Genomic DNA, 57,671 nt, shown 5'->3' with positions numbered 1-57,671 from the left:
AGGAATAGGAACAAAAAAAATACTATTGCAATTTGCCAAATTAAATATATTAGAATAACATAAACTTTATAAAACTAACTGTGATTATATTTTCCTTTTAGGATAAATAATTGTTTATTGTAATACTAAATGTTGCTGAAATCTATTCGTCTGAATACATTAATACGCAGCAGATAACACTTAAATAAAACTATGGGTTTTGATTTAGAATATAATTCTGAAAGAAGCACTTTGATTATTCCAGAATATGGAAGACATGTACAAAAATTAATCAATCATTGTGTAGCATTAGAAGACGATCAGGAAAGAGAAAAAATGGCTCATGCCATTATAGATGTAATGGGGAATTTACAACCTCATTTAAGAGATGTACCTGATTTTAAGCACAAACTATGGGATCAGATGTTTATTATGTCTAAATTCCAATTACAGGTAGAATCTCCATATGAAAAAATAACGGTAGAAGAAGTAAATGCAAAGCCTGAAAGGTTAAGTTATCCTAAATCTGCCAGTAAATATAAGTTCTACGGAAACAACATTCAAACCATGATTGATGTTGCCTTAAGTTGGGAAGAAGGGGAATTAAGAGATGCTCTAATTCTAAACATTGCCAACCATATGAAAAAGTGTTACCTAAACTGGAATAAAGACACGGTTGATGATAGAGTTATTTTTAACCATTTAGCAGAGTTATCTAAGTCTGCTATTGATTTAAGAAACTCTGATGTAGAATTATCGCAAAGCAGTACATTGTTGCGCAAGAGTAATTCTGGTAGAATGAACAATCAACATCAAAAGAACAATTCAAACAACAACCGTAATAACAATAACGGTAGAAAGCATAACAACAATCCAAAACACCGAAAATAATTTTACTACATGGCAACATTTAAAGTAGAAGGAGGACATCAGTTAAAAGGTGAAATTACCCCTCAAGGAGCTAAAAACGAAGTATTACAAATATTGTGTGCTGTTTTATTAACTCCAGAAAAAATCAAAATAGAAAACATTCCAAATATTATAGATGTAAATAAATTGATATCTATTTTAGGAGATTTAGGGGTTAAAGTAAATCAACTAGATGAACATACTTATGAATTCCAGGCAGATGAAGTAAATGTAGATTACTTAAGTTCGGATGCATTTAAAGAAGATGGTAAAAAATTACGTGGTTCTATTATGTTGGTAGGACCTATGTTAGCTCGTTTTGGAAAAGGGTACATTCCTAAGCCAGGAGGAGATAAAATTGGAAGAAGAAGATTAGATACACACTTTGAGGGATTTGTAAACCTTGGAGCAAAGTTTAGATACAATAAAGAAGAACATTTTTACGGTGTAGAATCTCCTCGTTTACAAGGAGCGGATATGTTGTTAGATGAAGCATCGGTAACAGGAACAGCAAATATTGTAATGGCTGCTGTTTTAGCCAAAGGAGTAACTACTATTTACAATGCAGCTTGTGAACCTTATTTACAACAATTATGTAATATGTTAAACCGTATGGGGGCTAAAATTACAGGTGTTGGTTCTAATTTATTAAGAATAGAAGGGGTAGAAAAACTAGGTGGTACAAATCACAGAGTGTTGCCAGATATGATTGAAATTGGTTCTTGGATAGGAATGGCTGTTATGACCAAGTCTGAATTAACTATTAAAAATGTTTCTTGGGAAAACTTAGGTCAAATACCTCGTGTGTTTAGAAAGCTAGGGATTAAATTAGAGCAAAGAGGAGATGATATTTACATTCCTCAACAAGACTCTTACGAAATAGAAAATTATATAGATGGTTCTATGTTAACTGTTTCTGATGCTCCTTGGCCAGGATTTACTCCTGATTTATTGAGTATTATTTTGGTAATAGCTACACAAGCAAAAGGAACTGTTTTGGTACATCAAAAAATGTTTGAAAGCCGTTTGTTTTTTGTAGATAAGTTGATAGATATGGGAGCTAAAGTAATTTTGTGTGATCCACACAGAGCTACGGTAATAGGAATGAATCATGAGCATAGTTTAAAAGCTACTACTATGACTTCTCCTGATATTAGAGCAGGAATATCATTATTAATTGCAGCATTATCTGCTAAAGGAACAAGTACTATTCACAACGTAGAGCAAATAGATAGAGGTTACCAAAATATTGTAGAAAGATTACAAGCAGTAGGTGCTAAAATAGAAAGAATAGATTAGTTATTTTTTAGAGAAGAAAAACATTTTATTGCTTTTGAAAAAGTAAAGAATTCACTCTTTATATAAAACAAAAAAACACCAACTGAAAAGTTGGTGTTTTTTTGTTTTGTATAAAGAAAGCATTAAGAAATTCTTCTTGCTTTGTCTAACATAATATTATCTACTAAAACCATAGCAGCTAAAGCTTCTACAATAGGAATAGCTCTAGGAACCACACAAGGATCATGACGACCTTTCCCCATCATTTTTACAATATTCCCATCTTTGTCAATAGTTTCTTGTTCTTGTATAACAGTTGCAACAGGTTTAAACGCTACTTTAAAGTAAATATCCATTCCGTTACTAATTCCTCCTTGAATTCCTCCAGAGTAATTTGTTTTGGTAGAACCATCAGCGTTAAAAATATCGTTGTGTTCACTTCCTTTCATTTTTGCACCTTCAAAACCACTACCAAATTCAAAACCTTTTACAGCGTTGATAGATAACATAGCTTTTCCTAATTGTGCGTGTAACTTGTCAAAAATAGGTTCTCCTAATCCAACAGGTACATTTTGAATAACACAAGTAACCACACCTCCAACAGTATCTCCTTGTTTTTTGATTTCTCCAATATAATCAATCATTTCCTCAGCCTTTTTAGCATCAGGACAACGAGCAATGTTACTTTCTATTAAAGAAAAATCTAATTCTTGGTAAGGAGTATCTAAATGAATATTTCCTACAGAAGAAGTAAAAGCGTTGATTTTAATTTCTGGAATAGCTTGTTTTGCTACAGCACCACCAACAACCCAGTTAGCAGTTTCTCTAGCGGAAGTTCTACCTCCTCCTTTATAATCTCTATGACCATATTTTTGACTATACGTATAGTCTGCATGAGATGGACGATATTGATCTTTTATATGAGAATAATCTTTAGATTTTTGATTGGTATTTACAATTCTAAATCCGATAGAAGCTCCTGTGGTAATTCCTTCAAAAATACCCGCCATAAATTCAACCGTATCAGGTTCTTTACGTTGAGTTACAATTTTAGATTGTCCAGGTTTTCTTCTGTCTAATTCTTTTTGAATAGCTTCAAAGTCTAATTCAATCCCAGCAGGACATCCGTCTATAACACCACCAATAGCTGGTCCGTGAGACTCACCGAATGTGGTGATTGTAAATAGATTTCCAAATTTATTTGCCATAAAAAATAAGTTTGTGCGAATTTACGCAAATTTAAAAGATTGTTGTTTGAATCTTTTAAATAAAAATTAAATCGTTTTTATTTAAAATGGCTTTAAGGAATTGATGGAGAAATGTTTTAGGTAAACTACTGTTTTAATAGCTATAAATTTTAATCAAAGCAGTTCTAATATATTTATTTATGAATGATTCTAGGAGTAAAGTTAGATTGTTGAACAGTTTTAGTTGGTTTATATTGAGTGTGTTATTTTTTAAGCAGAAAAAAAACGTTAAAAAGTTGTAAAAATTAAAGGAAGTGTTATATATTTGCACTCGCAAACGAGAAATCGTGAGACGCTCAGGAGAAATGGCAGAGTGGTCGAATGCGGCAGTCTTGAAAACTGTTGACTGTAACAGGTCCGGGGGTTCGAATCCCTCTTTCTCCGCAGAAAAAAAACCTCAACATTTGTTGAGGTTTTTTTGTTTATAAGAATTTTTAGTAAAGATTAATTGTTAAGAATTTCTAAAACAATTTCAATTTCTTGTTTTAATTGAATCCATAGACCATCAATTGTTTGTTGATTGTAATCATCCATAAGTTCAAACTTCATAGCTATTTCAGATAATAAAGGTAAACCAGCAGTAGCGCTAGTACCATATAGTTTGTGGCCAATTCCCTTAATAATTTCAAAGTCTTTTGCTGCAACAGCAGACTCCATAGTTTGATTAGCTTCTGCTATTTGTTCAATAATTAGAAGCTTCATTTGGTTAATAGCCTCCATGTCATCACCATAATAAGTTTTTAGCTGTTCAATGTTAAAATGCTCTTCATGATTGGCTATAATAATTGGAGTTGTATTTACGTTGTTATTACTTGTATTTTCTGAACTAGGTAGCCATTTGTTTATAATGTCTACTAAATCATCTTCTACAATAGGTTTTACAATAAAATCGCTCATTCCAATACTTAAACACTTTTCTCTTTCTCCTTTTACATTACCTGCAGTAATTGCAATAATAGGGGTCTGAAGTTTTCCTTCTTCAAGCTTTCTAATGGCTAGTGTAGCTTCGTAACCATTCATAATAGGCATTTGAATGTCCATTAGAATCATATCAAAAGGTTGTTCTTTAAATAGGTCTACAGCTATAGCACCATTTATGGCTTCTATGGTTGTGGAGTTTGGAAATTTTCTTTTAATAATTGTTTTAGCAAGAAGTCTGTTTACACTATTGTCTTCTACTAAAAGTAGAGTGCTTTCTTCTAGTTCTATGTTTTCTTTGGTAGGGGCTACATTTGTTTCTGGGGCACTTTTTTGTGAATTTAAATTAGATAAGCAAGCATAAATTTCTTTCATTTTTGCAGGCTTTGTTAATCTTTGTGTAATTCCTAACTCTTTAACTTCACTAATAACATCTGCATCACTAGAAGAACTGTATAATAAAATAGCAGGTTGTATTTCTTCATCCATACTATAGAAGTTTTCTCTAATTTTTTTGATGGTTTCTATTCCATCCATATATGGCATGTGATAGTCCATAATAATCACATCATACGAGTTGTTTTCGGCTAATAGTTGTAAAGCTTCAAATCCGCTTTTTGCCTCATCGGTTTTAATGTCTTTTAATCTTAATATTTGATTGACAATGTTTCTGTTGTTTTTGTTGTCGTCAACAATTAAAACGTTTTTGATTTTATCTAAATTTTCCCATTCGGTTTTTTCACCATGTTCACTTTTAAATTCTACATCAAAATAAAAGGTACTTCCAACTCCTAGCTGACTTTTAACTTGTAGTTTGCTATCCATCATTTTTAAAAGTTTGTTAGAAATGGTAAGGCCAAGACCTGTTCCTCCATATTTTTTAGTGGTAGAGGTGTCTTCTTGAGAAAAAGCATCGAAAATTTTAGATTGCTTTTCTTTTTTTATTCCAACACCGGTGTCTCTAACGCTAAAACGGAAGGTATTGGTGTGTTCGTTTAGTTTGATGATTTCTATTTTTAATTCTATTTCTCCTTTTTCGGTAAACTTTGCAGCATTTCCTAATAGGTTGATTAAGATTTGTTTTAATCTAATAGAATCTGCCCAAATAAATCTTGGTAATTCGGGGGATAGATTTAATAGTAATTCTAAATTTTTCTTTTGTATTTGATAGTTTACAATATCCGATGCATAGCAACCAATTTCGTAAAGATCACATTTGTCTATGTCTAGTTCTAATTTACCCGCTTCAATTTTAGAAAAATCTAAAATATCGTTAATAATATTTAAAAGTCCGTTAGCAGATTGATTTACAATATTTAAATATTGCTCTTGAGTTTCTGATAATTCTGTTTTTAATACTAAGTCTGTAAAACCAATAACTCCGTTTAATGGAGTTCTTATTTCGTGACTCATGTTGGCTAAAAATTCAGATTTAGCGATACTGGCTTGCTCAGCTTGTTGTTTTGCTTTTTTAAGTTCCTCGCGTTGTTCTATAATTGGCGTTATGTTCTGTGTAGAAATCATAATACCATCAACTTCACCAAGGTAATTGTACCAAGGTCTCATTTCCCAACTAATTATTTTTGCATTTCCAGTTTTTTGAGAGATATAGATTTCTTCATTTTTTTTTATAATTTCTCCATTAAGAACTGCTTTGTATCTTTTTTGTCTTTCTCCGTTAATGTCTGGAAATACTTTAGCATGTGACATTCCAACAATATCTACATTTTTTAGATGGTATTTTTCACGCCATTTTCTACTTACGTTTATATATTTTATGTTTTTATCTAACATAGCAACGGCAGCGGGAGCATGTTCTACAAAAGATGCTAATCTGGCTTTTTCATTTTGTAGGGCTGTTTCTATTTCTTTTCTTTTGGTAATGTTGGTACCTATTCCTAAATAACCTATAATTTCATTTAGATCGTTCTTAATAGGGGTTACTACTAAAGAAGTGTTTAGTCGCTCACCATTTTTTGTAATGTAGGTCCACTCTCTTTCTTCTACTCCTGTGTTTTTTGCAATATATGTAAATGTATCAAAGCCTTCTATTGTTTTGTTTTCAAGTTTGCTTAACTCCTTGCTTCTTTCAAGAGCTTCGTCAGCATCGTGTAGTATAGCGGGAGTCTGTTTGTTAATCATCTCCTCAGCTGTGTAGCCTAATAGCTTTTCTGCTCCTTTGTTAAAAACGGTAATTGTTCCCTTGGTATCTGTAGCAATAATACAAACCTTGGTGGCTGCATCTAAAACATCGTCTAAAAGTTTTTTAGATTCTTTGAATTTAATTTCAGCAATTTTACGTTCGTTAATGTCTTGGAAAATTCCAAATAATCTAACACATTCACCGTCTTTAAATTCAGGATAACCAATAGATCTAACCCATACTTCATTGTTGTTTTGGTCAATAATAATTAGTTCTAAATCAAAGCTTTTGTTCTCTGTAATAGCTGTGTTTACAGCTTCAGTAATGGTATCTCTATGAAATCCTTCTTTGTAAAAATAAATACCTTCTTCTAGGCTAGGAGTGTAGTTTTCTTGAACAGCATGTATTTCTTTGGTCATGGAGGTCCAATGAATTTTTTGATTTACCAAATCTACTTCCCAACCCCCAACTTTTGCAACTTTATTTGTTTGTTCTAAGAGTTGTTTAACCTGTTTAAGATTTTTTTCTAAATGATATTGTTCTGTAATGTCTACTGCGTTTCCAATTACGTATGGAGTGTCTGTGTTTTGTGTTTGTAGCGTGTTGCTAAAAATCCATATTCTTTTGGAACCGTCTTTACCAACAGTAAGCATTTCACCTTTATACTTACCTGTTTGTTTAATGTGTTGTAAGTAGTTTTTTAAATCGGGATATGTTTTTTCAGGAACAATATCATACAAAGAGAAGCTTTTAACTTCTTTTTTAGTGTAGCCTAAAGCTTTTGCACCAGAGTTATTAACGGTTAAGAAATTTCCTTCTAAGTCGTGAGTACACATAAGACCTTGAGAATTTTCAAAAAAAGTTTTAAACCTTTCTTCGCTAATTTCTAGTTCTTTGGCTTTGTTTACTTCATCAGTAATATCTCTTGCTATGGCAAAAATATTTCCTGTTTTAGGTTCTGGAGAGGCTACCCATTGTAGTACTCTGTAGTCTCCGTTTTTATTTCTAAATCTATGGGTAAAATTTACGGTGTCGTAACCTTCCCCTAGTTTCATAATTTGTTTGGCACTAACCTCAATGTCTTCAAGATGAATAAAATCAAAGAAAGAGTTTTCTAAAAGTGTTTTGGTGTCCCAACCTAGGTTTTCTTCAAAAGCAGGGTTTACTTTTTTAAAATAACCATCAGTACCTGCAATGCAAATTAAATCGTTAGAAAGCACAAATAGTTTTCCAAAGTGTTTGTGCTCCTCTTTAGCTTTTCTACTCACAATAAGGTCTATTACCTCATCAGCCAATAATTTAAGAGCTTCTTTTTGGCTTGTACTAAGTTGTTTAGGTTCTTTGTCTATAACACACAAAGTACCTAAAGCATGGCCGTTTGGGTCTATTAGAGGTTGACCAGAATAAAACTTGATATGAGGATCGTTAACCACTAAAGGGTTGTCTTTAAAACGGTCATCTACACTAGCATCATATACCTCGTAGATGGCATCTTGTTGAATGGCAAGGTTACAGAATGCAATATCTCTATTTGTTTGTTCAACATTAATACCTACTTTAGATTTAAACCATTGCCTGTCTTCATCGATTAATGAAATCAAAGAAACAGGAGTTTCGCAGATTAACGATGCTAATTTGGTTATTCTATCAAATTCTATTTCTTCTTTTGTATCTAGTAAATCATAAGATTTTAGGGCTTTTATTCTTTTTTCTTCCTTTATAGACATTGCATTTTTTTCTTTTTTCATAGCTGCGTATTCCTAAATAGTGTAGGGGTATTTATTATGATAGTTAGGAGTTTTCTTTCATAAGAAAAAATAGCAATATTAATTGAAATTGAAAAACAATTTGGAGTTTCTTTTTAGATACTTTAAAATAAATAAAAGGGATTAAGGTTTTATTTCCTTTTTATGTATTGAAAACTTCCTTTAAAAAAAGATATAATGCTAATAGGATTCAAAACAAAAGGTTCTAAAATAGCTGTTGCTATTTTTTTTGATATAGAATAATTGTTATGGTGTTGATCTTGTATGATTATTTCTGTTAAAATGGCAATAAAACTATGTATAATTTTAAGGCTGTATAATAGAATAAATAAATTAAAAACCAATTCCCAAGACACTTGTCCGAGTAAAGAAATAGCTATTAAATAAGTAAAAATAACTCCTTTAAAAAAAGGAACTAGGAATTTGAAAAAAAGCCAGTAAGGATAATTAAAAAGGCCTAGTGATCCATAAGCGCGATTAAAAAATATTTTTTTATGCGAGTTAAAACTTTCTAATAGTTTAAAAATCCAACTACTTTGTTTTGATATTAGGTTTTTAATATTGGGTTCTTCTTTTTTACAACATAAGTTTTCGGGTATAAAAACAACTTTATACGGAGTTTTGTTTTGTTGCATATAACGTCTCATACGCATAATTAACTCTATGTCTTCTCCTGTTTTTTCTGAAGTGTAACCACCAGATTCTATGGCTGTTTTTTTATCAAAAACCATAAAAAGACCAGAGCTAAATAAAAGTTCATTAAGTTTAGTGCCACCCATATATTCTAATAACAAAGTTTTAGAATGCTTTAAGACTAATGTGTTGTTTATTACTTTTTTTAGAAATGTTTGTGGTGTGGAAGTAGTATCTGCTTTAGTTTGAATAATACCACCTGTTGCAATTATTTTTTGTGTTGTTTCTTCTAAAAAGGGTTGTAATAATTTTAAAATAGCATCTTGTTCTAGTATGCAGTTAGAGTTAATATGAGTAATATATTTACTACTAGCAATGTTAATTCCCGTGTTTAAACAGTCTGCTTTGTTGGTTTTAGGCTTATCTACAACAATGATTTTTTTGTAAATAGGGTTTTTACTTTTGTAAATAGTTTTTATTTTTTCGGTAGGAATTTTAGAATCAATAAATACGTTAACGGGTTGTAAATTGTAGGTGTCTATTAATTCTTTAAGAACATTATCTGAGTTGCTGTTATTTATAATTATAATCTCTAAATTATTGTAGTGGGTAGAAAGTAACTGTTTTACATTGTTTAGGATTATATCCGTTTGATTATAGGCTACCGTAATAACAGAAATATTTGGAGCGTTAGATGAGGATACTAAGGTGTTGTAGTCTGTAAAACTGTTCTTGTTGTAATAATACTTTGTTTTAATGATAGATATAGCAGCAATACAGACATGGATAATGACTGAAAGCAGAATGTAACAACTTATAAAGTTTAGTATGATACTGGTTGTCCAATTCATGAATTTGTTTCCTCTTTAAGTTGTGATATAATTGTATTTAAGGGATGCGCGTTTGCTCCTGATTGTTTTTCTAAAAGAGCTATGCCGTTTTTGTCTACAGTAATAATTGTTTTAGCAATCTTTGTTTTTAAAGAAGGATTTTCGGAATGTAATAGTTTTAGAAGAGGTTCTATTGTGTTGGGATCCTTAAATTTTGATATTTCTTTAAGAATAGCAGTTTTATTTTCAATAGGTTCTTTATCAAAAATAGCGAACAATTCTGTAGCAGTAGTTTCTTTAAATATTTTGGAGATAGATTGAATTGCTTGTAGTCTTACTTTTTTGTTTTTATGCTGTAATAATTTTTGGGTATCTGTATAAAAATCAAATAAATGAAAGCTTCCAATTAATTTTAAAGCAAAAATAATAACACTTTTATTGTATGATTTTAACCAGAATTTAATACCCTTAAAATGATCTGGGTCTAATACTTTTAGTTCTTTTAACAAAACAATTTGATACCACTCAGAAATAGGATAAGTGATGATATTTAAAAATTTTAATCCATCAAAGCCAATAAGTCTAATTAAAGCAATTTGAGATTCAATTCTGATTAAATCATTTTTATGATTTGTGTTTTCAAAAATAATATCATGAAAATTATCTAATTTCATAATTCCAGCATTCCTAATAGCTCTAGCTTTAAGATACCAGAATACGTGCTTGCTGTTGTAAAGAGTATCTTCGTTTAATTTTAAAAGCAAATACAGTTTTTTTAGATTACGTGTAGTTTCTCCAGAAAAAGTTTTAACAGCAATAATAATTTTTTTAGCAATAAAGTCTCTAAAAGGTTTTGTTTTACTTAATTCTTTAACGTTTTCGGATAATTCTATAACCCTATTTTTTTCTGCAAATAAGTATTCGTTAATAAGATGATTAGTTTCTTTATCCCAAGATAAGTATCTGTTTTTTTTTCTTTTGTTTGCATACGAAAAGAAGACCATCGTTACTAAAAGGATAGCGCTAAAGTATAGCGAAAGAAAAAACAACAGATTTAATAGATACATTAATCTTTATTTTAACGAAAATCTTTTAATTCTTACAGATAGTTCGTTAGGGCTAAAAGGTTTAGGTATAAAATCGTCTGCACCTAGTCCAAAAGCTTCTAAAACAACATCTTCTTGCCCCATAGTTGTTAACACAATTATTTTTATTCTATCCTGATATTTTTCTTTAATTAAGCCCACTAGTTCTAATCCAGAAACAAAAGGCATCATTATATCTGTAATTACAATATCTGGTATGTCTTGTTCAATTTTTTTTAGAGCATCACTACCATCAACAGCTATAGTTACATCGTGATTATCTTTTTTTAACCTGAACTCAAGTGCGCTTCGGATTAAGTTGTCATCTTCTGCTACTAATATTTTCATGGGAGTCTGTTTTTAAAGTCTTATCAGTAAAAGTAAGAAATATTATCATTTGTTAGCAGGGTATTAATATTTCTTTACTAAAACAATTTAGTACTTTTTATGGGAATGTAACAATATATAATACTTGTTATGAGTATATTTTATATCTGTGAATTATCAGTTATTATATTTTTTAAAAGTTTTGTTGCAAAATAAAAGATACTTACTATATTTGCACACGCAAACGAGAAATCGTGAGACGCTCAGGAGAAATGGCAGAGTGGTCGAATGCGGCAGTCTTGAAAACTGTTGACTGTAACAGGTCCGGGGGTTCGAATCCCTCTTTCTCCGCAAAGAAAACCCCTCAACATATGTTGAGGGTTTTTTGTTTTGCTTTATTCTGGTTTTAGTGTTGCAATAATTCTGTTTTTGGTTAAGTATTTGTTGGCTACTTTTTTAAGATGGTCAGAGGTTAAAGATTTTATTTTGTCTTCTTTATTTAAAATATGATGAACATCTGTTTTTAAGAAATCTGCATTTTTAATAGTTCCTATCCAAAAGTTATTTTGTTTTAAGGCCTCTTTATGTTCTAACAATTGAGTTTCCTTAATTTTATTTAAATCTTTTTCAGACACTCCATTCTTTTTTATTTTTTCAAGTTCGGCTAAAGCTTTTTCTGATAGCTTTTCTACATTCTCGGGTCCACAAGGAAAAGAAATAGTGAAATTGTATTTTTTAAGTAAAAGTTTATGAATATTACCTCTTGCACTTACTCCATAAACACCACTTTCCTCTTCTCTAAGTTGTTCTACCAATTTTATAGTTAAAAGTTCTCCTAGGCTTTTTAAATAATAATTTTCATTAGGTAAGTAGTTTTCAGAAGTTCCAGAAAAAATAATTTTCACTAAACTTTTGGGTTCGTCACCTTTTGTTACGTGTTTTTCTAAAATTCCTTCTAATGGTTTAGAAGATACATTTTTATAGTTTTCTTTAGAATAAGTACTAGGTAACGATGCTAGGTAAGTTTTACAATAATTTTGTAAAGTTTCTTCATCAAAATTACCTACAAAATAAAAGTGAAAGTCAGAGGCATCTGCAAAGCGCTCTAAGTATTTTTGATAAGCTAATTGGTAGCTAGTTTTATTCCATTTTTCTTCTGTAGGAAAGCCAACATGTCTTGGGTTGTTTTGATTTAAAAAGTTGTCTAACTCTATAGAAAAATAGGTAGATGGTCTTGAAATTGCATTTTTAAGATACGCTGCTTGTTTGTTTTTATAAGAATTGTAGGCAGATTCATCATAATTTAACTTGGTAAAATACAAATGAGTTAGTTGAAAAAATGTTTCTAAATCTTTAGGAGTAGTAGATCCGTTAATAGTTTCGCTTAATCCTCCAATAGAAGGATAAACACGTACCGATTTTCCTGCTAATATTTTTTGCAAATCAGTTTTAGAATAACCGTTTACTCCAGCTTCTGTTAATGCTCTGTTGGCTAAGCTTGTTTTTAGAATTTCTTCATCAGTATATAAAGATAAGCCTCCATAGCTATACCCGTTAAATAGAATTTGATTGTTCTTAAAGTTTGTTTGTTTGTAACTTACTTTAGCTCCATTGCTAAGTGTTAATTTGGTAATATTAAGAATTGTATCTTTTGCTATACTTGTAATTTTTCCTGTTGTAGGAATTGTACTCATTAAAGCTCCTAAGTTTTTTTCTTCATAAGGTTTTAAGGTCGTGTTTTTCACCTCTTTTAATAGGTTAAGAACTTCGTTTTCAGAAATCTTTTTCACCTCTTTTTTATCAGGTCCTGTAAAAATAAGCACTCTATTGTCGTCATGAATATAGTTTGCAATTAATGAGTTACAATTATCTAGGGTGATTTTAGGTAACAATTCTTTAATAGTTGTAAATTCCCATGCAATACCTGGAATAGGTTCTTGGTTTAAGAAATTTTGAATGTATTCAGAGGCATGACGGCTAGATTCTGTTTTGTCTTTTTCGTTAAAAGCACGTTCCATAGCATTTAGTAAAGCGTTTTTGGCTCTATTTAATTCACTTTCTAGAAAACCATAACGCAACACACGTTCGTTTTCGGTAATTAAGGTTTTAAAAGCTTCTAGTTGTCCTGTTTCGCTAGTAATCGCATAATTTTGGTAGGCATTTTTAGATTTATCCCACAAGTTACCATACCAAGTACCAGCATAAATAAAAGGAGGGTTTTCTGAATTTTTTAACTCTTCTAAACGATTGTTTAGCATAGTGTTAAATAAGTTAATGGTTAAATCTTCTTTGTAATCGTTAACTGTTTTTGTAGGAGTTGCTTTTTCTTTTCCTTTGTAATACAATTGTACTGTAGATCTAGAAGCTTTAGGATCTGTAACTATAGAAACTAATGTTTCTTTATGATTTGGACTGGTGTATTCTGTGCGTTGTTTAGGATGCTTTGCAGCAGGATATTTATTAAAATGTTGTTTTATTTTTTCTTCTAAAACATCAACAGAAATATCACCAACAGCTACAATTGCCATTAAATCGGGTCTGTACCAATCTTTGTAAAAACTTCTTAAATCTTCATAAGTAAAATTTTCTAATACCTCTTTAGTCCCAATAGGCAAACGTTCTGCGTAACGAGAATTGTACATTAATTTAGGTAAGTATTCTTTTAACATTCTTTTGTCAGCACCTAATCCTAATCTATACTCCTCTAAAACTACACCTCTTTCTTTATCTATTTCTTCATCTGTTAAAGAAGCGTTAAAAGCCCAGTCTTCTAAAATTTGAAATCCTTTTTCTAGCTTTTCATCATTATCTGTAGGAATTGGTAAAATGTATACAGTTTCATCAAAACTAGTATAGGCATTTAAATGCGCTCCAAATTTTACTCCAATGCTTTGCAAATAATCTACCAACTCATTTTTATTAAAGTTTTTAGATCCATTAAAGTTCATGTGCTCCATAAAATGAGCCAATCCTAATTGCTTGTCTGTTTCTAAAACAGAACCTGCTTTTACAACCAAACGGAGTTCTACTTTTTGTTCGGGTTTAGGGTTTAGCCTAATATAATAGGTCATTCCATTAGATAATGTTCCTTTTTTAACATCAGTATCTGTTGGAATGGCAGAACTAGTAGCTGTTTGATTTTTTGTTTTAGGGTTTGAGATGCTATTGCAAGAAATAATAGCAAAAATAAATACGGAGGCTATAAGTAATTTTTTCATAGAATGATAAACGCTAATTTTTTATAAACTTATCAATTATAGATGAAAGAATAAGTTTCAAAAGATTTAATTTAGATTTTAAAATGAATTAATAGTACTTACCAAATAATGTTCCAAAATAAAATAAAATTACCTGTTGATGGGTTTATCCTTTCTTTGTTTTTAGCCATTACAGTGGCTTTCTTATTTCCAACGGGAGCAGCTCTTTTGCATGTAAAACAAGTTACAAATATTGGTATTGCCTGTATTTTCTTTTTTTACGGATTAAAACTTTCTTTTGAGGAAATAAAATCGGGGTTAAAAAATTACAAACTACATGTTTTAATTCAGATAACCACTTTTTTAATTTTTCCAATAGTTGTATTGCTGTTTAAGCCTATTATAAGTAGTTTGGTGGGGACAGAATTTTGGATAGGTTTGTTTTTTTTAGCAGCTTTACCTTCTACTGTTTCATCTTCTGTAGTAATGGTTTCTTTGGCCAAAGGGAATGTTCCATCGGCAATTTTTAATGCAAGTATTTCTGGAATTATAGGAGTTTTTGTAACACCTATTTGGATTAGTTTATTTGTAGCCACTACAGGAGGTATGTCTTTGTCTGATGTTTTTCTAAAATTATTACTGCAAATTGTAGCACCTTTAACTATAGGGGTGGTACTTAACAAAAGGATAGGATTTTATGCTAAAAAGAATTCTAAACGTATTGCTTTTTTTGATAAAGCAGTAATTGTTTTAATTGTATACACTAGTTTTTGTACGTCTATTTTAGAAGATGTTTTTGCTGGTGTAAGCTTGTTCGGTTTAGTTTCTTTATTCTTAATTATTGTACTTCTTTTTAGTCTGTTAATGGGCTTTGTTTATTTGCTGTCTGCGTTGTTAGGGTTTTCTGTGGCAGATAAAATTACAGCCACATTTTGTGGTTCCAAAAAATCTTTAGTGCATGGTTCTGCCATGTTAAAAATTATTTTTTTAAACAACTCTAGTGCAGGCTTGTACTTGCTGCCTGTTATGGTATACCACATTACCCAATTAATTATTTTAGCATTTGTAGCTAATAGGCTAGGAAATAGAAATGTAGGTGTTTTTTAAAAACAGTTAATAATATGTTTTATAGCAGTAAATAAGCTATTGGGCTAAAGATAACGGTTTTGTAACGCTAACAAATGTGAATATTACTATATTTGCCACTAACAATTAAGGGGCAAATTTGGGGACTAGATTAATCAAACAATTACAACTAGAGTTTTGGAAAATTGGAAACACTATTTTCTGGAGTTTAAATGCTGTAATTCTGCTTACTATTATTTTAGATATACTTATTTTAAGTAGAGATTGGTTAAACTTTGTATTGTTAAAGTTGTTCCTTTTGGTGTTTTTTTATGTTGTCTACAGAATTTCTAGACAACGGTACAGAACTCCTAATATGTTAATTCATATAATCCTGTTCAGTTTTAATTTTATGGCATTAATCACTATGTCAGAAACAGGAATTGGAAACAGACTAATGTATACTACTCTTATTGTTGTATTGTTTGTTAGTTTTAATACCATTGCAGTATGGGCTGTTATTAATAGTTTTATACAATATTTACTGGTTATAGCAACCTTTAGTTTATTGGTAGCTTTTAATGTAATTAACGACCCTGTTGAGATTTTAAAACAAGGAGGTTATGTTTTTTTATCTTTAGGATTTGTGAGTCTCTTTTTTCCTAAAACAAGAAAAACAGTATTGGTAGAAAAAACAAAAGAACAATTAAATAGTTACGATAAAACCAACGATTTAATTGACGAACTATCTACCACCAGAAAAAAATACGAAGAGTTATTAGAGAAAGTATTAAGAAAAGAAAACGAATTTAAATTCTTATTTCAGCAGATAAGTGACGATTTAAATAAAATTAATGAAGCTTTAGCAGACGTTAAAAATGGTGTTATTCCAGAAAGAAAGAAAAAAGTAGATAAGCTAGATTCTTTAATTCAAAACTTAAGAAATCAAAGTTCCATTTATTTTAAGCCTATTAATTTGAATGCAACTAATAAAAATTTCTTGGTTGATTCTGTAGATGTTAAAAAAGTGTATTTAGGAGTTTTAGAGTCTTTTAAAACTTCTATGGAAGAAAAAAGCTTAAGATATACAGAAGAGTTAATAGATGCTAATTTGTTTATAGAAGCAAACGAAAGAATGTTTAACACGGTAGTCTATAACATTCTAAACTTTGTGGTTATGTTCTCTAATAATAATGATGAAATAAAAGTCTCTTTAGAGAATATTGATCGTAATACTATTTTAAGTGTGTCTAACAAAACACACGGAATAGATACCTCAGAAATAGAAAGCTATTTTAGAGATGTAGAGTACGTAAACTACGACTATAAAAAACACAACGATAGTGTTAAAATAGGGCTAAGAATATCTAAACAATTAACAGAAAAAATGAATGGTTATTTTAGTTATGTGTCTTCTGAAACAATGGGATTCGAACTTAAAATACAATTTCACACATATAAACAAAGCTAAGTAATGATGAAAAAATATTATTTTATTGTATTGATGCTATTGGTTGGAATGCAAACCAACTCTTTTGCTCAAATAGTGGAACATTTTGATGAATACGACTATAATGACGAAATTACTATTAATGGAGCCAAAGGAATGGAAAATATATACATTCCTGTTAATGAGGATGTAGATGCTTTAAATAGCTACATTAACTTAGAATTTACTTGTTCTAATGTTATTGATTTTGAAAAAAGTCATATTTCTGTATTGTTAGGAGATACACCTGTAGAAACACGTTTTTTAAAAAATCAAAATCAATTAATCAATTTTAAAATTCCAATTAAGCAAAAATATATAGTTTCTGATTTTATAAAATTAACCATAAAAACCAATTTAAAAATTGGGGCAGAAACCTGTGAAATTTATTCAGAAGGTGGATATTGGGTAAAGTTAACAGAAAACTCTTTTTTCTCTTATAAAATTTTACCAACCAAAAAAGCAGTTATTAAGAAAACAATCAGTTTTACTGTTCCCGATCTTAAGTACATTGTTCTGTCTGAAGAAAATGATATTGAAGAAATACAATATGCATCATATATTAAGTTTTACTTAAAAAGAGTTTATGGTTTAGATTTAGAAGTAAAAAGCATTCAAGAGTATAATAGCAGTGTTATAAATCATGCAATTATATTAATGCCTTTTGAAAAATTAAATAAAAAAATTAAACAAAAACTACCAAGTTATAAAGATAAAGATGCTGGTTTGGTTAGTATTTATAGAGATCAATACAAAGACTCTATAAGTCAAGAAGAATTTACAGGACAAAACATTGTGGTTACCGGAAAATCTAAAAAAGGATTTAGCAAAGGAGCCCACTTCTTATTACAAAAGCACTTATTAAACTCTTCTTATGTAGACTATGTGTTTGTAAACAAGCAAGCTAAATTATTAGATATTCCAAAAAGAAAAGATTACGAACCTATTTATTTTAAAGAATTAGGAGCTCAAAACAGTATTTTACAAGGAATAGGTTACATACAGTCTAATATTTCTATGCCTAGATCTAACTTTGGATCTAACGTAAAAAGAATGGATGTTAAAATAAGCGGAAAATACAGGCCTTTAAATGATGGGGAACAAGGGTATTTTAATTTATATTTTAATGATAATTTTTTAAGCTCTTATAAATTAAACACTACAGGAGAATTAAATATTGGGTTTGATTTTGATGACATTATCATGCAACAAGAGAATAATTTTAGATATGAATTCTATTTTATTCCTAAAGGAGGTTTATGTGCGGGAGATGCAGCTACTTTTTATGGACAGGTAGATGTTGTAAATTCTTATTTTAAACCTATTGGCTATGAACAGTCTTCATCTTTATCATTTTTTAGATTTCCAGAAAACTTTCAATCTAAGCCTATTACCATTTATACAGATTTAAAAGCAGAGCATAAATTAATAAGTACAGTTTCAGAATTAATAGATATCATCAACCCTGGAGAAGCTGGATTATCTGGTTTTATTTATCCTCCAGTTAAAAACGGAAATTTAAAAGATATTAAAGAAGATTTGGAAACCTCTAAAGTAATTATAAGTGCAAACAGCAGTAAGTTTTCAGACTTTTTTGGAGAATCTCCTTTTGTAAAGTTTAAAAACAATGCTGTAGAATATAGATCAGAAGAAATTAACCCTTTCTTTAATGTAGAGTACGAAAAAAACATGGGATTCAACCAACTTTTTTACCACCAAGGGACTCCTATTATGTTGGTTAATATTCCTTCAGATTATAGCGAAAGCACCTTGTTATCCTTAGTATCTAACATTAGAGAGCAAACTATTTCGGATACAGGAAACGTAATTGTTGCTAACAACGATAAATCTTACTTTTTTGATTTAAGAATTATAAACGACAATCATGATAAGAGCTATTTAACCTATTTATTAGATGATTTTTGGGCAAAGTATAGATTGTTTATCGTTTCTGTATTGCTAATCTTAGCCATATTAATATTGGTGTTTATTTATCAAAAATCTAAAGAATCTAAAGCAAAAATCGAAAATGCGAAATAAGATTATTCTATTTTTTCTGTTTCTAAACGCATGCGTGTGTTATTCACAGAACCCATGGTTACAAGGGCAAGGAGAGGTGCTGTTGTCTCCATCTGTGACTCATTATTACACGGATACGAAAAGAGATCAAAATGGAACAAAATCTGATTTTAGCAATAATGGTTTTTACGAGAATTACGTATATAAACTCTATTTTTCAGCTCCTTTAATTAGCAATAAATTAAGTTTAATAGGAAACATACCCTATGTAAGAAGTACTTATGCTGATGACTCTACCTTTGATGAAAATAATGAATTAGGAGATGTAGAATTAGGAGTTAAAATGCATTTAAAAAAAACAGGAGAATTCCATTATTTAATGGCATCCTTAATGACTACAATTCCATTGTATAATAATGATGTAGGACCCTTTGTTGGTTTTGATAGATTTGGGACTGAGTTAAAAATTAACATTTCAGGAAATTCAAAATGGATGGGAGTAAATGATAATTTCCATCAATTAGAATTTGGAGTTAAAGCATTTTATCCAGGCGGACCTTATCAATTTAAGTTGTATGGTTCACAAGGCTATAGAATTACCAATAAAGTTATTGTATTGGGAGATGTAGATGTTTTTTTGTCTAGAGGTGATGATTTTACAGTTTCGCAACAAAATATTCAAATAACTCCAGATTTTGACATTGTTAAAACAACTCTAAGTTTAGGATACGAATTTTCTCCAAAATTTTCGTTGTATGCGGGTGGCTTTGCAGATGTGTGGAACAGAAATGTGGCTATTGGTAGAGGGTGGCAAGTATTTAGTGTGATAAAACTATAAATGATATGAGAGGTTTAAATATCAATATTTATAGAAAAGAACTATTTATAGAAACAGGACTTCTTACACCAAAACAAGTTGCGGTAATAGAACGAATTAAAATAGAGTTAAATAAATCGTTTTTAAAAGCAGCTTTAAATCACGGATTTATTTCTCGGTTTCATTATCAAAAAGTAATCACAGAATCAGATTTACCTAGCTATGTAATAGATTGTGATAAAATTGAAGACTACAAATCTTTTTCGGATACTCACGAACGATTTAACTTATTCTTAAACAGTTTAGTATTCCCAATAGAACACAACAACGGGGTGGCATTTGTGGTTGCAGATCCTTCTGATGTTAATAATATTAGATTAATAGAAGAAGAATTAAAAGTAACAGTTACAGATATTTTTGTGACCAATGAGTTAGATTTAAACAAAGCATTACATTTAAAATACGGAGGAGAAATTTTACACAAATCGGTATTTCATCTCTATGAAAACGACCCTAACAGTTGTGCCATAGAAACCTTTACTTTAAAACAAGTTGTAGCTTTAGGAGTGTTGTTTTTAATCTTTTTAGTGTTCTTGTTTTTTAATTTTGTAGATACGTTAATAGGAGCCAATTTAATATTGAACTTGTTTTTGCTAAGTTCAATATTATTTAAGTTTATGTTAACCATTCACGGTTCTAAAACAGAATTAGAAAGTAAAGTAGATCAAGAAGAAATAGATGCTATAATTGATAATGACTTACCTATTTATACCATTCACTTACCTGTTTTTAAGGAGTCAGAAGTAATTCAAAAATTGGTTTGGAATTTAAATAATTTAGATTATCCTATAGAAAAGTTAGATGCAAAGTTACTGATTGAATCAGATGATGATATGACTTACAATGCGATTAAGCAAATGAAGTTTCCTACCAATTTTGATCCTATTATTGTTCCTTATGCACAACCCAAAACAAAACCAAAAGCTTGTAATTATGGGCTGTATTTTTCTAAAGGAAAATATTTGACCATATACGATGCCGAAGATATTCCTGATAGTGATCAGTTAAAACAAACTTATAAGTTGTTTCAGAAACTGCCAGATGACTATATAGCCATACAATGTGCCTTAAACTACTTTAATAAAAGCGAAAACTTTTTAACCAAAATGTTTACGCTGGAGTATTCTTATTGGTTTGATTATATGTTACCTGGTTTAGACAGCCTTAGAATTCCAATTCCCTTAGGAGGAACAAGTAATCATTTTAAATATGATAAATTGATGGAACTTGGTGGATGGGATGGTTTTAATGTAACTGAGGATGCCGATTTAGGTCTGCGCTGTTATGCAAAAGATTATAAAATTACAGTCTTAGATTCTACAACTTATGAAGAAGCTAATAACGAATTTTTTAATTGGATTAGACAAAGATCAAGATGGATTAAGGGCTATATGCAAACCTATTTGGTACATATGCGTAATCCTATTAAATTGTACAAATCCATAGGAGCTAGAGGTTTTTTTGGATTCCAGTTTTTTATTGGAGGAACTGTGTTTACCTTTTTAAGCTATCCTATTTTATTACTTTTTTTACTGATTTATATTTGTTTTAAAAGTAAGTGGGTGGAGTTGTTGTTTCCAGATTGGTTAATTATTATTTCTTTAATAAACTTTACCTTAGGAAACCTAATTATGATTTATACCAATATGATTGCTATTTTTAAAAGAAGCTCATATTCGTTAATACTATATGCAATAGCCAATCCTGTTTATTGGTTAATGCATTCAATTTCGGCCTATAAAGGATTACATCAATTAGTAACCAAACCTTTTTATTGGGAAAAAACCAATCATGGTTTAACTAAAAAAAAGAATTAAACTAAAAGGTATGGCTAAATTTAATTTAAAGAGTTCTACGCTTGTTTTTTTTATGATATGGTTTTTCTATATCGTGTTTTATGGTTTGTTAACAACTGTAATAAGAGAAGATGGGTATTTAAATTTTGAGCCTTTATTTATTACCAGTCATATAAACACCTTGTTTGGTAACCAGGAGTTGGTTAAGAATTTTTTTCTATCCTATCCGTTGTTAACAAACGTATTGTCTTATCCGTTTTCTATATTTAGTGCAGTAGATGCTCCTTTTTTTGCTTCTATATTTTATACGTCTTTTTTTGTAACAGCTTTGGTTACTAGTGTAGGAAGTAAACAAAATAAGGTAATTAAAATCTTGTTGTTTTTATACTTTCTTTGTAGTCCTATTACGTTTTATGCTGCTACATCAGGAACATCAGTATATGCCTTTTATATACTTTACTTTTTAATATTTTTCTATCTATTTAATTATATTATAAGGTTTACAACTTATCACATCACCATCTTAAGTATTATTTTAAGTTTGGCGGTTTTTTTAGATTTTAGAATTTTATGGATACTGTTAATCTTATTTTTTCATGTATTTGTATTTAGTATTTATGGAATTAAAGGATTGTCATCAAATGTTATTATTAAGTATGTTAAAATTACGCAACACATTTCTTTAAGAAGAAAATATGTTGGGCATTTAAATTCTATGGTTTTTATTATTGGTTTTTTTCCAGTGGTAACCTTGCTATTGTATTTGTTTATTAATTATTTAATGGGGGATGATTCCTTTTATTTTTACAATGCTTTAGGAGCTAAATGGAATAGTAATAGAGAGCTAAGTTTGCTAAATGTAGATGTATTAACGACTTTTAATAATAAGGCTGTAAACGATTTTTCTTTTTTAAGTATTGTTCTTTTTATTACACCTATTTATGTGTTTGAACTGATCATGAATTATAAAAGAGGCTTAAAAATATTTATACTATTATCTGTTCCAATATTGTTGTATGTTTTGCTTAGAGATAGCCAAATAGAATATATGGGATTGTTTTATTATGTAATTATTATAGCATCAGCCATAGCTTCTGTAGCAACATCACCTCACAGATATTTTAGTAAAAAAGTACCAGTGTATTTTAGTTATGCATGTGTGTTTGCTATTAGTATTTATGGAGAGTATTCATATTTAAAAGCATCTACATTTACTTCGGAGCATGTTTATTATAAAAGTGTTGTAGAAAAAGAGCAAAATGATGTTTTGTCTCAATACAAAAATGGTGGAAGATTTTTAGAATTAAAAACACCTAAAAACTCAATTGTTTTATGTGATAGATCTATTATGTATCCTATGATTGCTTACAACAAAAAGAACAATATTTTTGTTTCTAATGTATCGGCTGACTTTAAAAAAGCACTTTACAATCCTAAAAAGTATTGTGATTACGTAGTTATTTCTAATGACAAATCTCCGTTTTATTATTTAGATAAGGTGGTTATTAATTTAAGAGAAATTGAAAATACAGCTTTGGGATATAATAATTATAGAAGCAAAGTAGTTTTTGTGTGCGATGCGTTTAGAATTATTAAAATTATAAAATAACTAAAAACATTCAAGAGTTTTATTAGTGTTGTAAACTCCAAAGTTTCCTTTGTATTCCCATATATAATAAGGGATGTTTTTTTCTTTAAAAACTGCAATTAGATCTTTAAAATACCTACATCTATCTGCTTTAGAAATAGAGTTAATGGCACCAAACTCTGTACACCAAACCTCTACATTGTATTTTTTAGCCCATTGATGAATAATTTCTATTTTATGCTGTAAAGCTGTTTTATTAGCCATTAAATAATAGTCTTTGTAATTTACTTCTCCAGGAGTATTTATACTTTTTACATTTATTTTAGGCATTTTAATAGAATCGTACGGATAAGGAATGTTTACTGTTGCTGTTTGGTTTCCTACCCATTCTGCTCCTTGATGTGTAAATAAAAAAGGTTCGTAAAAATGAAAGGTATAAATTAGGTTTTCATAAGGAAAAGGTGTTTTTCTAGACAATTCATAGATGCTATTGTAGTTGGTGGCACCAATTAGTATAGTTGTCTTTTTATCCTTTTTTCTTATCTCGGGAACAATTTCATGAACCACACTGTCCCATTGAATGGGATATAAATTAGGTTCGTTTACCAACTCGTAAGAAATACAATCAGAATATCTTTTTAGTTTTCTAGCAATATATTTCCAATCATCTTTAAGGGTGTTAATATTGGTGTAATTACTGTATTTGTCCATTCTGTTGTCAAAGTAGCAAACAATTAAAGTCATGTTTTTTTTCTTAACATGCTTTACAATTTTAACAAGCTCTTTTAAAAATCGTCTTTTAGATTTTTGCTTAAATTGATATTCAAAAGAAACAGGAAGTCTAATATTTCTAATTCCTTGATTGTGTAATTCATCAATATCACCAATAATAGTTTTGTAATTTACAGGGGTTTCATCCCAAAAACGCTCAAGCCCGGTTACGTTTATACCAATACTTTGTTGAGATGTTACGGGATTACTCATCAGAATTAGAAAAATAATACTTAAGCTTTTTAGCATTTTCATCAATAAGAATTTAAATCTATCAATATATTTTTACACGCTTTTAAGATATACATAATTTGTTTTTTCATCAAACTTGTAAACTATATGCAAAGCTATCGACTTAAACATCAGATCTTACATATAATAACATAAATTATGCAAATTTTTAAAATCTTATTTTCCTTACTACTTGTGTTAAGTAGTACCTCTTGTATAAAAGAAGATATTATAAACGATGCCGTTCCCGAAGAGGTAAGAATCATTACTAATACTTCTACCATTAGAGAGGGTGATGTTATAATATTAAAAGCATCCTATTTTAATGAAGTAGCGCAAATAGAAACTAGAACACTAACATGGGAAACCACTAATCCAGCTGTGTTGTCTGTAGATAATTTAACATCTAATATTACAGGAGTTGCAGAAGGAATTGCTACAATTACTGTAAAAGTAAATGGAAATAACGGAGAATTATCAGATAGTAGAACAATTACGGTTTTAAAAGCAGGTGAACCAATTCCAGAACCAACACCTAGTGATGGCGAAAAAAAAGGAAGTTTACAAAAAACATCGTCTTATGTTTCTAGCGGAGATTTTACCATTGTAGAAACTAGTTCAGGAATTAGAATAGATGTAGCCGATAATTACAGAGCAGATACTACTTTACCAGGTTTTGCCATGTTTTTAACCAACAATCCAAATTCTTTAACAAACGCTTATCAGGTAGATGCTTTTGATGATGCGGATGGTGCTCATTACACAGGAGCTTTTAGTTTTACTGTTGATGGTGTTGGAATTAACGATTATAGATATTTAGTGCATTGGTGTAGACCTTTTACCATTCAGGTAGGGGAGGCTTTAATAACAGATAACGAATAAAAATGAGACATAAAATTTTAGGAATAGTAGTATTGATGTTATTTGTACAGCAAGCAAAAGCACAATGGACAAAAGGAGAGGGAAAAGGATATTACAAATTGTCTTTTTGGTCTTTAGTAGCCGATCAGCATTATACAAGTTCTGGAGAAATAGACCCCAACGCAACAAGAGGAAATTTTACAACTAGTTTGTATGCCGAATATGGAGTTACCAATAAAATAGATATAATTACTTATGTGCCTTTTGTAAGAGTTTATCAGAACAAAAGAGTGTCTGGAGTAACAGGAAACACTTTGCAAGAAGGGGAAGCTGTAAATGCTTTAGGTGATGTTGATGTGGCTTTACGTTACGCATTACACAAATCTAGCAAGTTAGCCTTGTCAGGATCTTTAAAATTAGGATTTCCAACAGGAAAATCTACAGGAGGAAGCGATGGAAGTTTTCAAACAGGAGATGGAGAATTTAATCAACAACTACAATTTGATTTAGGAGTTCCTTTTAAGGTAAACAAAGTAGGAGGTTATGGAAAAATAACTACCGCTTTTAATAATAGAACTCAAGGTTTTTCTGATGAATTTCACTACGGATTAGAGTTGGGTATAAAACCTATTCAAAAATTTTGGGCCATTGCTCGGTTGTATTCGGTAAACTCTTTTAATAATGGTTCTTTATCGGCACAAACAGCACAAGGAAGCATTTTTGCGAACAATGTAGAATACACAAGTGTGGGAGTAGAATTGGCTTATTATTTAACTAAAAAACTAGGAGTGTCTTTAAATTATACTTCTGCCGTTTCTGGAAAAATAATATATGCAGCCCCTTCTTACAGCGGTGGTTTGTTTTTAGAATTGTAGCAACATTATTTAGTATATAAAGACATCTTATAGGAGTGTTTAAAACTCAATACTCATTACTCTATACTCCGTACTTTATACTATATTTGTCGCTATGAAATTTAAGATAGAAGCATTAGACCCTAAGAGTAAGGCAAGAGCAGGAGAAGTTACAACCGATCACGGAGTAATAGAAACCCCTATTTTTATGCCTGTAGGTACTATGGGAACCGTAAAAGGAGTTCATCAACGTGAGTTGAAAGAAGATATCAATCCAGATATTATTTTGAGTAATACTTACCATTTGTATTTAAGACCTAAAACCGATGTGTTAGAAGCTGCGGGTGGGTTGCATAAATTTATGAATTGGGATAAGCCTATTTTAACCGATTCAGGAGGATATCAAGTATATTCTTTATCAGGAAGAAGAAAAATAAAAGAAGAAGGAGTAAAGTTTAAGAGTCATATAGATGGATCTTATCATTTCTTTTCACCAGAAAGCGTAATGGAAATTCAACGTAAAATTGGAGCAGACATTATTATGGCTTTTGATGAGTGTACTCCTTATCCTTGTGATTACAATTACGCTAAACGATCTATGCATATGACACATAGATGGTTAAATAGATGTATCAATCACTTAGAAAAAACACCAGAAATTTACGATTACAAACAAACATTTTTTCCTATTGTACAAGGAAGTACTTATACAGACTTAAGAAAGCAATCTGCTGAATATATTGCAAATGCTGGAGCAGAAGGAAATGCTATTGGAGGTCTTTCTGTAGGAGAACCTGCAGAAGAAATGTACGCAATGACAGATGTTGTTTGTAGTATTTTACCAGAAGACAAACCAAGATATTTAATGGGAGTAGGTACTCCAATTAATATTTTAGAAAACATTGCTTTAGGAGTAGATATGTTTGACTGTGTAATGCCAACACGTAATGCGCGTAACGGAATGTTATTTACATCAGAAGGACACATTAATATTAAAAATAAAAAGTGGGAAAAAGATTTTTCTCCTGTAGATCCAGCTGGAATTACTTGGGTAGATACCGAGTATTCTAAAGCCTATTTACGTCACTTATTTGTATCTAACGAATTTTTAGGAAAACAAATTGCTACTATTCACAATTTAGGATTTTACTTATGGTTGGTTAGAGAAGCTAGAAAACATATTTTAGCAGGAGACTTTAGAGAGTGGAAAGATAGAATGGTAAAACAAATGGATAATAGATTATAGGCTTGAGAATTTTAGACAAATACATATTACTACGTTATTTAAAATCGGTGTTTTTTACGCTGTTTATTTTAATACCTATTGCTGTAGTAATTGATGTTTCTGAAAAAGTTGATAAATTTTTACGTCATGATGATTTAACACTTATAGAAATTTTAAGAGATTACTATTTAAATTTTATCATCTATTACGGAAATACCTTTTTGCCATTGGCAACATTTATTGCCTGTATTATGTTTACCTCTAAATTGGCGAGCAATACAGAAATAATAGCCATCAGTAGTGCCAATATATCATTTACTCGTTTTTTAAGACCTTACTTTATAGGAGCTACCATTTTAGCAAGTGTAGCTTTGGCTATGAATCACTTTGTGGTGCCTAAAGGAAATGAAATTAGACATAAGTTTGAGAAAAGATATATTGATAAAAACACAGGAGGTAGAGGAAATGTAAAAAACTTTAACCTGCAGTTAAACGATAGCGCTAAAGTCTACATTAAAAGTTTTAATATTTCTGGAAACAGAGGATTTAACTTTTCGTATTCAGAATTTGAGGGTACTAAAATTAAATACAAATTAGTATCTAACAATATTGTTTGGGACACGGCCAAAGCAGTATTCCAATTACCAGATTATACAGAACGTTTTGTGTATTCAGACAGAGATTCTCTGTCATCAGGTAAAGACAAGGAAATTGTGTTAGACTTTACTCCTGAAGATTTAAAAGTATCTGGTTCTAAATCTATGAACTTAACTTCAGATGATTTATCTGTGTTTATTAAAAAATCAGAAAAAAGAGGAGTTAAAAACTTAAACTCTTATTATGTAGAACTGTATCAAAGAACAAGTTTGCCAGTTTCTGCCTATATTTTAACCTTAATAGCAGTGTCACTAGCCTCAAGAAAAAAACGAGGTGGAGTGGGAATTAACCTAGCTATTGGAGTAGGGTTAATGTTTATTTATGTATTCTTTATGAAAGTAGCTAAAGTGTTGGGTTCTGCTCCGGATTCCGATGCTCTTTTTATGGCTTGGTTACCTAACATTATATTTGGAATTATAGCTACTTACCTATACATTAGAGAAAAAAATCAAGGATAAACCTTCATAAAAAATTGAAAAGAAAATGTCATTAATTAAATCAATTTCAGGAATTAGAGGTACCATTGGAGGGCAGGTTGGAGACAATTTAACTCCTTTAGATGCAGTAAAATTTGCAGCTGCTTATGGTACTTGGATAAAAGCAAGAAATAATCAAGCTAAAGAAATTAATGTAGTTGTAGGTAGAGATGCTCGTATTTCTGGGGCTATGATTAGTAGTCTAGTTACAAACACATTAATTGGTTTAGGAATTAATGTTATCGATTTAGGGTTGTCTACAACTCCAACTGTTGAGGTGGCTGTTCCTTTAGAAAAAGCACACGGTGGAATTATTTTAACAGCATCGCACAATCCAAAACAATGGAATGCTTTAAAGTTGTTAAATGAAAAAGGAGAATTTTTAAATGGAGAGGATGGGAAAGAAATTCTTGAATTTGCAGAAAAAGATGCTTTTACTTTTGCCGAAGTTGATGATTTAGGAACTTATAAAGAAGATAATACCTATATAGAAAAACACGTTCAAGAAGTTTTAAACTTAAAACTAGTAGATGTAGATGCTGTTAAAAAAGCAGGATTTAAAGTTGTTTTAGATGCGGTAAATTCTACAGGAGGAATTTTTATTCCTGCTTTGTTAGAAGCAATGGGTGTAGAGTGTGTAAAATTGTATTGTGAACCTAACGGACAATTTCCTCACAATCCAGAACCTTTAAAAGAACATTTAGGAGATATTTCTAAATTGGTAGTTAAAGAAAAAGCAGATTTTGGAATTGTGGTAGATCCAGATGTAGATAGATTGGCTTTAATTAGCGAAGATGGTTCTATGTTTGGTGAAGAGTATACTTTGGTTGCTTGTGCAGATTATGTGTTAGGTAAATTAGGAGGAGGAAATACAGTTTCTAACTTATCATCATCTAGAGCTTTAAGAGATGTGACGGAAAAACACGGAGGAACGTATACAGCAAGTGCTGTAGGAGAAGTAAACGTGGTTACTACCATGAAAGAAACCAATACAGTAATTGGTGGAGAAGGTAATGGAGGAATTATTTATCCAGAGTCACACTACGGTCGTGATTCTTTGGTTGGGGTGGCATTGTTTTTATCTCATTTAGCAAAATCAGGAAAGTCATGTAAAGAATTGAGAGATTCTTATCCAGAATATTACATGAGTAAAAATAAAATTCAGTTAACGCCAACATTAGATGTTGATGCTATTTTAGAACAAATGGCAGAAAAGTATAAGAATGAGGAAGTAAACACTATTGATGGAGTAAAAGTAGATTTTGCCAACGAGTGGTTGCACTTACGTAAATCTAACACAGAACCTATTATTAGAATTTATACAGAAAGTGGTTCTCAAGAAACTGCAGATGTATTGGCTTTTAGAGCTATTGATGAAATTAAAGAAATAGCAGGTTTGTAGAAAAAACATAAATGAAATAGTTGATCATTGAGCATAGGCAAGATGAAAAAAACACAAAAAGAAAAGTCCGAGAAATTCTCTCGGACTTTTCTTTTTTATAATAGTACCTTTGCAACTTAATTAAAGCCTAAAATTTTGAAAAATTTTAAAGATTTAGGGGTAACTCCTGAGTTCATCAAGTCGATGAAAGAAATGGGAGTAAACCAACCTACAGAAATACAAGAAAGATCTATTCCAAAATTATTGGAAGGACAAATAGACTATATAGGAAAAGCACAAACCGGAACAGGTAAAACTATTGCTTTTGGATTGCCTTTATTACAAAAAATTAATCCAAAGAAAAATGAAATTCAAGGATTGATTTTAGCTCCGACTAGAGAATTAGCACAGCAAATTAAAAAGCAGTTATTTAAGTTAACAAAATATTCTAATGATAGAATTTTTTGTGAAGCAGTTTATGGAGGAGAAAAAATAGACATGCAAATAGAAAGATTAGAAAGAACAACACACGTAGTTGTGGCAACTCCTGGTCGTTTGTGTGATTTATTAGACAGAGCAGCTATAGATATTAGTAAAATAAAAATGTTAGTGTTAGATGAAGCTGACGAAATGCTAAGTATGGGATTTTTACCAGACTTAAACAGAATTTTAAAGTATTCTACAGCTTCTAGAAACACTTGGTTGTTTTCTGCAACTTTTCCAAATGCTTTAAACAGTTTGGTAAAAACTTATATGAATAATCCTGTTCGTGTTGAGGTAGAAGCAAATCAACTAGTAAATGAAAACATTTCTCATAAATTTATTTCTACAACGCTAGGTCAAAAATTAGATGTTTTGGTTGGTTTTGTAGAGAGTAGAGGTTTAGAAAAAGGAATTGTTTTTTGTAAAACAAAATTAGGTGCTCAAAAACTAAAAGAAGAGTTGGCAGAAGAAGGATTTTCTGTTACAGCTTTAGAAGGAGACATGGGACAAAGAGATCGTGAAAAATCGTTACGTTCTTTTAAAAACGGAGCAAGTCAATTATTGGTTTGTACTGATGTTGCAGCAAGAGGAATTGATGTGCCTAACGTAAACTTTGTAATCCATTATCAATTGCCAGAGAATACAGAATATTTTGTTCATAGAAGTGGACGTACGGCAAGAGGTGGAAACAAAGGATTGTCTTTGGCTATTGTTTTATCAAAAGAATTAGAACAATTACAAGCGTTGCAAAAAGAATTTAAAATACACTTTGGTAAGTATACAATTGCATAGATTATATAATTGTAATAGATCATAAAAAAACTCGGATATTTTATATCCGAGTTTTTTTATGATCTATAATATAAAGGTGTTGCTTCTTTAATTGGTAACTAGACGAAATATGTACAATAACAAAATGAAACATTTGTAGCCTTCTATTTAATTTTAAATTGATTGATTTGTATATAGAACTTCAATATAGGAGTTGTGGTAATAATTTAATATTTATAAAATAATGTGTAAGTTTTTTAAAGTAATATTTATATCAACAGTTTTAATAACCAATGCTTATTCTCAAAAACAGGATTTAAAAAAACAGCCTAATATTATTGTTATTATGGCTGATGATATGGGATATGCTGATACGGGATTTACTGGAGCAACAGATATTAAAACTCCAAACATAGATAAGATGGCACAATCGGGAGTTGTGTTTTCTCAAGGATATGTAACTCATGCTTTTTGTGGTCCAAGTAGAGCTGGTTTATTGTCAGGTCGTTATCAACATCGTTTTGGTTTTGATCACAATCCTGCATATGATTCCAATAACCCTTATTTAGGAATTAGTACTAAAGAAACCTTATTTCCTGCTAGAATGCAAAAAGTTGGGTATACTACAGGAGTTATTGGGAAATGGCATTTAGGAGCAGCTTATCCTTTTAATCCTATGAATAGAGGTTTTGATTATTTTTATGGTTTTTTAGGAGGATGACATGATTATTATCGAATAGATGTGTCTAGACCTTTTGGAGAAAATTATTTACATGGGTTAATTCGCAATAAAAAACCAGCAGACTTTAAAGGATATTTAACAACAGCATTAAGTAATGATGCTGTAAATTTTGTAAAAACAAATAAAGAAAAACCTTTCTTTTTATATTTAGCTTACAATGCACCACATCAACCTTTACAAGCTCCTAAAGAAGACATTGCTCGTTATGCTCATATAAAAGATAAGAAAAGAAGAGTATATGCAGCTATGGTAGATGTGATGGATCAGGGAATAGGAAAAGTTATACAAGCGCTAGAAGATAATGGTATTGCAGAAAACACATTGGTCTTTTTCCTAAGTGATAATGGAGGTCCAATTCCATCCAAACGAATGCCTAAAAGAGGGAATGGTTCTTCTAATGCTCCTTTCCGAGGTGGAAAAACAGATTATTTTGATGGTGGAGTACATGTGCCATTTATTGCTTATTGGCCATCTGTAATTAAAGGAGGTCAAGTGTATGATAAGCCTGTAATTTCTATAGATATAAGTAGAACAGCTGTAGAGTTGGCAGGAGCCAATGCTTTTGAAGGAAATGTAATGGAAGGTGAAAATTTAATTCCTTTTTTAACAGGAGAAAATAAAGGAAATCCACACGATGCCTTATTTTGGAAATTCAGAAATAGTTGGGCGGTAATTTCTGATGGTTATAAACAAATTATGAACTCACCATTAAAAGAACCAGGCTTATTTAATTTAAAGAAAGATATTGGAGAACAAAACAATATTATTGCAAGTCATAAAGATGTTGCTCATAAATTAAGACAAAGATGGGAAGCTTGGGATCAAAAAAATATAGGAAATAAGATAGGTGGCTACGCTGATTTTGAAAAGAAAAGAGATAAGTTTTTTGAAGAAGCCTTGCCAGATGGAGCAAAAAAATCAGATTACTACGTTCCTAAAAAATAATAATCTATTTACTGGAATGTAAATTTCTGAAACGAAAATAGGTGTAAAATAAAAATCCCAACTTAAATTTTAAGTTGGGATTTTTTATATGATTTATAAAAAGATTATTCAAAACATTTTTTAATAACATCAGACATTACAGAAAATGATGTTGATGCTCCAGGAGATGCTCCTAGCAAGGCAGCAATAGATTTGTCTTTAGAAACAATAATTTCTGTACCAAACTCTAATTTACCACTACGCTTTTTGTGTTTCTTAATTATTTGAACACGCTGTCCTGCAACTACAACCTTCCAATCTTCATCTTTAGCATCCGGATAAAATTCTCGTAACATTTCCATTCTGTCCTCAAACTTTAAGCTTACTTGTTTTACCAAATAACCTACCAAAGGTAAGTTATGATAACCAGCTCCTAGCAAACTCATAATATTGTCAAACTCTACAGATTTTGGTAAATCAAAAAAGGAACCGTGTTTTAAAAACTTAGTAGTAAATCCTGCATAAGGTCCAAATAGCAATTCTTTTCTACCGTTTATAACTCTAGTATCCATATGAGGAACAGACATTGGTGGAGCCCCTTTTTTAGCCTTACCATATACCTTTGCTGCATGTCTTTCTATAATGTCTGGGTTGGTACAACGCAACCACAATCCACTAATAGGAAAACCTCCATATCCTCTTGCTTCTTCTATACCAGATTTTTCTAATAAAGACAAAGCACCACCACCAGCACCAATAAAAAGGTAGTTAGATACAATTTTCCAATGTCTACCAACATTTTGTCCTTTTACAGATAATAACCATCGTTTATTGTCTGTTTTTTGAAGATTGATCACATTGCTATGGTTAATTAACTCTACATTAGGTTGCTTAGATAAGAACGTAAAAATTTGTTCCGCAATTTCTCCAAAGTTTACATCGTATCCATCTTTAATGTAAGTAGCAGCAACATTTGCTCTTTTACTACGACCTTCCATCATTAACGGAAGCCATTCCTTAATTTGTTCTTTGTCTTTAGAGAATACCATCTCTTTAAAAAACTCAGTTTCTTTTAAAACATTCCAACGTCTTTCTAAAAAATCAACATCTCTTTTCCCTTGTACAAAACTAATGTGAGGAACTTGAGAAATACACTTGTCAAGGTTTTGAATATATCCCTTTTTTGTACAATCTTTCCAAAACTCTAAGGTGTCATAGAATTGAGTAGCTGTTTTAATAGCTTTAGCAGGATCTATAATTCCATTTTTTTCTGGAGTGTAATTTAATTCACAATTTCCGGCATGACCTGTTCCTGCATTGTTCCAAGCTTCAGAACTTTCTTCAGCCATTTTAGGAAGTTTTTCAATTACAGTAATCTTTTTGCCAGGAAATTTTTCGAAAAGTAAAATTGCCAACGTGGCACTCATAATTCCACCTCCAATTAACACAAAATCAGCGTGTTTTATAGGTTGATGTTTTGATGCAGCTTTTTTAGAAATTGATTTTTTGGGCATTTTTTTAGGACCTTTATTTTTTGTGGTAACAAAGATATATGTTTCATGTCATTAAAATAGATTCTATTTTAACTAAGATTAGTCGGTTTTTAAAAGAAACTAAAAATTTAACGAAAACGTTATAAATGCTAAATTATTAACAGTTTTAAATATTGTTCAGTTTCTTAGCAACTAGTTGACCGTATTCAGAATCTGCTTTTTCAAATTGAGCAATCATTCTTTGTTGAACATCAAGATTGGCATGTTGTAAACCTCCAGCAATATTACTAGTTAATGCCTCTTTCTGCTCGTTTGTCATAATTCTGAATAAATTACCTGCTTGCGTGTAATTGTCATCTTCTCTAGTATCAAATCTATCAATAGTATCAGCATTAATTCTTAGAGGTGGTTCTGCAACACTTGTGTCTTGTTTAGGTGCATTGGTTCTATCATTTGGATAATAGTTTACAGCAGCTTCTTCTTTCTTTTCGGCTCCATGACCATAAGGGTATCCTCCTGTAGCCATAGCTCCATCTTGTTGATAATGGTGAACGGGACATTTAGGACTGTTTACAGGTAATTGATTGTGGTTGGCACCTACTCTGTACCTGTGTGCATCACCATAGGCAAATAACCTAGCTTGTAACATTTTGTCTGGAGAAGCTCCCAAACCAGGAACCAAATTACCAGGGCTAAAGGTTGCTTGTTCTGTTTCTGCAAAATAATTATCAACGTTTTGATTTAATTCTAATTGTCCTATTTCTTGTAAAGGATAATCTGAATGTGGCCAAACTTTTGTTAAATCAAACGGATTGATGTGATATGTTTCTGCATCTTTTTCTGGCATAATTTGAACTTTAACAGTCCAACTTGGAAAATCTCCTTTTTCTATAGCAGTAACCAAATCGTCTTGCATTCCATGTGCATCTTTTAACGCTGCTTCTTCATTAGTTAAGTTCTTAATTCCTTGATTGGTTTTAAAATGCCATTTTACCCAAAAGCGTTCTCCGTTGTTGTTCCAAAAACTAAGGGTGTGTGATGCATAACCATTCATGTTTCTTAAAGAGGCTGGAATTCCTCTTTCCGACATTAAAATAGTTACTTGATGTAAAGATTGTGGATTGCTTGCCCAAAACTCAAAATGATTTGATGGGTTTGGAACATTTGTTTTTGGATCTTTTTTTTGTGAATGTATAAAGTCTGGAAATTTAGAAGGTTCTCTTAAGAAAAATACAGGAGTGTTGTTTCCCACCATATCCCAATTTCCTTCTTCTGTGTAAAATTTTAAAGAAAATCCTCTTACATCTCTTACATAATCACTAGAATCTTGACCTCCCGCAACCGTAGAAAACCTTGCAAATACTTTAGTTTCTTTACCTGTGTTCTGTAAAAAGTTTGCAATGGTATAATTGCTTAAATCTTTGGTAAGTTTAAACGTACCATACGCACCATATCCTCTTGCATGTACAACTCTTTCCGGAATTCGCTCTCTGTTAAAGTGAGCTAACTTTTCCATTAATTGCCAGTTGTCAAAAGTTAAAGAACCATTTTTACCTGCCGAAATACTGTTATGGTCATCTGATATAGGTGCACCATTCTGAGAAGTCAATTTTGTCATTATAATTTCTGATTTTGTTTATAAATACAAATCTATATAGTTATAAGTGATTGTTTTTTGTTTTGTTATTGATTTTTGCAATAGTAGTATGTTTTAAAACTATTTAGTAAATCATTTTAGGAACATAAAATAGATCTTTAAGTCTTAAATCGTTATTTCTATTTAATCTTCCAAGTATTTTAAAAAAAGCAATGGCAGTAATGTAAGCATCACCATAAGCCGTATGTCTGTCTTTCTTTTTTACTTTTAATTCTTCACAAATTTCATCAAGGCTAAATACCTTATTGTATACGTCTGAATATACCTGGTGTTTGGTTTTTTTAAACAACACGCTGGTATCTAGTGTTTTGTTTTTAAGCTTAGGTAAGCCCATTCTTTTTAGAGCGTAGTTTACACAGTTAATATCAAAATTAATATGATGTCCCACAATAATAGCTCCTTCTATATATTTTAAAAAAGCTTTAATAGCTAAATCTTCTTTACACTGATTGTAATTACCGTTTTTTAAAAGTCCGTGAATGGCTACACTTTCTCTTTTAAAAATTTCTTGTTCTAAATATTTTTCAAAAACATCTTTAACGTGAATGGTGTTGTTATAAATAGTAACTGCTCCCATAGATAAAATTCTATCGGTTTTAGGATCTAAACCAGAAGTTTCGCAATCAAACACTACAAATTTTGAGTCTTCAATAGATTTGTTATTTATATTTTTTAAAGATTCTGTATATTCTTTCCAGTAATCTGGATAGTGTTTCTTTTTAAAATAATATTGTAGGTTTTTAACAATAAATTTAAACATGGGTTAGGGGTTTAGATGTTTGCTTGAAAACGAACCGTTATAATTTCTTGAATACTTTTGATAGGTTTAAAACAACGTCTCAATTTTACTTTATCAGATTTTGATAGACTTTCTAGTTTGATGAATTTACCATCATCATCTCCTAATGAAGCCAAACCGTTTTTAGTTTTAAACTTTAATAAAGCTTTAAAGGCATAGGCACAAGCTTCGTATACATCTGCATTTTGAGGTTCTAGCTCTCTTAGTTTGTAATATCTTTCAGCAGTATTATTAACTCCCTTAAGATTGTGTTGTAATGTTAAAATTCTAGCAGCATCAATTAACGGCATAATAGCACGTTGTTTAATGTTAAAGTGATCTTTATAAGCCCCATCTTGATCTACCAAAAATTGTCTAAAGAATCCAAGTGGACTTGGACTTTTAAGTGCATCTTGTGCTAAAAACATAAAAAATCGGTTGTTTTCTTTAGTATGTTCATATACAGAGGCAGATAATTCATCAACCAATTTTTTACTACCATACACAAAGTTAAAATCAAAAAAGATGGCTGTTAATAAAATGTTTTTTTCAGTAGGATTGTAAATCCAATCTTTAAACTTGTCTTTCCATTCGGTTTTGCTTAAGCACCATTTAGGGTTACTAGCCATCATTTCTGCAGGGCAATATTCAAAACCAATGGAGTGTAGGTTTTTAGTAATAAGACCAGCAAGTTCCATAAAAAAAGCTCTGGTGCTTTCTATTTCTTCTTCTGGAACATCATCAAAAATAATCCCGTTGTCTTGATCGGTTGGAACCAATTGTTCTTTACGAGCTTGACTTCCTAAAGCAAAAAATGAGAATTTACAAGGTGGTGTTTTGTCTAATTCCTTAACAGAAAGTTCTACTGCTTTTTGATTGATGGTTTCATTTAATTCTGCAACTACGGTTAAAGTGTGTGTAAAAGAAATATGTTGGTCTATGTATCTTTTTAATAAATCGTTTAATTGCTGTCTTAAGTCTCTTAATCTAGAAATGGTTCTAGCTCTTGTAATTTGTTTCATTAAAACGGCAGGGTTGTTACTTAAAGAAGCTACAATATCTTGCTGAGTAACCATTCCTAGCATTTTGCTGTCAGGACTACCATCCACGGTAATACAAACGTTTTCTACTTTCTTTTTTAACATAATAATTTGAGCCTCTGCAATAGAAATATCTGCAGAAGCTGTAATTACAGGGGTTCCCATAATTTCTTTTACATTTTCATCAATAGAAAATTTTCCGGTGGCAACGGTGTGCAAAAGCACTTTATTGGTAATAACACCTGTAGGCTTGTTCTTTTTTAAAATAAAAATAGAGCTAATCTTATTTTCGCTCATTATTAAAGCGGCTTCTCTAATGGTGTGTTTATGATTGCAGCTAATTGCTGTAGTCATTAAAGTACCAATTTTAGAACTAAAATAATCAGTTTGTCTTGTTCGTTTATAGTCGGCAAAAATACGTTCGTTTTCTTCTTGAGAAAATCTAGTTGTAGAGTTACTTGCAAAACGAGTAATTAAATATTTACTGATTTCCGAATTATTAACAAACTGCTCGTTAAAAATGGAAATAGGGATAGCATATACAATAGATTCTTCGTAAGCTTTTGCATTTAAATTGTAATTCTCATTTACAATTAAAGGACGTAACCCAAAAACATCTCCCTCATCACACATTTCTATTTCAAGAGTTTTGTCTCCTTCTTGTCTGTAAAGGCGAATTGCTCCTTGATTTACCAAATAGAAAAAATTATTATGTGGTTTTCCTTGGTTAAATAAAGTTTCATCTTTATCTAAATACAGCACGTTAGTTTCAACGGCTAATTTGTATAAATCAGTATAAGATAAATTATCAAAAGGAGGGTAGTTTTTAATAAAGTCGGTTATTCTTTCTGCAATGCTATTTTTCATTCTAAATGGCTTCTCTTAGTAATTTAATAATATGTTGGTAGTAGTCTAAGTCATGAGGCACAAAACTAGTAGTGTTTGTGTAATTGTTTTCTAGATAATCTAGAGTTACCAATTTTAAATCGCTTACTTCTTCTGCTTGTGGAGTTAAGTTGGTTAATTCAGTTTTTAATTCTATCAAAAAAATATGGTGTATTTCGTGATCTATTAAACCATTAGAATGTTGGTGTTTTTCTTCCCAAATTCCTTTGTAGATTAACTCTTGTTTTAAAACGATTACATTAATTTCTTCCTTAATTTCTCTAATAGCAGCTTCTGTAAAATTCTCTTCTGAGGCTATATGACCCGCTACAGATACATCCCACAAATCAGGATAAATATCTTTGTTTTTTGCTCTTTTCTGAATTAGGATTTCTCCTTGTTTGTTGTAAAACCAACAATGTACACTAGCGTGTAATATTCCGTTTTGGTGTGCAAAACTTTTCATACAGGCATTACCTGTTGGTTCTCCTTTAAGGTTTACAATATCTATAAGTTCATCCATAGTAAAAAGAAACGGTGTATCGTAAAGATACTATCTTTTTATTTGTAATTTTACGGTCTTATTGAGAGAAAATACTGAATGAAATATCCTGAAAATGAATTGGCACAATTAGTAATAGCTTCTTGTGTATCAAATCATATAAACGAAGTTGTAATATCTCCTGGTTCTCGTAATGCTCCTTTAACCATTGGGTTTAATCAAGTATCATCTGTAACAGCTTATAGTGTGGTAGATGAGCGCTGTGCAGCCTTTGTAGGATTGGGAATGGCTCAGAAAAAACAAAAAGCCATAGCGGTTGTTTGTACTTCTGGTTCTGCATTGTTAAATTATTATCCGGCAGTGTCTGAGGCTTTTTATAGCAACATTCCTTTGGTAATAATTTCTGCAGATAGGCCAAAGCACTTAATAGATGTAGGTGATGGGCAAACGATTCGACAAGCAGGTGTTTTTAAAAATCATATTTTGTTTGAAGCAAATTTAGTTCCTATGCATTCGGAAGTTGATAGGGCTATGAATAAAGAATTGGTTTTTAAAGCTATTAAAACAGCAAACTATAAAAAAGGACCGGTACATATAAACGTACCTTTTGATGAGCCTTTGTATGACTTGGTGGATGATTTGTTAGAATATCCTTTAGAACTAGAAGTAGAAAATCAGGTGTTGACTGAAACTCCTTTAGAGGTAAAAGAATTAGAACCTTTTGCAGATAAATGGAATAGAGCAACTAAAAAAATGGTGTTAATCGGAGTACATCAACCAAGTGATTTGTTACAAACTCAAATAAATCATTTGCTTAAAGATCCTTCAGTTTTGGTGTTAACTGAGACAAATTCTAATATCAACAACGAAAATACTATCAATAGTATAGATCAGTTTTTGGCTGGATTATCAGAAGATGATAAAGGATTTTATCAGCCAGATATTTTGTTAAGCATTGGAGGTTTGGTGGTGTCTAAAAGAATTAAACAATATTTAAGAGCCTTGCAGCCTAAGGAACATTGGGCGGTGCATAAGACTACTGGGTATGATACGTTTTTTAGTTTAACACAGCATTTTAAAATTTCTACGGAATTGTTTTTTAGTCAGTTTTTCTGGTTAACAAAACCTAAAGAAAGTAATTATCAGCAACAAGGATTAGCAGCTAAGAAAAATAGAAGGCAACAGCATCAGAATTTTATAGCAAATTGTGACTATTCAGATTTTAAGGTTTTTGAACTTGTTAATAAGCATTTGCCTAAAAATTCAGTTTTGCAGTTAAGCAACAGTGCAACGGTGCGTTATGCACAATTGTTTGATATAGACAATTCTATTAACGTTTTTTGTAACAGAGGAACTAGTGGGATTGATGGAAGTACTTCTACGGCAATAGGATATGCTATGCAAACAGATAAACAAGTTACCTTAATAACAGGTGATATAAGTTTTTTGTATGATAGTAATGCTTTGTGGAATGCGTATATTCCCAACAGTTTTAGAATTGTGATTGTAAATAACAATGGAGGTGGTATTTTTAAAATTTTACCAGGTCCTAAAAAAACGGCAGCATTGTCTTATTTTGAAACTCCACATGGATTAACAGCTGAACATTTGGCTAAAATGTATGGTTTTGAATATAGATGTGCTACGGATGTAGATAGTATAGAAAAAGAGATGAAATCTTTTTACAAAGAAAGTAATCAACCAAAAATAATAGAGGTTTTCACTCCAAGTGATAAAAACGATCAGGTTTTGAAAACATATTTTGAATCGTTTAAAGTATAAATTATGGAAGATTTTAAAGAAGGACAACAAGTACAAGTTGTTATAGGTAGTTTTTCTAAGTTAGGAATTACTGTATTAGTAGATGAGGTTTGTGAAGGAATGCTGTATGCAAACGAAGTATACCAAAGAGTAGAAGAAGGACAGCGTTTAAAAGGGTATGTTAAAAAAGTTAGAGAAGATGGTAAACTAGATATTAGTTTACAACCTATTGGTTTTAGAAATAGTATTACAAAGTTTCAGGTACAAATATTAACGGCTTTAAAAGCTCATAACGGATTTTTACCAATAACAGATAAATCGGAACCAGATACAATTAAGTATGAATTGGGAATGAGTAAAAAAGCATTTAAAAATGCAATAGGAGGTTTGTATAAAAACAAAGTTATTACGTTAGAAGAAAACGGAATAAAATTATTAGAACATATTCAGGAATAAAAAAAGGAAGCCATTTGGCTTCCTTTTTTTATGGTTTTAAGTGAGTTTTGTGTTAACTAAATTGCTGAGGTTATTTGTAGAAACTGTGTGTTTGTTGTTGGATTTTATGGCAAAGAAAACATTATCACTAATATGTTTAGATTCTATAAAATCTTCTTTACTAATAGAGTCTTTAGTAATTAAAATTACATGTCTTTTGTTTTGGGTACTTACTTTGTAAATATGATAACCTAGTAAAGCCAAGGTTGGGTTGGTGTAATAAATATTGGTTTTTACATAAATAACTCCAATAATAAATAAGATTAAAATAAACATTAATCCATTTCTCTCTTTAGATAAATCAAAATCTAAATCAAAACTTAACAAAGGAACAACATAGGTAACTAAAAAAGTAAGGTGTTCCCAATTGTGGTCTTCTACTTCTGTAATTTGTTCTGGTTTGGTAACTCCATCTTCTATAATATATTTAAACTTATAGTAGAATAAGAAACCAGAGAATATAAAAATTAAGCAAATAATAGGAATGGCATTAGAAATAATAAGTTCTTTAATTCCATTAGTGCTTTCTTTTTCAAAATAAACGGGGATATTTATTTTATTAACGAATAACAGTAAGAATAGCAGCCACAACGACAGTACATAGAGTTGGATTTTTAATAACATTTTTTTCAGTTTTTAAGCAATTTGTTAAACACATAATTTGATTTTATAGGAATAGCCCTATTGGGGATTTATGTTTTTTTGTTTTACAATTTGTTATAAAAAAAGGGGGATAGTTAATGGTTTTAGTTTAAGTATCTTTTTTTCATAGCTTTCTAAAGTTAAGGAAAAATAAATAAAGTATGTTGTTGTTAAATTGTTAAGCTACTTGTTTAAAGTAAAAAAGCAGCCAATTGGCTGCTTTTTGTTTACATCTCTTCTTCAAACTCTAGTTCTGCATCTTTTTCCCAAATTTCCATTTCACAGGGTTTGCAATTAAACTTTAGTTTGTATTCGTTTTCTCCGTGTGTAAGGGTTAAGGGTTCTTTTAATTTTTCTCCCATGGTTTCACGTTGGAATCTAGCACATTTACCTAATTCGTACTTTACACAGTATTTAGTTGTCATTACTCTGGCCTTTCCAGGTTCCCATTGTAATTCAAAAGCTTTTTCAATTTCTTCTACACCGTGTCTTTTGTAAAATTGTCTGGCCAATTTATTAGAAACATTGTAGGTAAAGTCTAATGTTTTTTCAGGATAAGGATGATCTGTTTTTACAATAGGCTGTTCATCTCTATCGTATTCTTCAATTCTAATATCGATTAGATTTTCTAAAACAGTTCTTCTAATCTCATTAATTTTAGAAATAGGCACAAACCAATTGTCTTCTAATTCAATAGTAACATCATCTACAATAAAAGGAGTGTTACCTGTTTTTATTAGATTCTTTTCTAAATTGTCTTTTAAGAAACCTTCTTTTTTAGCTAATTCCTTAGTTACTTTAAATCCTTCTGTACTAGTGTGTCCATCTTCATCAGTAGCTGTTAATTGAAAACCGTATTGAGTCTCTTCAAATTTTAATTCTACTCCAATTTTTCTAATAGCACTATTGTCTTTTTCAACTTGTTTGTTAAAATTGGCATCAGAGTTTCTAGATATTAAAGTTCCAATAGCAATGTTTTTAAAGTTGTTAGGAGTAATCCATCCGTTGTCTACAGTGTTTACTTGTACTCCATCGGCTTCGTTATTTTCGTTTATAAAGTAAAGACCATCACCATTATTTAATTTGTCAGCATTTTCAATTAAATACTTTCCGTTTTTAATTTCTAAAACCTTTCCTATAATCTGTCCTTTAGATTTTGGACTTTCCCACGAACCAATTTTTTTGAAACGTTTGTTTACAAAATAATCGGTATACCCACGGTTAAAACTTCTTCCCATTTCAGCATCAAAGGTGTAGAATGTTCTACCTGATGAAGCTTTTTTAAAGTTCTCTTTACCGTCACCGTTTAAATAATCATCTAAGCGTTTTCTTAAATAAGACACGTTGTTTTTTACATAAACCACGTCTTTTAAACGACCTTCAATTTTAAAAGACATAATTCCTGCTTCAATCATTTGAGGTAATTGATCGCTTAAGTCTAAATCTTTAATAGATAATAAATGACTGCTTTCTATTAAAGTATCATTATTTCCATCGGTAAGTTTGTAGGGTAATCTACAGTTTTGTGCGCAAGAACCTCTGTTGGCACTACGTTCTCCACCAGCAACACTCATGTAGCAATTTCCACTAAAAGAAACACACAACGCTCCAGAAACAAAAAACTCTAACTCCACATCACAGGCTTCATTAATTTCTTTAATCTGATCCAAGTTTAATTCTCTGGCCAAAACCACACGTTTCATCCCTGCTTTTTGCAAAAAATCTACTTGTTTAGGATCTCTATTGTTGGCTTGTGTACTTGCGTGAATTACAATAGGAGGCAAGTCCATTTCAAAAATGGCCATGTCTTGTACAATTAAGGCATCTACTCCTATATGGTATAATTCGTGAATTAATTTTTGACAAGTATCTAACTCATTGTCATATAATATGGTGTTAATCACTACAAAAACTTGCGCTTTAAATAAGTGAGCATATCTTACCATTTCGGCAATATCATCTACCGAGTTGTTTGCGTTTGTTCGTGCTCCAAACTGTGGAGCTCCAATATATACAGCATCTGCTCCTGCATTAATGGCTGCCATACCTTGAACTAGGTTTTTGGCAGGTGCTAAAATTTCAACCTTTTTTTTCATAAATAGTGTCCATTTTTAACGGCTTCCTTTGTATGCTTATTACTTGTTGATAAAATGCTTTTTATCAAAGGATTACGCTAAAAGTATTAGTCGTTTTAAAAATTGGGGATTGCAAAGTTACTGTTTTTTGTTGGTAAAATAATTAATAATCAAAGGTTTAAGATGAATTTCTGTTTGCTGTGTAGATTGATGAAAACACAGATTGAAATAAAATTAAAATGATAACTTTACCCACTGTTATTAAAAACAAAAAAGAAATAGATCCGCATGTCAACAATCAATTGGAAAACAATTAAGGAATACGAAGATATTACCTATAAAAAATGTGATGGAGTTGCAAGAATTGCGTTTAACAGACCAAACGTAAGAAATGCTTTTAGACCTAAAACAACATCGGAATTGTACGATGCTTTTTACGATGCACAAGAGGATGAAAATATTGGAGTGGTGTTATTGTCTGCAGAAGGTCCATCTACCAAAGACGGAGTATATTCTTTCTGTTCAGGAGGAGATCAAAAAGCAAGAGGACACCAAGGATATGTTGGAGAAGATGGTGCACACCGTTTAAATATATTAGAAGTACAGCGTTTAATTCGTTTTATGCCTAAGGTAGTTATTGCTGTAGTTCCAGGATGGGCAGTAGGTGGTGGACATAGTTTGCATGTAGTTTGTGATATGACTTTGGCAAGCGAAGAACACGCTGTTTTTAAACAAACAGATGCTGATGTCACTAGTTTTGATGGTGGTTACGGATCTGCTTATTTAGCTAAAATGGTAGGACAGAAAAAAGCCAGAGAAATTTTCTTTTTAGGTAGAAACTATTCTGCTCAAGAAGCTTTTGAAATGGGAATGGTAAACAAGGTGGTTCCTCATGCAGAGTTAGAAGATACTGCTTACGAGTGGGCTCAAGAAGTTTTAGGAAAATCACCTTTGTCTATTAGAATGTTAAAGTTTGCCATGAACTTAACCGATGATGGAATGGTAGGACAGCAAGTGTTTGCAGGAGAAGCAACACGTTTGGCTTATATGACAGACGAAGCTAAAGAAGGTAGAAATGCTTTCTTAGAAAAACGTAAACCAAATTTTGATAAAAAATACATAGTATAAATAGTTTATGGTTTGTAGTCGTTTGTTGATGGAAATATGACCGTTAACCGACAGCCACTAACTAAGAACCACCAACTAAAAATAAATGAAACCACAAATCATAACTTTTTTAATAAAGTGTCCCGATCAAAAGGGAATTGTAGCTAAATTAACACACTTCTTTTATCAAGAAGGATTTAATTTGGTAAGCGCACAACAGTACACCAATTCTATTGATGGAATGTTTTTTATGCGTTTGCGTATAGAGTCTGATGATTCTGTAATTATTAGTAAAGAACAATTAGAAGAACGTTTTGCTCGTTTGGCAGAAGCCGATGCAATTGTTTGGAGTGTAGATTACGGAATTATAAAGCAAAGAGTGGCTATTATGGTGTCTCATACCACACACAACTTATACGATTTGCTGCAACGTAACAAAGAAAATAAATTACATTGCGATGTAAAAATGGTGGTAAGTAACCATACCAAGCTAAAGCCTATTGCCGATATGTTTGGAATTCCTTTTTATCATTTACCGGTAACTAAGGATACTAAAAAAGAACAAGAACAACAATTGATTGATTTGTTTGATTCTAACAACATTGATTTAATTATCATGGCTCGTTATATGCAAATTTTATCAAATGATTTTATCAATCATTATCCAAATAAAATCATCAACATTCACCATTCATTTTTACCCGCTTTTCAAGGAGCAAATCCTTATATGAGGGCATATGATAGAGGGGTAAAGTTAATTGGTGCAACAGCGCATTATGCTACACAAGATTTAGATGAGGGGCCTATTATAGAGCAAGATGTAGAACGTGTTACGCATGAAAGTACACCATCAACATTAAAAGCTATTGGAGCAGATATTGAAACAATGGTGTTGGCAAGAGCAGTAAAATCTCATTTAAACAATCAGATTATTGTAGACAATAATAAGGCGATTGTTTTTCCAGAAACGGGAGAGTAGTAATTAGGTGATCTAATAAAAATTAAAAGCATATGAAAATCATTTGTATAGGAATGAATTATGTGGAGCATATCAAAGAGTTTGATAGAGACTTTATTCCAACAGAACCTGTAGTTTTCTTAAAGCCAGATTCAGCGGTTTTACCTAAAAAAAATCCATTTGTAATTCCTGTTTTTTCTAACAGAGTAGAATATGAAATAGAAGTTTTGGTAAAAATTAATAAAGTAGGAAAGCACATTGGAGAACGATTTGCTCATAAGTACTATGATGAAATTGGTTTAGGAATAGATTTTACCGCTCGCGATGTTCAGTTAGATTTAAAAGCTAAAGGGCAACCTTGGGAAAAAGCCAAAGGATTTGATGGAAGTGCAGTAATTGGAGAATCTTTTATTGCTAAGGAACAATTTGCAGATTTAAACAATATCAATTTTAAGTTAGAAAAAAATGATGAGCAAGTCCAAGTAGGAAATACATCGGACATGATTTTTAAGATCGATGAAATTATAGCTTACATTTCTACCATTTATACCTTAAAAAAAGGAGATATTATTTTTACAGGAACTCCGTGTGGTGTAGGCCCAGTAACAAAAGGAGATACCTTAAAAGGCTATCTGGAAAATGAAAAGTTAATAGATATTAAAGTAAGATAACATACAGAGGCTAAGGCCTCTGTTTTTGTATAGAAAATATGAAAGCGAGTATAATAACCATTGGCGATGAAATTTTAATAGGACAAGTTTTAGACACCAATACACAGTGGATTGCAAATAAGTTACATGCCTTGGGAGTGGAGTTGGTAGAAACGGTTTCCATATCAGACACCAAACAAGCTATTGTTAGCGGAATAGACCATGCAGTTTCTGTTGCAGATTTAATTATTGTAACGGGAGGTTTAGGGCCTACCAAAGACGATATTACAAAATACACACTTACCGAATATTTTGGTGATGAACTGGTTTTGAATAAAACAGTATTGGCTCAAGTGCAAGCAATGTTTAAAAAGCGAGGAATTCCTTTTGGAGAATTAAACAAAGCACAAGCCATGTTGCCAAAAGAAGCGACTATTTTACCCAACCCAATTGGAACAGCTGCAGGAATGTGGTTTCAGAAAAAAGAAAAAATAGTAATTAGCTTACCAGGTGTTCCTTTTGAAATGAAAGGGTTAGTGGAGAATGAAGTATTGCCAAGGCTGACAAAAATAGGAGGGTTTCCTTCTCAAGCTTATCAAACTTATGTGTTGTATGGAGTAGGTGAAAGCACTGCTGCCGAAATGCTAGAGGAATTTGAAAATCAAATCCCTGAGTTTATCAAATTAGCTTATTTACCCGCACCAGGACGTTTAAGACTGCGATTAACAGGTGTACACTCTAATAAAAGCATTTTAGAAAAGATTCTTTTAGAAGAAGGAGCTAAGATTGCTGAGGTTTTTAAAGGCTATAGTTTTATGGTGGGAGATGTAGACTATATAAATTTTATAAAAGATGCACTAATAGCAAATAAACAAACTTTAGCCGTTGCCGAAAGTTGTACAGGAGGAAAAATAGCCCATGAAATTACTATTCAAAGTGGAGTGTCAGCATTCTTTTTAGGAGGGGTTGTAGCTTATAATGTTGCTTTAAAACAAAATTTATTAGGAGTGGCTGCTGAGGTGATTCAAAAATACTCTGTAGTATCCGCAGAAGTGGCTAAACAAATGGTTTTAGGAATTCAACGTGTTACGGGAGCAACCTATGCTATTTCGACTACAGGAAACGCTGGTCCTACTTCTGACGATACAAAAGAAGATGTTGGTATTGTTTTTATTGCAATTGCAACAGAAAATCAAGTAATTGTAGAAAAATTTAACTTTGGTCAGCCTAGAGAAAAGGTCATAGAACAGGCTAAAAACAAGGCTTTTGAAATGTTAAGTAAAGAAATATTAAAAAATCACTAAATTAATTTTGTTTGTACCATTAATTGTTGTTAAATTTGCACTCCGTTTAGAATTAAATTAAAACTGATACGAGATGTCAAAAGTTTGTGAACTTACTGGTAAGAAAGCTATGGTTGGGAATAATGTTTCTCACGCTTTAAATAGAACAAAAAGAAAATTCAACGCTAACCTAATTACAAAGCGTTTTTATATCCCTGAAGAGGATAAGTGGGTTACTTTAAAAGTATCTACTGCTGCGTTAAAGAATATCAATAAAAAAGGTATTTCTGCTGTAATTAAAGAAGCAAAGGAAAAAGGATTTTTAGTTAAATAATTTTTTCTTAGTAAAAAGATATATAGAGATGGCAAAAAAAGGAAACAGAGTACAGGTTATTTTAGAGTGTACTGAGCACAAAGCTTCTGGTCAACCAGGAACTTCAAGATACATTACAACTAAAAACAAAAAGAATACTCCAGATAGATTAGAGATTAAGAAATTTAATCCAATCTTGAAGAAAATGACTGTTCATAAAGAAATTAAATAATTATAGGATATGGCAAAGAAATCAGTAGCATCGTTACAGACAGGTTCTAAGAGATTGTCTAAAGCTATCAAAATGGTAAAGTCTCCAAAATCAGGAGCTTATACTTTTGTTGAAGCTATCATGGACCCTACACAAGTAAAAGACTTTTTTGCAAAAAAATAATTTTTTGTAAAATTTGACAATACAAAGGCTACTTTCATTATCGAAAGTAGCTTTTTTTGTATTTTAACGCTTTCTTGTTAAATAACAAGAACACAGGTAAATAGTTAAATTATGAGTTTTTTTAAAAAAATATTTTCTTCTGAAAAGAAAGAAACTTTAGATAAAGGTTTAGAAAAATCTAAAACCTCATTTTTGTCAAAGCTTTCCAAAGCTGTTGCAGGAAGGTCTAAGGTAGATGCAGATGTATTAGATGACTTAGAAGAAGTGTTAATTGCTTCTGATGTAGGAGTAAATACAACTTTAAAAATTATTGATCGAATAGAAGAAAGAGTTGATCGTGATAAGTACTTAGGTACAGATGAACTAAACAAAATATTACGAGAAGAAATTGCAGGTTTATTATCAGAAACGAATGATGAAGATGCAACGGAGTTTGTAATTCCTAAAGACAAAAAGCCTTACGTATTAATGGTTGTTGGTGTAAATGGAGTAGGTAAAACTACCACCATAGGTAAATTGGCAGCTCAATTTAAAAAACAAGGGTTAAGTGTGGTTTTAGGAGCAGCAGATACGTTTAGAGCTGCAGCTATAGATCAATTACAGGTTTGGGCAGATAGAGTAGATGTTCCTATTGTTCGTCAAGATATGGGATCTGATCCTGCTTCGGTAGCTTTTGATACTTTAAAATCTGCAGTTTCTAAAAATGCAGATGTTGTTATTGTAGATACTGCAGGTAGATTACATAACAAAGTAAACTTAATGAATGAGTTAACTAAAATTAAAAGAGTAATGCAAAAAGTGGTGCCAGATGCTCCGCATGATGTATTATTAGTTTTAGATGGTTCTACAGGGCAGAATGCATTTGAGCAAGCCAAACAATTCACCTTAGCAACAGAGGTTACTAGCTTAGCTGTTACCAAATTAGATGGTACTGCTAAAGGTGGGGTGGTAATAGGTATTTCTGATCAGTTTAAAATACCAGTAAAATATATTGGTGTTGGTGAGGGAATAGATGATTTACAAGTATTCAATAAATTTGAATTTGTAGATTCTTTCTTTAAATAATTTTAAGCCGTTGGTTTTTAGCGATTAGTTGTTGGCTAAAAGCTAATAGCAAAAGGCTAAAAAGCTAAATACAATGCGTACAAAAACAGTAAAGCAAAATAAAATAAACGTAGTTACTTTAGGTTGTTCTAAAAACGTTTATGATTCTGAAGTCTTAATGGGGCAGTTAAAAGCCAACGGAAAAGATGTAGTTCATGAAGATGAGAATGATGAAGGTAATATTGTTGTAATCAATACTTGTGGATTTATAGGTAAAGCCAAAGAAGAATCTGTAAATACAATTCTTCACTATGCAAATAGAAAAGAAGAAGGACTCGTAGATAAAGTATATGTTACCGGATGTCTTTCTGAAAGATATAAACCAGATTTAGAAGCTGAAATCAGTAATGTAGATCAGTATTTTGGAACACAAGATTTACCAAATCTATTAAAGGTTTTAGAAGCAGACTATAAGCACGAGTTAATAGGAGAGCGTTTAACAACCACTCCAAAACATTACGCTTACTTAAAAATTGCAGAAGGTTGTGATAGACCTTGTTCTTTCTGTGCTATTCCTTTAATGAGAGGAAAGCATAAATCTACACCTATAGAAGATCTAGTGACCGAAGCTGGTAAATTAGCTGCTAACGGAATTAAAGAATTAATTTTAATAGCCCAAGATTTAACTTATTACGGATTAGATTTGTACGGAAAAAGAAACTTAGCAGACTTATTAAAGGAGTTGGTTAAAGTGGAAGGAATTGAATGGATTCGTTTACATTATGCTTTTCCTGCTGGTTTCCCTCTTGATGTTTTAGATGTAATGAAATCAGAGCCTAAGGTTTGTAATTATTTAGACATTCCATTACAGCACATCAACACAGAGATTTTAAAATCAATGCGTAGAGGTACTACCTTTGAAAAAACAAATAAGTTATTAAAGGAGTTTAGAAATCACGTACCCGAAATGGCAATACGTACTACTTTAATTGTTGGGTATCCTGGAGAAACTGATAAAATTTTTCAAGAATTAAAAACTTGGGTAGAAGCAATGCGTTTTGAACGTTTGGGAGTTTTTGCGTATTCTCATGAAGAAGATACACATGCTGCTACTTTAGAAGATGATGTTCCTGAAGATGTAAAAGAAGCGAGAGTTGCCGAAATAATGGAATTACAAGCTGAAATTTCTTGGGAGTTAAATCAAGAGAAAGTTGGGAAGGTTTTTAACTGTATTTTCGACAGAAAAGAAGGAGAGTATTTTATTGGAAGAACAGAACATGATTCTCCAGATGTAGATAATGAGGTTTTGGTAGATGCAAAAGAGCACTATATTAAAACAGGAGAATTTGTGAAAATCAAAATTCATGAGGCCGGAGACTTTGATTTATATGGAACCCCATTAAAATAGTAGGATAATACAGTGTTAATCAGGCTCGGTACAGTAGCTACTAGTTGTTTAATTTCTAACTTTTTTAACATTTGATATGGATACTATCTCTAACATTTGTATATTTGTTTTATAAATATTTAGGGGTAGGTATTTATAATGACGTTATACATATTTAATTTTTAGGGGTAGAAATTAAATTGTTGTTTTAAATAACAAATAATGTTCAACAAATAAGTCCAGTTAATAAATCTTTATTGCTGGACTTTCTTTTTTTTTATAAACCCACTCTGTTGTCTAGCATTGTGCAAATAGGTATATTTGCTATCATTAAAAATTATACATGGAACCATTTATTGTATCGGCACGTAAGTATAGACCTTTAACATTTAACGATGTTGTTGGTCAACAAGCGATTACCAATACTTTAGAAAATGCTATTAAAAATGATCATTTAGCTCAGGCTTTATTATTTACAGGTCCTAGAGGAGTTGGTAAAACAACTTGTGCACGTATTCTAGCAAAAAAAATTAACGAGCAAGCTACAGAAACTGAAGTAGAAGATGATTTTGCTTTTAATGTATTTGAATTAGATGCTGCTTCTAATAACTCTGTAGATGATATTAGATCTTTAATAGAACAGGTTCGTATACCACCACAAGTAGGAAAATACAAAGTCTATATTATAGATGAGGTACACATGTTGTCTCAGGCAGCTTTTAATGCTTTCTTAAAAACATTAGAAGAGCCACCTGCACATGCAATTTTTATTTTAGCAACCACAGAAAAACATAAGATAATTCCTACCATTCTTTCAAGATGTCAAATATTTGATTTTAAAAGAATTACTGTTGTTGCAGCTAAAGATCATTTAAAAAGTATTGCAGCACAAGAAGGTGTAAATGCAGAAGATGATGCTTTACATGTAATTGCCCAAAAGGCAGATGGTGCCATGCGTGATGCTTTGTCTATTTATGATAGAGTTGTAAGTTTTGCAGGAAAAGAATTAACAAGACAAGCGGTTACAGAAAATTTAAATGTTTTAGATTATGACATTTATTTTAAAGTGACAGACTTACTTGTAGAAAATAAAATACCAGATGTTTTAATAGAATTTAATTCTGTTTTATCAAAAGGATTTGATGGACAACATTTTATTAACGGACTAGCTTCTCATTTTAGAGATTTATTAGTTGCTAAAGATAATATAACTGTTCAGTTATTAGAAGTGGGTGATAATGCAAAAAAGCAATATTTAGAGCAAGCTAATAAAGTAGAATTATCTTTTTTAATTACAGCTATTGATAAGGCTAATAGTTGTGATTTACAATACAAGGCAAGTAAAAATCAACGATTGCTGGTCGAACTTTGTTTAATGCAATTGGCTTCTATTACTTTTAGTGATGTAAAAAAAAAAGCAGTAACTTCATAATTCCTGCTACTTTCTTTAGGGTTAATAATCCGGTACAAGTTACAAATGCTTCTGCAACAGTAGCTAAACCAGTAGTACAAACCATTCAAAAACAAACAGAGGTAAACAAGGTTGAGCCTATTAAGGGAATTAACCAACCTGCTAGAAGAAGAAGAGCTTCTGCTTTATCTTTAAAAAAAGTACACAACAAACTTACAGATATTGATTATATTGCTAGTGATGATGATTACAGTAATAAACCCAAAGATCCATTTACTGAAGTTAAATTGGTAGAAAAATGGGAGGTTTTTGGTGAGAAATTAAAACAAGAGGGACAGTTAAATATGTTTTCTATTGTAAATGCCAATAAGCCTACTTTAAAGAATAACGAAATTATTTTTGCACTACCTAACATGTTAATGGAAGAACAGTTTGGTGCAATTAGGTCTAAGTTGTTAAATTTCTTAAGAACAGAACTTAACAATTATAGTATTCAGCTTAAAACAGTTGTTATTGAATCGGAAAAGAAAAAATACATTTACACTCCTCAAGAGAAGTTCAGAAAACTAGTGGAGACAAATCCAAATGTTATGTTGTTAAAAAACAAGTTTGGATTAAATATTTAATTCTCAATCAGTATATTTAGTTTCTAAAAATAAAGCTCATTAAAAAATTTCATAAAATATTAGTAGGTGCAGCCTTTTCACCAAGTTTAAAGGCTAACTTAATGCAAGCATGTAGATTTGCTACTTACTTTAAAGCAAAATTATATGTTGTTCATATTGGGGAAAAGGACCAACAGAAAGAAAATAAGTTTAAAGCTATTGTTCATGAGTTTTGTTTTTTAGGAGATGTAGTTTATCTTTTTAAAGAAGGAAATCCGATAAAAGTCTTGTCAAGTATTTGTGATGAAAATCAAATAGACTTGTTGATTTTAGGAGCTGTAAAAAGAGAAAACCTAATGAAGCATTACTTAGGTTCTGTAGCAAGAAAGCTCACAAAAAAAGTAAACTGTTCTGTGTTACTTTTAATCAATCAATCGCAGAAAGAAATTTTTAAAAAACATATTGTTGTTAACGGATTGGAATCGGATAGATCTCATAATACAATATCAACAGCCTTTTATGTTGCTCAAAGTTTATCATCAAAAAAAATAACAATTGTTGAAGAAATTAAAAACAATGAGGTAAAGATTGATGATGATAGATCGTTAAGAAGAGCAGCTATTAATCACGAAAGAAAAACGCATCAAGAGAATTTAAGAGTAAAAAAGATTTTAAATGTACTACCTGTAGAATTTAAAAATAATATAGAAATTAAATTACAAGGAATTTTTGGTAAAAGTTCTTATTCTATAGGTCATTATGCTCGTGTAGTTCGTTCCGATTTATTGATTATGGACACTCCTAAACACCAAAGTTTTATCAAGAAAATTGTAGCAAATGATTTAAGTTTTATCTTGTCAGAATTGCCTACAGATGTATTAATTATAAAATAACAAATGCCAGTTCAAAAAGCCCCTAATCAATTTTTATCTGCTTTACCACAAAATATTTTTGCAGGATTTGTTGTTTCTTTAATAGCATTGCCTTTAGGTTTAGGCTTGGCTTTGGCATCAGAAGCACCACCTATTTCTGGAATTATAGCTGCAGTGGTTGGAGGTATAATTGTATCTATTTTTGGAGGTTCCAATGTTACAATTACAGGGCCAGGTAATGGATTAGTGGTTGTGTTGTTAACGGCTATTACCACTTTGGGAGGTGGCGATATGCAGTTAGGCTATATGTATACGCTTGCGGCTATTGTAGTTTCTGGATTTATAATGGTCTTGCTAGGTTTTTTGCGATTAGGAATTTTAAGTGATTTTTTTCCGTCAACAGCCATACAAGGAATGTTAGCGGCTATAGGTGTGGGTATTTTTGCCAAACAATTTCATGTAATGTTAGGAAATTCCAATGAAGATGGAGGCTTGGTGGAGTTGTTACTGGAAATTCCCAAAACAATAAATACTTTTATTGTAACAGACAATCACAACTTTTTTTATGCAGGAATTGTAGGTTTGGTTAGTTTATTTATCATGATTTTCCATGCAAAAATTCGTAACAAATATTTTCAGTTAGTTCCCGCTCCTATGTGGATTGTTGTTTTTGCTGTTGGAATGAGTTACTTTTTTCAACTGGTATTAAAACAAGAACATCCAATAGATGAGGCTTGGTTAATTAATATTCCTAATGATGTTTTTTCAAGTTTAGCATTTCCTAATTTTGGAAAGTCTTATACGCCAGAATTTATAACAGCTGTAATATCTATTACCCTAATCGCTAGTATAGAATCTTTGTTAAGTATAAAAGCAGTTGATCAATTAGACCCTTTAAAAAGAAGATCTAATGTAAATAAAGATTTAAAAGCTTTAGGTTTTGCAACCATTATAAGTGGTTTTTTAGGAGGATTAAATGTAGTAACAGTTATTGCTCGTAGCTCTGTAAATGTAAATAACAAAGCCACAAACAGATCTGCAAATTTTTTCCATGCAATATTTTTATTAGCTTTTTTAATATTGTTTCAAACACAATTAAAAATGATTCCTTTGTCTGCCTTGGCAGCCATCTTGGTATATACAGGTTATAAGCTAGCAGCTCCTAAAAATATTTTAGCTGTATCTAAAGTAGGATACGAACAATTAATTATCTTTTTTGCAACCCTGCTAACAACCATATTTACCAGTCTAATAATTGGTATTCTAATAGGAATTTTAGCAACGTTTATAGTACATGTAGTTGTAAATAAAGAAATCATCATGTTTGTTAGAAATGGATTAAAACCCAATGTTTTAATGTATAAAGAAACAGATGGTAGTTATTACGTAAGCGTAAAAAACTTTAGTTCTTTTGTAAACTTTTACAGATTAAAAAATAAATTAAATAGAATACCTGAGCATGAAAACGTGGTGGTAGATTTTTCACGTTGTCGTTTTGTAGATAATACGGTTATGGAAAACATTCATACTTATGTAGAAAAGTTCGAAAGCAAGCAAGGAAATTTAGAAGTAACAGGGTTAGATTTACATGGTACAACAAGTCTACATCCATTTGCTCCTAGAAACATTAATAAAAGTAGAGATTTAGGTGATAAACTTTCCTTAACAAAAAGGCAGAAAAATTTAGGTTTAGTAGCTCAAGATTTCGGATGGGATTATACTCCATTTGTTACAGAGCCAATGGATTTGTTATCTCAGTTTACTTACTTTAAAACAAGAAGAGTAGAAAGAACAAAAAATTTGCTAGTCAACGGAAACGATAAGTTATTTGATGTTGTATTTACAGAAGGAGCCTTTATTGCTCGTCAGTTAATACGATCTACGATGTTTCATGTAAAAGTAGATTATCAAATCCCAGAATTTACTTTAGATAAAGAAGGATTGTTTGAGTATGTAAAACAGTTTACCGAACTTTCAGATATAGAAGTAGATAATCATCCAGATTTCAATAAAAGATTTTACTTGTCAGGAACAAACAGACAAGAAGTGTTAGATTTTTTTACGGATGATATTTTATTGTTTTTAGAAAGTAATATCTACTATCATATAGAATCTAATAAAGATGGATTGTTAATTTTTAAGAAAGAAAGATTGGCAAGCGTAAAAGAAATAAAAGCAATGATAGATTTTGGATTGCGATTTGAAAAACTAATAAAAGAGAAAAGTTATGTTAGGGCTTAAGTTACCAACAGACCCAAGATGGGTAAATATTGCAGAAAAAAATATTGATGAAATTTTAATAGATCATGCACATTGCGAGCAAAAAGCAGCATCTACAGCTATTTCATTAATTGTAAGTTTTCCAGAGTATACCAATTTGGTTACAGAAATGATAGCATTGGTAAAAGAAGAAATGAGTCATTTTAAATTGGTTCACGATAGATTAATTGCCAAGGGAGTTACTTTAGGTAGAGATAGAAAAGATGAATATGTAATGGATTTAATTAAGTTTTTTCCAAAAGGAGGAAGCCGTACCAATCAATTAGTACATAGATTATTATATGCTGCATTAATAGAAGCACGAAGTTGTGAGCGTTTTCGTTTATTATCAGAAAATCTAGAAGATCAAGAACTAGCTAAGTTTTATAGAGATTTAATGGTTTCAGAAGCAAATCATTATACATTGTTCTTAAACTTTGCGCGTGAATATGGAGAAAGAGTAGAAGTAGACCAAAAATGGCAAGATTTGTTAGAGTACGAAGCTACCTTAATGGGGAATTTAGGAACCAAAGAATCTATACACGGATAAATGTTTAGTAGAGAAGAATCAGCTAGAATCAGAAAAGAGTTCTGGGTAAGTTACGGAAAGTCATTCCCTAGAAAATGGGTTTTGTACAATACCAAAATAAAAGATTTTGGATTTAAATTCGTAGCCGATAGAAAAAAAGCTGAAATTACCTTAGATATAGAAGCTTCAGATGATACCCAAAGAGAATTACTTTTTGAGCAAATTTTATCATTAAAAAATATCATAATTTCAGAATATGTACCCGATGTAATCTTTGATAAAGAATACTATTTAGAAAACGGAAAGTTAATTAGTCGTATGTATGTAGTGCATAACACTAAGTTTAGCATCAACAATAAAGACACTTGGGCAGATTGTTATGCTTTTTTTAATAAAACAATGCATCAGTTTGAATTGTTTTGGTACGAATACGAAGATTACATAAAACAAGCTGTAGTCAAATAAATAGGCTAAACTTAGTCTTTATATATACTTAATTAATAGAAATTGTAATATTTCACTTCCTAATATTATGGTTAAATAACCTGTAAAAATATTTTTTCTAGCGTTTCCTTGCAGGCCGGGCTGTCGTTACTCGCTTTTTCTATAAGCTCTAAAGGGATTTTAGAGCTTATAGAAAAGAGCTCAAACAGGCCTCTCCATCCCTAACGCGTTAAGTATATTATAAGGAATAGTTTTTTTAAAGCATAAATTTAACTTTTAACCTACGTAAAACAAGGTAGTTACGTAAAGTTGATAAAAAAGATAAAAAAAAGGTTAAAAAAGATAGTTGAAAAAGGATAAAGGTTGTGTATCTTTGCACCCGCAACAGCAACTAGGTAACTGGTTAGTGGAGCAAAAAAGTTCAGATACATTTAAGGGGTTTATTTCGGTTATTAGATTAACAAATTTGGGGCAAAAAAGATTTAGAATTTATTTTAGATTTATTTGTTTTAGAAGAAATAAAGTTCTTATATTTGCATCCGCTTAGCGCATTAGTTAAGTGTTT

General features: G+C 31.0%; 45 protein-coding genes, 2 tRNA genes and 2 pseudogenes (1 of these 49 running past the window's edge). 35 read left to right on the top strand and 14 right to left on the bottom strand.

Annotation, left to right across the window (positions count from 1 at the left end; translation table 11 throughout):
- From GGR97_RS09020 to murA, 3 genes are all read left to right on the top strand, one after another.
- Window positions 1-58, top strand: partial view of an ATP-dependent helicase gene (locus tag GGR97_RS09020; protein WP_167898190.1) — the final stretch only. The gene continues 2,282 nt to the left of window position 1, outside the view; the window shows 58 of its 2,340 coding nt (coding positions 2,283-2,340); its start codon lies beyond the left edge, outside the window; it ends in the stop codon at window positions 56-58.
- A gap of 134 nt (window positions 59-192) precedes the next feature.
- Window positions 193-870, top strand: a complete 678-nt coding sequence (locus GGR97_RS09015; RefSeq protein WP_167898189.1) for a DUF4290 domain-containing protein — start codon at window positions 193-195, stop codon at window positions 868-870.
- 9 nt (window positions 871-879) lie between these two features.
- The gene (murA, locus tag GGR97_RS09010; protein ID WP_167898188.1) at window positions 880-2,187 is read left to right on the top strand and encodes a UDP-N-acetylglucosamine 1-carboxyvinyltransferase; all 1,308 of its coding nucleotides are present in this window, start codon (window positions 880-882) and stop codon (window positions 2,185-2,187) included.
- A gap of 122 nt (window positions 2,188-2,309) precedes the next feature.
- Here the strand turns inward: murA and aroC are convergent, their stop codons facing one another.
- Window positions 2,310-3,374, bottom strand: coding sequence for a chorismate synthase (gene aroC / locus GGR97_RS09005; protein WP_167898187.1), 1,065 nt, complete (start codon window positions 3,372-3,374; stop codon window positions 2,310-2,312).
- A 338-nt stretch (window positions 3,375-3,712) separates the two neighbouring features.
- On the opposite strand from aroC, the gene GGR97_RS09000 reads away from it, so the two are divergent.
- Window positions 3,713-3,797, top strand: a tRNA-Ser gene (locus tag GGR97_RS09000).
- A gap of 60 nt (window positions 3,798-3,857) precedes the next feature.
- Here GGR97_RS09000 and GGR97_RS08995 read toward each other — a convergent pair.
- The 4 genes from GGR97_RS08995 to GGR97_RS08980 all read right to left on the bottom strand — a co-directional run bounded on the left by GGR97_RS08995 (window position 3,858) and on the right by GGR97_RS08980 (window position 11,136).
- Complete coding sequence (locus tag GGR97_RS08995; protein ID WP_209272350.1) at window positions 3,858-8,222, bottom strand: PAS domain S-box protein; 4,365 nt, start codon at window positions 8,220-8,222, stop codon at window positions 3,858-3,860.
- Window positions 8,223-8,371: 149 nt separating this feature from the next.
- Window positions 8,372-9,724 (bottom strand): glycosyltransferase, encoded by a 1,353-nt coding sequence (locus GGR97_RS08990; protein ID WP_167898186.1) that lies wholly within the window; start codon window positions 9,722-9,724, stop codon window positions 8,372-8,374.
- Window positions 9,721-10,770 (bottom strand): HEAT repeat domain-containing protein, encoded by a 1,050-nt coding sequence (locus GGR97_RS08985; RefSeq protein WP_167898185.1) that lies wholly within the window; start codon window positions 10,768-10,770, stop codon window positions 9,721-9,723. Before GGR97_RS08985 ends, GGR97_RS08990 begins: the two co-directional genes overlap by 4 nt.
- Window positions 10,771-10,776: 6 nt before the next feature.
- Window positions 10,777-11,136 (bottom strand): response regulator transcription factor, encoded by a 360-nt coding sequence (locus GGR97_RS08980; protein WP_167898184.1) that lies wholly within the window; start codon window positions 11,134-11,136, stop codon window positions 10,777-10,779.
- A 245-nt stretch (window positions 11,137-11,381) separates the two neighbouring features.
- Here GGR97_RS08980 and GGR97_RS08975 point away from each other — a divergent pair.
- Window positions 11,382-11,466 (top strand) — tRNA-Ser (locus GGR97_RS08975).
- A 44-nt stretch (window positions 11,467-11,510) separates the two neighbouring features.
- Here GGR97_RS08975 and GGR97_RS08970 read toward each other — a convergent pair.
- Window positions 11,511-14,333 carry a M16 family metallopeptidase gene (locus GGR97_RS08970; RefSeq protein WP_167898183.1) on the bottom strand — a complete coding sequence of 941 codons (2,823 nt, stop codon included), beginning with the start codon at window positions 14,331-14,333 and terminating at the stop codon, window positions 11,511-11,513.
- Between the two features lie 108 nt (window positions 14,334-14,441).
- On the opposite strand from GGR97_RS08970, the gene GGR97_RS08965 reads away from it, so the two are divergent.
- The 6 genes from GGR97_RS08965 (at window position 14,442) to GGR97_RS08940 (ending at window position 23,167) form a co-directional block, all read left to right on the top strand.
- A complete protein-coding gene (locus GGR97_RS08965; protein ID WP_167898182.1) occupies window positions 14,442-15,419 on the top strand; it encodes a bile acid:sodium symporter family protein in 978 nt (325 codons plus the stop codon).
- Between the two features lie 370 nt (window positions 15,420-15,789).
- Window positions 15,790-16,848, top strand: coding sequence for an ATP-binding protein (locus GGR97_RS08960; protein ID WP_167898181.1), 1,059 nt, complete (start codon window positions 15,790-15,792; stop codon window positions 16,846-16,848).
- Window positions 16,849-16,851: 3 nt separating this feature from the next.
- On the top strand, window positions 16,852-18,906 hold the full coding sequence (locus tag GGR97_RS08955) for a cellulose biosynthesis cyclic di-GMP-binding regulatory protein BcsB (RefSeq protein WP_167898180.1): 2,055 nt from the start codon (window positions 16,852-16,854) through the stop codon (window positions 18,904-18,906).
- Window positions 18,896-19,723: a hypothetical protein gene (locus GGR97_RS08950; RefSeq protein ID WP_167898179.1), complete on the top strand. Its 828-nt coding sequence runs from the start codon at window positions 18,896-18,898 to the stop codon at window positions 19,721-19,723. The genes GGR97_RS08955 and GGR97_RS08950 overlap by 11 nt, the downstream gene beginning before the upstream one ends.
- A gap of 5 nt (window positions 19,724-19,728) precedes the next feature.
- The gene (locus GGR97_RS08945; protein ID WP_167898178.1) at window positions 19,729-21,579 is read left to right on the top strand and encodes a glycosyltransferase family 2 protein; all 1,851 of its coding nucleotides are present in this window, start codon (window positions 19,729-19,731) and stop codon (window positions 21,577-21,579) included.
- Window positions 21,580-21,589: 10 nt separating this feature from the next.
- A complete protein-coding gene (locus GGR97_RS08940; RefSeq protein WP_167898177.1) occupies window positions 21,590-23,167 on the top strand; it encodes a hypothetical protein in 1,578 nt (525 codons plus the stop codon).
- On the opposite strand, the gene GGR97_RS08935 is transcribed toward GGR97_RS08940, so the two are convergent.
- Window positions 23,168-24,130, bottom strand: coding sequence for a glycoside hydrolase family 5 protein (locus GGR97_RS08935; protein WP_167898176.1), 963 nt, complete (start codon window positions 24,128-24,130; stop codon window positions 23,168-23,170).
- A 177-nt stretch (window positions 24,131-24,307) separates the two neighbouring features.
- Here GGR97_RS08935 and GGR97_RS08930 point away from each other — a divergent pair, with 177 nt between their 5' ends.
- The 7 genes and pseudogenes from GGR97_RS08930 to GGR97_RS08900 all read left to right on the top strand — a co-directional run bounded on the left by GGR97_RS08930 (window position 24,308) and on the right by GGR97_RS08900 (window position 32,543).
- Complete coding sequence (locus GGR97_RS08930; RefSeq protein ID WP_167898175.1) at window positions 24,308-25,030, top strand: Ig-like domain-containing protein; 723 nt, start codon at window positions 24,308-24,310, stop codon at window positions 25,028-25,030.
- A 2-nt stretch (window positions 25,031-25,032) separates the two neighbouring features.
- Window positions 25,033-25,884, top strand: a complete 852-nt coding sequence (locus GGR97_RS08925) for a hypothetical protein (protein ID WP_167898174.1) — start codon at window positions 25,033-25,035, stop codon at window positions 25,882-25,884.
- 94 nt (window positions 25,885-25,978) lie between these two features.
- Window positions 25,979-27,109: a tRNA guanosine(34) transglycosylase Tgt gene (tgt, locus tag GGR97_RS08920; RefSeq protein WP_167898173.1), complete on the top strand. Its 1,131-nt coding sequence runs from the start codon at window positions 25,979-25,981 to the stop codon at window positions 27,107-27,109.
- A 2-nt stretch (window positions 27,110-27,111) separates the two neighbouring features.
- Window positions 27,112-28,203 (top strand): LptF/LptG family permease, encoded by a 1,092-nt coding sequence (locus tag GGR97_RS08915; protein WP_167898172.1) that lies wholly within the window; start codon window positions 27,112-27,114, stop codon window positions 28,201-28,203.
- Window positions 28,204-28,228: 25 nt separating this feature from the next.
- Window positions 28,229-29,623, top strand: coding sequence for a phosphoglucosamine mutase (gene glmM / locus GGR97_RS08910; RefSeq protein ID WP_167898171.1), 1,395 nt, complete (start codon window positions 28,229-28,231; stop codon window positions 29,621-29,623).
- 135 nt (window positions 29,624-29,758) lie between these two features.
- Window positions 29,759-30,877: a DEAD/DEAH box helicase gene (locus tag GGR97_RS08905; protein WP_209272349.1), complete on the top strand. Its 1,119-nt coding sequence runs from the start codon at window positions 29,759-29,761 to the stop codon at window positions 30,875-30,877.
- A gap of 223 nt (window positions 30,878-31,100) precedes the next feature.
- A pseudogene (locus tag GGR97_RS08900) lies at window positions 31,101-32,543 on the top strand (sulfatase-like hydrolase/transferase).
- Window positions 32,544-32,647: 104 nt separating this feature from the next.
- On the opposite strand, the gene mqo reads toward GGR97_RS08900, so the two are convergent.
- The 5 genes from mqo to GGR97_RS08875 form a co-directional block, all read right to left on the bottom strand.
- Window positions 32,648-34,036, bottom strand: a complete 1,389-nt coding sequence (gene mqo, locus GGR97_RS08895; protein WP_167898170.1) for a malate dehydrogenase (quinone) — start codon at window positions 34,034-34,036, stop codon at window positions 32,648-32,650.
- 145 nt (window positions 34,037-34,181) lie between these two features.
- On the bottom strand, window positions 34,182-35,633 hold the full coding sequence (locus GGR97_RS08890) for a catalase (RefSeq protein ID WP_167898169.1): 1,452 nt from the start codon (window positions 35,631-35,633) through the stop codon (window positions 34,182-34,184).
- A 103-nt stretch (window positions 35,634-35,736) separates the two neighbouring features.
- Entirely contained in the window at window positions 35,737-36,432 is a 696-nt protein-coding gene (locus tag GGR97_RS08885) for a 3'-5' exonuclease (protein WP_167898168.1), read from the bottom strand.
- Between the two features lie 11 nt (window positions 36,433-36,443).
- On the bottom strand, window positions 36,444-38,357 hold the full coding sequence (locus GGR97_RS08880) for a DUF294 nucleotidyltransferase-like domain-containing protein (protein ID WP_167898167.1): 1,914 nt from the start codon (window positions 38,355-38,357) through the stop codon (window positions 36,444-36,446).
- Window position 38,358: 1 nt separating this feature from the next.
- Window positions 38,359-38,898, bottom strand: a complete 540-nt coding sequence (locus GGR97_RS08875; RefSeq protein ID WP_167898166.1) for an NUDIX hydrolase — start codon at window positions 38,896-38,898, stop codon at window positions 38,359-38,361.
- A gap of 78 nt (window positions 38,899-38,976) precedes the next feature.
- On the opposite strand from GGR97_RS08875, the gene menD reads away from it, so the two are divergent.
- Together menD and GGR97_RS08865 are read left to right on the top strand one after the other, a co-directional pair.
- Window positions 38,977-40,659 carry a 2-succinyl-5-enolpyruvyl-6-hydroxy-3-cyclohexene-1-carboxylic-acid synthase gene (gene menD, locus GGR97_RS08870; RefSeq protein ID WP_167898165.1) on the top strand — a complete coding sequence of 561 codons (1,683 nt, stop codon included), beginning with the start codon at window positions 38,977-38,979 and terminating at the stop codon, window positions 40,657-40,659.
- A 3-nt stretch (window positions 40,660-40,662) separates the two neighbouring features.
- On the top strand, window positions 40,663-41,094 hold the full coding sequence (locus GGR97_RS08865; RefSeq protein ID WP_167898164.1) for a S1 RNA-binding domain-containing protein: 432 nt from the start codon (window positions 40,663-40,665) through the stop codon (window positions 41,092-41,094).
- Between the two features lie 36 nt (window positions 41,095-41,130).
- Here the strand turns inward: GGR97_RS08865 and kwaA are convergent, their stop codons facing one another.
- Complete coding sequence (kwaA, locus tag GGR97_RS08860; RefSeq protein ID WP_167898163.1) at window positions 41,131-41,757, bottom strand: anti-phage protein KwaA; 627 nt, start codon at window positions 41,755-41,757, stop codon at window positions 41,131-41,133.
- 245 nt (window positions 41,758-42,002) lie between these two features.
- Window positions 42,003-43,871: a peptidase U32 family protein gene (locus tag GGR97_RS08855; protein ID WP_167898162.1), complete on the bottom strand. Its 1,869-nt coding sequence runs from the start codon at window positions 43,869-43,871 to the stop codon at window positions 42,003-42,005.
- 267 nt (window positions 43,872-44,138) lie between these two features.
- Between GGR97_RS08855 and GGR97_RS08850 the strand changes: the two genes are divergently transcribed.
- From GGR97_RS08850 to GGR97_RS08785, 15 genes and pseudogenes are all read left to right on the top strand, one after another.
- Window positions 44,139-44,978, top strand: coding sequence for a 1,4-dihydroxy-2-naphthoyl-CoA synthase (locus GGR97_RS08850; protein ID WP_167898161.1), 840 nt, complete (start codon window positions 44,139-44,141; stop codon window positions 44,976-44,978).
- Between the two features lie 85 nt (window positions 44,979-45,063).
- Window positions 45,064-45,936, top strand: a complete 873-nt coding sequence (purU, locus tag GGR97_RS08845; protein WP_167898160.1) for a formyltetrahydrofolate deformylase — start codon at window positions 45,064-45,066, stop codon at window positions 45,934-45,936.
- 32 nt (window positions 45,937-45,968) lie between these two features.
- Window positions 45,969-46,586 carry a fumarylacetoacetate hydrolase family protein gene (locus tag GGR97_RS08840; protein WP_167898159.1) on the top strand — a complete coding sequence of 206 codons (618 nt, stop codon included), beginning with the start codon at window positions 45,969-45,971 and terminating at the stop codon, window positions 46,584-46,586.
- A gap of 38 nt (window positions 46,587-46,624) precedes the next feature.
- Window positions 46,625-47,869 (top strand): CinA family nicotinamide mononucleotide deamidase-related protein, encoded by a 1,245-nt coding sequence (locus GGR97_RS08835; protein ID WP_167898158.1) that lies wholly within the window; start codon window positions 46,625-46,627, stop codon window positions 47,867-47,869.
- 73 nt (window positions 47,870-47,942) lie between these two features.
- Window positions 47,943-48,182 (top strand): 50S ribosomal protein L28, encoded by a 240-nt coding sequence (rpmB, locus tag GGR97_RS08830; RefSeq protein ID WP_167898157.1) that lies wholly within the window; start codon window positions 47,943-47,945, stop codon window positions 48,180-48,182.
- Window positions 48,183-48,210: 28 nt separating this feature from the next.
- Entirely contained in the window at window positions 48,211-48,393 is a 183-nt protein-coding gene (rpmG, locus tag GGR97_RS08825; protein ID WP_010134999.1) for a 50S ribosomal protein L33, read from the top strand.
- A 9-nt stretch (window positions 48,394-48,402) separates the two neighbouring features.
- Window positions 48,403-48,555, top strand: a complete 153-nt coding sequence (locus tag GGR97_RS08820) for a DUF4295 domain-containing protein (RefSeq protein WP_167190757.1) — start codon at window positions 48,403-48,405, stop codon at window positions 48,553-48,555.
- Window positions 48,556-48,666: 111 nt separating this feature from the next.
- Window positions 48,667-49,620, top strand: coding sequence for a signal recognition particle-docking protein FtsY (gene ftsY, locus GGR97_RS08815; protein ID WP_167898156.1), 954 nt, complete (start codon window positions 48,667-48,669; stop codon window positions 49,618-49,620).
- Between the two features lie 73 nt (window positions 49,621-49,693).
- Window positions 49,694-51,007 carry a 30S ribosomal protein S12 methylthiotransferase RimO gene (gene rimO, locus GGR97_RS08810; protein WP_167898155.1) on the top strand — a complete coding sequence of 438 codons (1,314 nt, stop codon included), beginning with the start codon at window positions 49,694-49,696 and terminating at the stop codon, window positions 51,005-51,007.
- Window positions 51,008-51,329: 322 nt separating this feature from the next.
- Window positions 51,330-52,426: pseudogene (gene dnaX / locus GGR97_RS15480) on the top strand (DNA polymerase III subunit gamma/tau); the annotation flags it as partial.
- A 258-nt stretch (window positions 52,427-52,684) separates the two neighbouring features.
- Entirely contained in the window at window positions 52,685-53,023 is a 339-nt protein-coding gene (locus GGR97_RS15475) for a hypothetical protein (RefSeq protein WP_449441495.1), read from the top strand.
- A 101-nt stretch (window positions 53,024-53,124) separates the two neighbouring features.
- Window positions 53,125-53,895, top strand: a complete 771-nt coding sequence (locus GGR97_RS08800; protein ID WP_167898154.1) for a universal stress protein — start codon at window positions 53,125-53,127, stop codon at window positions 53,893-53,895.
- A gap of 3 nt (window positions 53,896-53,898) precedes the next feature.
- Window positions 53,899-56,115, top strand: coding sequence for a SulP family inorganic anion transporter (locus GGR97_RS08795; protein WP_167898153.1), 2,217 nt, complete (start codon window positions 53,899-53,901; stop codon window positions 56,113-56,115).
- Window positions 56,102-56,683 carry a tRNA-(ms[2]io[6]A)-hydroxylase gene (gene miaE, locus GGR97_RS08790; RefSeq protein ID WP_167898152.1) on the top strand — a complete coding sequence of 194 codons (582 nt, stop codon included), beginning with the start codon at window positions 56,102-56,104 and terminating at the stop codon, window positions 56,681-56,683. Before GGR97_RS08795 ends, miaE begins: the two co-directional genes overlap by 14 nt.
- Entirely contained in the window at window positions 56,684-57,127 is a 444-nt protein-coding gene (locus GGR97_RS08785; protein WP_167898151.1) for a DUF4268 domain-containing protein, read from the top strand.
- The last annotated feature ends 544 nt before the right edge of the window (window positions 57,128-57,671 follow it).

Source organism: Wenyingzhuangia aestuarii (assembly GCF_011927765.1).
Lineage (GTDB): Bacteria > Bacteroidota > Bacteroidia > Flavobacteriales > Flavobacteriaceae > Wenyingzhuangia > Wenyingzhuangia aestuarii.
This window is presented reverse-complemented; position numbering and strand designations above follow the sequence as displayed.

Coding starts and splice junctions, on each gene's coding strand:
- mqo (WP_167898170.1), bottom strand. CDS start 34,036: ATGCCCAAAAAATCAATTTCTAAAAAAGCTGCATCAAAACATCAACCT.
- GGR97_RS08960 (WP_167898181.1), top strand. CDS start 15,790: ATGGCATTAATCACTATGTCAGAAACAGGAATTGGAAACAGACTAATG.
- GGR97_RS08865 (WP_167898164.1), top strand. CDS start 40,663: ATGGAAGATTTTAAAGAAGGACAACAAGTACAAGTTGTTATAGGTAGT.
- GGR97_RS08885 (WP_167898168.1), bottom strand. CDS start 36,432: ATGTTTAAATTTATTGTTAAAAACCTACAATATTATTTTAAAAAGAAA.
- GGR97_RS08785 (WP_167898151.1), top strand. CDS start 56,684: ATGTTTAGTAGAGAAGAATCAGCTAGAATCAGAAAAGAGTTCTGGGTA.
- GGR97_RS08990 (WP_167898186.1), bottom strand. CDS start 9,724: ATGAATTGGACAACCAGTATCATACTAAACTTTATAAGTTGTTACATT.
- GGR97_RS08835 (WP_167898158.1), top strand. CDS start 46,625: ATGAAAGCGAGTATAATAACCATTGGCGATGAAATTTTAATAGGACAA.
- aroC (WP_167898187.1), bottom strand. CDS start 3,374: ATGGCAAATAAATTTGGAAATCTATTTACAATCACCACATTCGGTGAG.
- GGR97_RS08980 (WP_167898184.1), bottom strand. CDS start 11,136: ATGAAAATATTAGTAGCAGAAGATGACAACTTAATCCGAAGCGCACTT.
- GGR97_RS08935 (WP_167898176.1), bottom strand. CDS start 24,130: ATGAGTAATCCCGTAACATCTCAACAAAGTATTGGTATAAACGTAACC.
- ftsY (WP_167898156.1), top strand. CDS start 48,667: ATGAGTTTTTTTAAAAAAATATTTTCTTCTGAAAAGAAAGAAACTTTA.
- GGR97_RS08890 (WP_167898169.1), bottom strand. CDS start 35,633: ATGACAAAATTGACTTCTCAGAATGGTGCACCTATATCAGATGACCAT.
- GGR97_RS08940 (WP_167898177.1), top strand. CDS start 21,590: ATGGCTAAATTTAATTTAAAGAGTTCTACGCTTGTTTTTTTTATGATA.
- kwaA (WP_167898163.1), bottom strand. CDS start 41,757: ATGTTATTAAAAATCCAACTCTATGTACTGTCGTTGTGGCTGCTATTC.
- GGR97_RS08995 (WP_209272350.1), bottom strand. CDS start 8,222: ATGAAAAAAGAAAAAAATGCAATGTCTATAAAGGAAGAAAAAAGAATA.
- GGR97_RS08945 (WP_167898178.1), top strand. CDS start 19,729: ATGAGAGGTTTAAATATCAATATTTATAGAAAAGAACTATTTATAGAA.
- GGR97_RS09015 (WP_167898189.1), top strand. CDS start 193: ATGGGTTTTGATTTAGAATATAATTCTGAAAGAAGCACTTTGATTATT.
- GGR97_RS08855 (WP_167898162.1), bottom strand. CDS start 43,871: ATGAAAAAAAAGGTTGAAATTTTAGCACCTGCCAAAAACCTAGTTCAA.
- GGR97_RS08925 (WP_167898174.1), top strand. CDS start 25,033: ATGAGACATAAAATTTTAGGAATAGTAGTATTGATGTTATTTGTACAG.
- GGR97_RS08880 (WP_167898167.1), bottom strand. CDS start 38,357: ATGAAAAATAGCATTGCAGAAAGAATAACCGACTTTATTAAAAACTAC.
- GGR97_RS08875 (WP_167898166.1), bottom strand. CDS start 38,898: ATGGATGAACTTATAGATATTGTAAACCTTAAAGGAGAACCAACAGGT.
- GGR97_RS08965 (WP_167898182.1), top strand. CDS start 14,442: ATGTTCCAAAATAAAATAAAATTACCTGTTGATGGGTTTATCCTTTCT.
- rpmG (WP_010134999.1), top strand. CDS start 48,211: ATGGCAAAAAAAGGAAACAGAGTACAGGTTATTTTAGAGTGTACTGAG.
- GGR97_RS08970 (WP_167898183.1), bottom strand. CDS start 14,333: ATGAAAAAATTACTTATAGCCTCCGTATTTATTTTTGCTATTATTTCT.
- rimO (WP_167898155.1), top strand. CDS start 49,694: ATGCGTACAAAAACAGTAAAGCAAAATAAAATAAACGTAGTTACTTTA.
- rpmB (WP_167898157.1), top strand. CDS start 47,943: ATGTCAAAAGTTTGTGAACTTACTGGTAAGAAAGCTATGGTTGGGAAT.
- GGR97_RS08930 (WP_167898175.1), top strand. CDS start 24,308: ATGCAAATTTTTAAAATCTTATTTTCCTTACTACTTGTGTTAAGTAGT.
- murA (WP_167898188.1), top strand. CDS start 880: ATGGCAACATTTAAAGTAGAAGGAGGACATCAGTTAAAAGGTGAAATT.
- GGR97_RS08795 (WP_167898153.1), top strand. CDS start 53,899: ATGCCAGTTCAAAAAGCCCCTAATCAATTTTTATCTGCTTTACCACAA.
- menD (WP_167898165.1), top strand. CDS start 38,977: ATGAAATATCCTGAAAATGAATTGGCACAATTAGTAATAGCTTCTTGT.
- glmM (WP_167898171.1), top strand. CDS start 28,229: ATGTCATTAATTAAATCAATTTCAGGAATTAGAGGTACCATTGGAGGG.
- GGR97_RS08850 (WP_167898161.1), top strand. CDS start 44,139: ATGTCAACAATCAATTGGAAAACAATTAAGGAATACGAAGATATTACC.
- GGR97_RS08985 (WP_167898185.1), bottom strand. CDS start 10,770: ATGTATCTATTAAATCTGTTGTTTTTTCTTTCGCTATACTTTAGCGCT.
- miaE (WP_167898152.1), top strand. CDS start 56,102: ATGTTAGGGCTTAAGTTACCAACAGACCCAAGATGGGTAAATATTGCA.
- GGR97_RS08955 (WP_167898180.1), top strand. CDS start 16,852: ATGATGAAAAAATATTATTTTATTGTATTGATGCTATTGGTTGGAATG.
- purU (WP_167898160.1), top strand. CDS start 45,064: ATGAAACCACAAATCATAACTTTTTTAATAAAGTGTCCCGATCAAAAG.
- GGR97_RS08950 (WP_167898179.1), top strand. CDS start 18,896: ATGCGAAATAAGATTATTCTATTTTTTCTGTTTCTAAACGCATGCGTG.
- tgt (WP_167898173.1), top strand. CDS start 25,979: ATGAAATTTAAGATAGAAGCATTAGACCCTAAGAGTAAGGCAAGAGCA.
- GGR97_RS08840 (WP_167898159.1), top strand. CDS start 45,969: ATGAAAATCATTTGTATAGGAATGAATTATGTGGAGCATATCAAAGAG.
- GGR97_RS08800 (WP_167898154.1), top strand. CDS start 53,125: ATGCAAGCATGTAGATTTGCTACTTACTTTAAAGCAAAATTATATGTT.
- GGR97_RS08820 (WP_167190757.1), top strand. CDS start 48,403: ATGGCAAAGAAATCAGTAGCATCGTTACAGACAGGTTCTAAGAGATTG.